The following is a 57,671-nucleotide window of genomic DNA, read 5'->3' as shown; positions in this document are numbered from 1 at the left end:
GTGGCCACGGCCGGGACCGGCGAAGCGGGACCGGCGAGGGATTGAGCCTGTCCATCGTCCGGTCCATCGCCCATGCCCACGAGGGCACAGCCACCGCAGTGGCCAACCCGCAGGGCGGACTCACCGTTACGATCAAACTGACGGCGGCCCAGGACAGCTAATCCTCAAGTGGCTGAGTGCCAGGACGCCTTCAGCCTGCACATGTGACGCCCGGCAGACTACGTCCAGCGGATCTCGTGGTGGTCCCGCATCCCTGGCCGCCTCGCTGCCCTCCCGGTCATCGCCCAAGGGACCAGGCGCGGAGCGGTAGCGATTGGGTCCCGGTAGGAACGGAACAGAAAACCGGCTTAGCTGTCAGAGCTTTTGACGGACCGTGAGCGAACTCTTCGCACCCTGTCTTCACAGCTGCCTGCTGATCGTCGTCCGAAGTAGCTCGGCGTGATGTTCCGGCCTCCCCCCCCTCCCCCCCCGTGTGAGGGCAAACGGGGCAGCGGATGGCGGTAGTAGGGATTCCGCATCGACTATCGGACTCCATCACCTCGGTTCTCTGCCGCAGTAAATGCCGGAATTTACTGCGGTGGAGCCGCTACGGTGATCACCGCGACCTGCGGCGGGCCATTCCGGCTGTGCGGGCGAGGTGTTAAGGCCCTGGCGGCGGAGGCGGCGGCAAAAGAGGCACGCTACAAGGCCCGGGTCCGCACCGTGCTGCGGTCGTCGTACTCGGCGCACTGGCGCCGGATGCTCTCGCCGCCGCTAGGCGCGCTGGAGCTGAAGTGCAACAACACCGCCTACCGGCCCGTGATGGACGCGATTGACCTGCTCCAGCGCTACCTGGACCAGCCGCTGAGAGAGGGCGCGTTCTTCGATCTGGAGGAGAGCGTGCCGCTCGCGGGGGTGATCCCTGAGCACTGGCGGACGGCGGTGATGGACGGCAAGGGCCGCATCGAGCGCGTCCCGTACGAGTTGTGCGTCCTGGCCGCTTTGCGGGACGCGGTGCGGCGCCGCGAAATCCGGGTGGTGGGGGCAATCCGGTGGCGTATCCCGGAGGACGATCTGCCCGCCGACTTTGAGGAAGACCGGGACGTGCACTACGCCGCACTGGGCCAGCCGCAGGACGCCAGGGAGTCCATCGCAGCCCTGCAAGGCAAGCTCCGCACGTCGCTGGACCATTTCGAGCAGGCGCTGGCGGAGGCACGACGGGAGGGGTGGCGATCGTCAAGAAGCACGGCGAGCCGTGGATCAGCTCCCCGCGCGGCAAGCAGGAGGAGCCCGAGAGCCCGGCGGCCATCAAGGGCGAGATCGAGCGGCGCTGGCCGGGGCCCCGGAGTGATGATCTACTGGCAGTGCGACCTGAAAGCCGCACAATGCGAGCAAGCGTAGGAAAGGAGATACCGACGCTTTCGACCTGTGACCAACTGGTCGATTCCCCAGCCAGCGTGCGGAGGAAGTAATTCCTCGGTGCGGAGCCTGGCCACCAGACCGAAGGCCGATTCGACCACTGGATCGGTACGGGTCGGGGAAAGTCCGGACGGATGAACACAAGTGAACCCTTGATGAGGACTCGTAAAGATCACCCGCCTCAGTGGAAGCTGTCGAGGCGGTCTAGGAGCTACCGGGTGAGAACCCCTGCGCGACTCCGGATGTCATCTGCCATCACCGGAGTAGGTCACCGCGGCTCCCGGGTCAGAGAGGGCATCCACCCCGGACGCATCTCGCATGTGACGAATCGGGGGAACCCTGCGGGTCTGCTGATCCGCCAGATGAACTCGTTCGTTCGGGGCTGGACCATGTACTACCGCCCCTGGAGCTCCAAGAGGGCCTTCACGGATATCGATCGGATCTTGTTCGGTCAGTTGTGGAACTGGGCGTGCAGACAGCATCGGCGGAAAGGAAGGCAGTGGGTCGCGGCCCGGTACTGGGGCACGCGGGTTCCCGGGAGTGAGAACCGCTGGATCTTCGGCGAAGATTCGGTGCACATCAAGCCCGCCGCGATGACCAGGATCGTCCGGCACGTGCCGGTCCTTGGGACGCACTCCAAGGACGACCCGGCGCTGGTCGGCTACTGGGCCGAGCGCGCGGCCAGACGGACAAAGCTGGGACTGGAGAACAAGTTCGTCCAGACTCTCGCCGTCCGTCAGAAGGGCCGATGCGCACGGTGCGGCCTCGATCTCGTCGAAGGAGCCGAGTTCGAACCGGACAACATCCACGACTGGGTGTCCTGGTTCGACGCCGTCCGCCGGACGCTGAACGTGCACCACATCGTGCACCGAAAGCACGGCGGCGGAAACGACCTGAAGGACCTCGAACTCCTGCACTCGCAATGCCACCAGCAGCATCACGCGCTCGAAGGCGCAGATGCGGGCAGGCCCACGTGACCTGCTTGAGCCGTGGTGCGGGGAAACCCGCATGCCCGGTTCTGAGGGGGCCGGGGTCCCAGCAATGGGCCCCGGCTACCCGACTGTAGAGCGGAAGTCGGTCTGCATCTACTCCCAGCTCAATTCCTGTTCGGCCTCCGAGGTCGCCTCGATGATCGAGGGCGTGCTGCGGCACTGCACCGACATGGAGGTCGACTGGCAGTACACCGACACGCACGGCGCCTCCATCGTCGGCTTCGCCTTCGCCTTCGCCCACATGCTCGACTTCAAGCTGATGCCGAGGCTGAAGAACATCGGCTCCGCGAAGCTGTACCGGCCGGCCGCCGGTCAGGACGACAACTGGCCAAACTGGGACCGGTGCTCTCCACCAAGACGATCGACTGGGACCTGATCCGCCAGCAGTACGACCAGATCGTGAAGTACACCACCGCCCTGCTGCTGGGCACCGTCGAGGCCGAGCAAGTCCTGCGGCGCTTCACCCGCGGAGGGCCCAAGCATCCGACGTACCGGGCGATCGAGGAGCTGGGCCGGGCGGTACGGACCTCGTTCGTCTGCGACTACCTCGCGGACGTCGAGATGCGCCAGGAGATCCACGAGGGGTTGCAGGTGGTGGAGAACTGGAACTCGGCGAATCGGGACCTCATTCTACGGCAAGGACGGCGACCTGGCCGGTACGGACAAGGAGTCCCAGGAGGTCAGCCTGCTCGCGCTGCACCTGCTCCAGTCCGCGCTGGTGCACGTCAACACGCTGCTGATGCAGGAGGTCCTGGCCGATGCGAGTTGGGCGGACAAGCTCACCGACGCGGACCGCCGCGCGCTGTCGCCGCTGTTCTGGACTCATGTGACCCCGTACGGCCGGTTCGAGCTGAACATGAACAGCCGCCTCGATCTGGACCTGTCCGTCCGGGCTACGGTGCCCGGCCCACGCACCCCGCGGGTTGAGGCGGCCACGGCCTCTTTGTGACCCCGCGCCCGCCCAGCCGGTGCTCACATGGCCTGGTCGCAATGGGCTGTGGAAGCCGCCCGGTCGTGGGTGGTGCGGTGGCGGTGGATCTCGACGGTGTGGGTTTCCGCCCACTCCCGGATCGCGAGGAACGGCTCGATCAGGCTGCCGCCCAGCGGGGTGAGGCTGTACTCGGTGCGGGGCGGGACTTCGGCGTAGACGGTGCGGGTCACCAGGCCGTCCCGTTCCAGGTCGCGGAGGTTGGCGGTCAGGACCTTGGCGGTGATGCCCGTGACCTCGTCGCGCAGGGCGGAGAACCGGTAGGTCCCCGAGGCGAGCGTCAGGATGATCAGGACACTCCATTTGCCGCCGAGGCGGTCCAGTGCGTCCCGGCTCGGGCAGTCGGGGTTCCGCAAGTCCCCCCGTGTCGGAAGCCCAGAAACCGCCCTGATCTCATTAGTTTCCATGAGGTCACTATAGCACCTTGAAGATATTGGTTTCCTTGGGAAATCATTCGGGCACCGCCCCGGTCGAACCGGGCGTGGGGCCGACACCCCAGTCCGCCCCGGGATCTCTCCCCCATACCGCTCACCAAGGAGCCACCGTGAACACGACCCTCGATTCCCGCGCCGTTGCCGCCCGCGTGTACCAGCTCTTCGACTCCGGCGACGTCGCCGGCCTCGACGACGTTCTCGCACCCAGCCTCGTCGACCACAACCCTGTCCCCGGCGCCGCGTCGGGCATCGATGGTATGCGGATGCTGGTCGCCGCTGTCCGGGACGGCTTCACCGGCACCCGCCACGAAGTCATCTACCAGGGCGAGACCGGGGACGGCTGGGTCGTCAGCCACTGGCGCATGACCGCCACCCACACCGGTGACTGGTTCGGCACCCCCGCCACCGGACGCCCCGTCTCCTTCACCGGCACCGACCTCATGCACGTCACCGACGGCCAGATCACCGAGATCCGCCACGTAGAGGAACTCCTCCAGCTCCACCTCCAGCTCACCCCCTGACCCCACACCCCCGGGCGGGGCGCCGAACCCCACGGCGTCCCGCCCGCCCCGAACCGAACCTTCGAAGGAACCCGTGGCAAAACCCGCCGACAACCATGTGACCTACGTATTCGACGCCTACTGCGGCTGGTGCCACGGCTTCACCCCGTGGCTGCGCGAAGCAGTCGCCGACCGCCCGCACCTCACCGTGGAGGTGATCTCCGGAGGCCTGTTCACCGGCACCCGCCGCGTCCCCCTGCGTGAACTCACCCACATCCCCACCGCCCGACACCGCGTCACCCAGGTCACGCGTGTCGAATTCGGCCCCGCCTTCCTCCGCCTCCTGGACCAGGGAGACTTCGTCATGGACTCCCAGGACGCCGCCGCCGGCCTGGCCGGACTGCGCGCACTGGCGCCCGCCAAGGCGCTGGACTTCGCAGCCGAGCTGAGCCACGCCTTCTACATCGAGGGCCTGAGCCTGTCCGACCCTGCCACCTACCGCGTCCTCGCCACCCGGCATGGACTCGACAGCGAAGCCGCCGCAGCCGTGCTCAGCGATCCCGCCCACCACACCGCCGCCCGCGCGGAGTTCACCCAGGCCAAGGATCTGGGAGTCGACGCCTTCCCCACCCTCTTCACCGACAACGGCACCGGTCCCCGGCGTCTGCGAAGCCTGGGCACCTCCGCCCAGGACCTCGGCCGCCGGATTGACTCCGCCCTCGGCCGCGACAGCCCGCGATGATCACACCACCCGCGCTCGAAGGCCCCGCTCCGCTCGGCCGGGTAGCAAGCCCAGGGGGCGCCAGGGTCTGTCCAGTAGACGGTGTAACTGGGTTGGTCTTTGGGGTCAGATTCGGTTGTCGGTGAGGCGTCCGTCGAAGGCGATGTCGAAGGCCTGCAGAGCCCGCTTCCAGCGGCTGGTCCAGCGTTTGCGGCCCGTGCTGGTCGGGTCGAGAGACATCACCTCGAGGTAGATGCACTTCAGCGCGGCGTTCTCCGAGGGGAAGTGTCCGCGGGCCCGGACGGCCCGGCGGATGCGGGCGTTCACGGACTCGATCGCGTTGGTGGTGCAGACGATCCGGCGGACCTCCGCGTCGAACTGCAGGAAGGGGACGAACTCGGCCCACGCGTTCTCCCAGAGCCGGACGATCGCGGGATATTTGGTGTCCCGTTCCTCGCAGAACTCGAGGAACCGGCTGGTCGCCGCGTCTTCGGTCGACGCCGTGTAGACGGGCTTGAGGGCTTTGGCGATCTTGTCCCAGTCCTGGCGGCCTGCATAGCGGAACGACGCCCGCAGCAGATGGACGACGCAGGTCTGGACGACGGTCTTGGGCCAGACCTCGCCGACGGCGTCGGGCAGGCCCTTGAGCCCGTCGCAGACGAGCATGAGGACGTCTTCGACGCCGCGGTTCTTCAGCTCGGTCAGGACGCGGAGCCAGTGCTTGGCGCCCTCGCCCCCTTCGCCGCCGGCCCATAGTCCCAGGATGTCGCGGTGGCCCTCGGCGGTGACCGCTAGGGCCATGTATATGGGCCGGTTGGCGACCTGGCCCTCGCGGATCTTCACGTTGATACAGTCGATGAACACGACCGGATAGACGCGGTCGAGCGGGCGGGCCTGCCATTCGGCCATGCCCTCCATCACCGAATCGGTGACCGTCGAGATGGTCTGTTTGGAGACCTCCGCGCCGTAGACCTCGGCCAGATGTGCGAAGATCTCGTCGTGGGTGAGGCCCTTCGCGGACAACGGCAGAACCATCTCATCGACGCCGGTCAGCCGGCGCTGCCGCTTCTTGACGATCTGCGGCTCGAAGGCTGTCGACGTACTCCTGTGAGTGCTCCACCAAGTACGGAGAATCTGCACCACCGCGAGGGTGGGACAGTCGGTAGGCGCCGCAGAAGACGCCCTGTCCGCAAGGGCCGCCGACGAGTACGTCCGGCAGGCCGTCCGCGAGACGGCCCGGGGCCGGGACGCCGTCGGGGGCCGAGGGCGGTCGTCCTGGACACCACGCACTTCGACACGGTCCGCTTCCCACCGCCCCTGTGGGCCCTGACGCACTTCACCGCCGCGGCCGAGCGCGGAGAGCTGGCCTACACCCCCTACCGCGGTGAGGCGAGCCTGCGACGTCAGGTGGCCCAGGCCCTCGGCGCCCACGTGGGTCCCCCCGCCGGCGGACCTCGCGACCGTGGTGTGCAGCTGCTTCACCGCGATGGCGCGGACCTCGGAGACCTGCCGGGCCAGCACGCTCACCCCCGGCAACAGCACCCGGTGCCCGCGCAGCACGCCCACCGCGTGATCAAACAAAGCCTTCGGCCCCTCGGCGTGCGGCGTCCAGGCCCGGCCGTGCAAGAACGCCCGGAACTTCCGGCCCTGGGCATGGTCCTCGTAGGGATGGTAGCCGTACGCGTCGCGGATCTCCCACGCGTGCTCCTACGCCGTCTTCAGCCGCTCGGTGCACTCGAGGCGATTGTGGTCACCACGCCGCATCGCGATCAGCTTCCGGTCCTCGTCGTCGAGGAAGAAGAACCGTTCCAGCTCGGGCCGCGTCGGCTCCTCGGCGAACTTCCCGTACGCCTCGGCCTGCTCATCAGTCAGAAATTCCACTGGCATGCGGCGGACGGTAGCCACCCTCCGCCAGTGATCGAGGATCTTCCGGAGAACCCGCGCAAAAGGCCGATCGCCTGCGCTAGACGACCATGATCAAGTGCTTGGTGCCAACGGTTGTACCGCTGGTCCCCAAGGCCGTGGTTCAGTTCCATGAGTGGGCGCTCGGCTACTCGGGGGCGGTCGGCGGCTGGAACAGTCGGCCGAGCTTCCTGTACTCCGTCTCCACCCCTCTGAGTACATCGTCGGAGGCCACGGGCCGCCCCAGTGCCGAGGCCCGGAAGACCGCGGTCTCCACGGCCGCCCGGATATTACCGCCCGCCAGCGCGTAGTCCTGCGCAACGTCGCCCACGTCGGATGCCGCGTCGGGGCTCTCGGCGAGATAGCGGCGCCACAGTTCGGCCCGCACGTCCGCCGTCGGACTGGCAAACTCCACGATTTCGTCGAAGCGCCGGGTGAAGGCGCTGTCCACATTGGCTCGCAGGTTCGTGGTCAGGATCGCCAGACCGTTGAACTGCTCCAGGCGCTGGAGCATATAGCCGATCTGCAGGTTGCCGTGGCGGTCGTTGGAGTCCTTGACCGCTCCCCGCTTGGAGAAGAGCGTGTCGGCCTCGTCGAACAGAACGACGCACTCCAGCGTCTCGGCCGCATAGAAGATCCGCTCCAGGTTCTTCTCGGTCTCGCCGATGTACTTTGACACCACGCTCGGCAGGCTGACGATGTACAAGTCCAGGCCGAGCCGGCCCGCGACGGCTTCCGCCGCCATCGTCTTGCCGGTGCCGGACTCCCCGGTGAACAAAGCCGTCGCGCCCCACCCCCTCCCGCCGCCGCGCCGCAGGCCGTGGGTGCCCAGGACCTCCTCGCGCCGCTCGATCCGGAAGACGAGCATGTCCAACTGCTCACGCACCCAGTCGCTCAGGACGAGGTCTTCCAGTGCGACCTGCGGGGTGACGGGCCGGGCGAGCTGTCCCAGGCTGCGGGCGGCCTGCGCGTGGGCGAGGTGCCGCGCGGTCTCGACCGGCAGTGCCTCGCCGCGCACCACGGCGTCCCGCCGCGCGATGTCGATGACCGCGCCCGCCGCCGTGGGCAGCGGCCTGGCCCGGGCTGCTCCCCGTACGTCGAACGTGGCCCGGGGCACGGTCCTCCACACCTTCTCCTGCCACACCTCGCTGCCGTACAGCACGACGGGCAGCGGGCCGCGGGCAAGCCCGGAGACCAGACGGCTGAGCACGGGCAGGGCGGGGTCGCCCTCGTCCAGGTAGGCGGGGATGACGATGCCGCCGTGCGCGAGCTGGCCCTCGAGGCGGATGCTGTTCAGCAGTTCCGTCTCGGTGTGCTCCAGGTCGAACGGATCCAGCAGCAGCGGGGTGCGGCCCACCGCGCGCAATGCGGAGCAGGCCGTGGGCAGTGCCGCCCCGGTGACGCTCTCGCGCAGATAGAGCGCGCCGACGGCGTCTGTACGCAGCTGCGCGGTCAGGGCGGCCAGCGCCGTATCGTCGCGCGTGTCCGGCGCACAGGGAATCGGCGGCACGCCCCGAAGCCGCCGGTCTCCGAGGGGAGTTGGGGCATCGGTGTCTGCGAGCAGATGCCGTACGACCAGGTCCGGTACGCGCAGGCAGCGCTCGGCGAACGGGTCCTGCGGGTTCTCGAAGACGACGAGCCCGCCGGACAGCAACGCTGAACCGTCGTGCAGCAGGCCCCGGGCGACGGCCTCGGTGAGGGAGAGCCCGGCGAGTTCGAGGGCGGTGGCGGCCGAGGGGCGGGGCAGCGGACCGAGCATCCGGTAGGCGCCGGCGCAGTCGGCGTTCACCTCCGGCAGCAGCGCGGCGACGAGCAGATCCGCCTCGACGGCGTCCAGGCCGAAAGCGCGGCACAGCCCGGCCAGTGGATCACCGGGGTCGCAGTCCGCGAGGTCCGGAGCCTCGTGCAGTACGGCAGGGCCGGGTGCCGCGGACGACGGGTCCGAGGACCGCGCCAGGTACAACTGCCGTAGCCGGTCCTCCAGTTCCTCCATGCGGTACGCGAGCAGGGACTTGGGCGGGGCCCCGGACGGGACCTCAGGGAAAGGCTCGGTCATGCGATCTCCTCCACGCGGCGCCGGGGACGGGGGTTCTGACGCTTGCCCGTCGCACCGACGGGGGCCGCGTGCGGGGTTTCCACCGGATCGGTGCGACGGGCCCTCAAGGTCATTCCGTCCACCGGTGGTGCCTTCGCGCTCACATCGGGGCGGCTGATCGGGATGGTCACCAAGAGGTCGAGCGCCGGCCGGACGGAACAACCCAGACCGCTCCAGATGCGCGACAACGGGCTCTCCGCGCCGTCCTGGCTGTCGCGCAGGCGCAGCGAGAGCGGCTCGCGCGCACCTCGGGAGGAGAGCGGGGCCAGCGTGTCGTTACGTACACACCACTCCAGCAGGGTGCCCAGCAGGCGGTGCTCGTCCTCGACGGACTGGGCCCAGACGGTGAGCGCGTAACTCATCCGAAAATAGCGGCGCGGGTGGCTGTAGCCGACGACCTTGCCCTCTTCGTCGATGACGCTCGTCTCGCCCGACTGCCGCCGGTTCTGGTCCTCGTCGATGCCGTACAGATACAGGTTCACGCAGGGGCCCGAACGACGTGCTGACCAGTCGGCGTTGGGGGTGTCGAAGATGACCTGCGCGGTCACTTGGCGCAAGGGGCCTTGTTGCAGGTGTGCCGCGAGGAGTTCGTCGACGTACTGGACCAGGGACACAGGTCATCTCCCGGATGCTGTGGTCGGGGACAGGGCAAGGTTGTTCTGACGGCAGGTCAAGACATGGACTACTGAAGTGGGTCGGGCTCGGCGAACGGCCCCTCCAGCGGGACCAGATCGCCGCTGACAAGCGCGGTGGCCGTGCAGGTCGCGGCTGCCCCGTCCCCGGGGCCCGCGGAGGGTGCTCCCGCGCCGCCATTGGACGGAGCGGGCGGCGGTGGGGCCGCCGTGCAGTCCAGGTCGAGCGTGATGGCGGACCCGGCCTTGACGCTGACCGGTGCCTTAGGAGTGAAGTCCTTGGCATTGTGCGTACCCATGCTGGCCAGCGGCTGTCCCGCGGCATTGAGCAGCAGCGTGCCTGTCTCCGGTCCGGAGGCCGTGATCTGTACGGTCTTCAGCACCAGGCGATAGCCCTTGGGCACCTTGTAGCGGGCGGAGGTCTTACGACTCTTGGAGTCGACGAACAGCGATGTCTGCAGCGGCTGCTTCCGCAGCGCGCCCACCGCCTCGGCCTGCTTCTCCTCCAGCTCCTTCTGCTCCTTCTCCTGAGCGTCGGCCTTCTTCTCGGCCTGCTCCACCGCCTCCGCCTGCGAGGGTCCCTTGGCCGACTCGGTCTTGGCCGCCGGGGTCTTCTTGCCGACCGGCGAGAACCACAGTACGGCCGCGGCCACCACCACCGCGGCCAGCGCCACCAGCGCCTTGAACAGCGGCTTGGGCAGCAGGGCCCGCTGCCGGTGGACGAACGAGGCGCCCCGTTCCTGCTCGCCGCCGCCCCACTCGGCACCGGCCGCAACCTTCCATGGGGCTGCCGCGCCCACCAGCCCGGGCGGATGCACACGTACCCCGACGGCGACCCGGGCCTTCTCTCCGGGCGCCAGTTGCAGCCGGCTACGGCGGGCCCGTACCCGCAGCGGCGCCTCCGGCGACTCGGGGCTCACCCGAAGGCGCAGCGTCACGGGCGCGTTGCCGGTGTTGCGCAGGACGATCAAATTGCTCGACCACAGGGCACCGGCTGTGCGCGAGCGGACCGTCTCGATCTCGGCGTCCTGGAACGCGCCGATGACCAGGGAGGCTTCGGGCACCGCCACCACATCGGGGTTCTCCGCCGACACCACGCGGATGGCGAACGGTAGTTCTCCCGGGGCGAGTTCGGCAGTGCGCGGCACCAGAAGCGGGATGTTGATCTTTTCATGGTTGCCCGGATACACCGGGAGCTGGCCCAGCGAGGCCTCGCCCTCGCGCCACTGTGCCGGGGGCCCGAGCAGCTCGAGATCGTACGCGTCGACGATCCGGCCCTCGTTCCACACATGCAGATGGGCGGTCGCGCTCTCCCCGGGCGGCACCGGCTCGTCGGGAACGATCAGTTCGGCGCGCAGTGTCATGTGGTCCGCCTGGTGAAGAACTGGACTTCTGCGAGGGCGATGGGCGCCTTCGGTTTCAGACCGGACCGCACGGCGTCGATCCGTATCTCCACCGACACGACCCCGTCGATGCCGAGAGCAAATCGCTGCGGCCCCGGTTGGTCGAAGAGGGTGAGGCTCTTGCGGACTGTGCGTCCCTGCGTCGTGGTCGCGGTGACGGTGACCTTCGTGGGTCGGCCGGTCTGCAGATACTCCTTGGGCTTGGGTGAGACGCCGCTGATCAGGGACAGCGTGGTCAGGCGGAACGGATGCTGGAACGTGGCGGTCCAGGCATGCCCCACCGCGTCCGCGGGTTGTCCCGCAGGTGCCCAGGCGCGGTTGTCGACCCCGTCCGCCGCGAGCTTCGCATCGAACCCCTTGGCCTCACTGGACGCCTCGACCGAGTCGGCCGCCACACTGCTCTGACCTGCGAAACGGTCCTTGACCCAGGGCAGAGCCTCCTCGCCGGCATTGACCGCGCGTACGGCGGCCGTCCCGACGGCGAAGCACAGCGGCAGGGCGATGAGCACGGTCAGCCAGCGTCGGTCGAAGTGCCATACGTCGGGCCGCTCCAGATGCTGCTCCCGCAGCCGCTGCCAGCGGGTGGGCTCGGGCGGTTCCGGCACAGGACGCAGGAGGCCCCCGCACGGCTGGCAGTACTGACGCGTCTCGGGATTTCCGCTGCGGCAGGCGGGACACAGCAGCAGCCGGTGCACCTCGGCGAACTCCGACTCGGCGGCCGGCTCGGGATCCGGCCGGGCGAGGACCTCGCCCCGGATGACCAGGGGCTCGACGGGCATGGCCCAGTGCCCCGCGGCCCCGTGCCCCATAGCGGGCTGATCCCACGAGCCCGCCTGACCACCGGAGTTCCCCAAGTCTCCCGGGCAGGCGGCGCGATCGCCGGAGACGGGCGGAGGTGGCTGCTGGTCGGGACCGGGCATGACCGGATCAGGGTGCAGCACGGCCTGACTGCCGGTGATCTCCCATCCCTGGTATCCACCGCAGGCCACGCAGAACATCTCCCCGGGGTAGGCGGGGGTTCCGCACGTGGGGCAGATGCCCCGGTTCCCCAGCCCCCCGGGTCCGGGCCCCGCGTTTCTGTTCGGCCCCATCTACCGCGCACCTCCGGGCGCCACCGCCGTGAGAGGGTCGGCGTCGTCCGCCACGGTGACGGTGGCGCTGACGTGTGCCGGGACCCACTCGCGTACGAGGTCTTCGGCGTCCTCGATGACACCGGCGCGCCGCGCCGTGCCGTGGGGCAGCAGCACATGGATCCGGGCCCACGCCTCGCCGTCCGTGACCGACGGCTGCTCGGGCCAAGTCGAACACTGCGTGCCGCCCGACTCGGAGATCTCCATCCGGCCCCCGAGGACCTCGCGGACCAGCAGCTCCAGGCCCTGCCGGGTGCCCCGCAGCCCGTGCAGGCGGCGGCCCAGCAGCAGTGCGTTGCGCCGGCCGGTCGCACCGATCCAGGCGGGCAGGACGGTGTCGGACCAGCCCAGCGTCCAGGTGAGGAAGTGCTCCGGCGCGGTCCGCGCGCCGAAGTACGCGTCGAGGCAGTCCAGCGTCGTGATCACCGGGGCGAGGGTGTCGTCGAACCCCGCGATGAACCGGTCGGCGAAGTCGCCCTGCCGGTAGCTCTCGGGCAGGATCGCCCGCAGGGAGCGGCTTCCGGGAACGAGGGGCGGAATGGGAGCGGGACTCGGGGCGCTTCGGGCGCTCACGAAGCCTCCTTTGCTGGCGCGGGACGGGCGGGCGTTCACCGGGACTTCTTGACCGCGACCTGATGGCGGAACGACAGGAACAACGTGGCCGGATCGACATCCAGGCGTTCTGTGGAGGCCTTCCGCTCGCCCGTGGACAGGTCCGCCGGATACATCTCCAGCTTGATCACGGACTCCACGTCCCGGCAGCGGGCCGCCACGCTGTACAGATCACTCAGTCGCAGGGCGCGCCCCAGCGGCCAGCCGGGCCGCTCGCCGTCCTGCGACGGCAGGGGGCTGAGGCACTCGTACAGCGCGCGCAGCACTCGTTCGCGTACCTCAGGACGGTCAACGCCCTTCGCCGCCTCCACTTCGGCGACCACCGTGACGCCCTGGTAGGCGGGGCCGCTCACGGCAACGCGCACCCCAAGGGGCCGGGCCGCTTCGACGGCCCGCCCGGCAGCCTCCAACATGGTCTGAGAGGGCACCAGTTCGCGCCAGCCGTCCTCCTCCCGCACGTCCCTGACCTGAGGGATGACCAGGACGCGTACGAGGCTGGACGCGCCCTGGGACGACGCGTCGGCGACGCACTCGATACGGCCCGCATCACGGCACGCGGACGCCACGATGGTCTCGTAGTCCTTGGCCGTGACGGCACGGTCCTGGGTACGCAGCCACTGGCTCGCCCGCCGCCGCACGTTCTCCATCGACTCGGCGTCCACGCCGCCGCTCGCGCTGCCCCGGTTCTCGACACGCGCGACCAGGGCGAGCGGGGTGCGCAGGACCGTGAGCGTGTGCGGTGCCACATTGCCCTGGCGGCCGCCGCCGCGCCGGTAGGGGCCCGCGAGGACCCGCGCGCCCACCGGAGGGACGGCACCGTACTGGCGTACCTCGCCGTCCGGCTGACGCACCGCGGGTCCGAACCGCACGGTCCCGGTCACTTCGTCCACGGTCACGTGCAGGTCCTCCGCAGTGGAGTCCGCGAATGACGGCACCGCCACCCACGCCTGCCGCCCGGTGCGCCCGTCGACGGTCACGGTACGCAGCGAACCGGACGCGACCGGGGTGTGCTGCACCGTGAAGCTCTGTCCTGCGGTGCCGTCGGAGACACCGAGCTCGTCGTGCGGCACCGGCTCACCGTGCACGGCGGTGGTGGTGCCGCCGATCGTGTACGCCTCCACGGACCTGACCTTCGGCGAAGCGGAGTAGGACGGCTGCCCGGGAGCGGCCTCCACCGCCCGGCACCGCAGCCAGCCGGCCCGGCGCCGGGCGATCAGCGAGGGCACATGGCCCTCCGGCACGTGCAGGACGACCTCGCCGGGCCGGTTGAGACCCCCGGTTCCGTCACTGGCCACCTGGCAGGCCACCCAGCGCTCACCGCACCAGGCCTCCCACACCCGGGGCGGGCGGCGCGGATCGACGCCCACCCCGTCGAGCGCGCAGTCGATCCGCAGCGCCACCGTGCACCGGGGTGCCGCGTCGGACAGGCCGATCAGTAGGCTGTCCCCGGGCACGGGCGGCTGGGCGAAGCAGGTCACCGGCTCACCCGCGGTGAACCGTTCGGTGACGAGTTCGGCGGCCGCTCCCGCCGGGGCGGTGCCGATCTGCTCGAACGAGGCGGGCGACACCACCAGTTCGCGGTCGACCGTGAACACGCACGCCTCGCCGTGGCCCGTGCGGGGGGTGGCGACCTCGGCCCCGACCGGCACGCACACCGGCGTCTTTTGCGGGGCCGAGAGCCAGAACGTCAGCTTGGTGCGGGCCGGTTGAGGCGCGATGCGCTGCACACCGAGCAGGTTCAGGAACTCCAGATGCACCTTGTCGGGTACGCGATTGAGACGGTACGACAGCTGGTCGACCATCTGGGCGAACGCCTCGATCAGGGCGACGCCGGGGTCCGAGACGTTGTGGTCGGTCCACTCCGGGCAGCGACGTTGAATGAAGCGTTTGGCGTCGTCGACGAGGTCCTGGAAGCGGCGGTCGTCGAGAAGGGGGCTAGGCAGAGACATCAGTATCACTCCGGGAGTCGTCCGCGGCCGGGGACGACGCCTCCTCGCCCTGGTGGGCGGGAATCACATAGAAGGGGTGGACCAGATTGCGGCGGTTGTTGGTGTGCGCCAGCCGGTAGCCCAGATGGACGTGCAGGACTTCCTGGCGCTCCCCGTCCTGGGAGACGGTGACGTCGTCCACGACGACGCGCGGCTCCCAGCGCTCCAGGGCCCGCCGGACCTCGTGCGCGATCGCCCCGCCCGTGGACGCGTCGAAGGAGCCGAAGACCCGGTCGCGTATGGCGCAGCCGAACTCGGGGCGCATGGGCCGCTCTCCGGGCTCGGTACTCAGGATCAGCCGGATCGACTGCTCGACGTCGTACCGGCCGTCGGCCATCGCGATCCCGCCGGACGCGCTGACGCCCAGCGGGAACGCCCAGCCCCGGCCGATGAAGTGCTCGGACACCTCAGCCGCCGATCTTCACGGTGGCGTAGCCGCCGACGACCGTGGCTCCGCACGGGAGTTTGTCGCCCATGACGGCGGCGGGCTGTCCGCCGATCAGCACCGTCTTGCCGGGAAGGGGCATGGCGACGAGCGGCATCGGGGGCAGTGGGGGCACATGGCCCGGGAAGGCGCACGTCGCCAAGGAGCCGCCCACGGCGGCCGGTTGACCGCCGATGAGGACGGTGGTGGCCAGGGGCGGGCCGGTCACGGCGCCCGTTCCGGCCCGGGCGGGCAGGGGGCTCGGGTTGGGGATGTGGGAGGTGGCGTCACCGATGCGGGCGGCGGCAGGCATGGAAGTGGGCTTTCGGTCGGATGCGGAATCGGCTCGGGGGCGGTGCGGTTCTGGGTGCAAAAATCTTTTGTCACCCATCAGTTGATCCTTACCAGGGCTGCCGTGACGTCGGCATTCATCCCGCCCTTGACTGTGACGGTCTTGCCGCCGGATACCTTGGCGTCGACGTTCGCGGCGATGTCCACGTTCCTCCCGGACAGGGTGATGTCCTGACCCTTGAGCTCCAGCGGCCCGTCACCCGCGTCGAGCGTGATGCCCTTCGACGCGGCGATCTCCACCTTTCCGTCGCTGTGCACGGTGATGAGGGTCTGATGCTGGTCGAGCTGGATCCGCAGCTTGTCGTCGCCACTGACCAGAACCGCGCCCATGCCCTGGGCCCCGGCGTCCAGCAGCTCCAGGCGGTGCCCCTCCTTGGAGGCGAACGAGCGCCGGTTGCCGACGCCCTTCGTCCCGTCGTACAGCTCCAGGCCGCTCTGGGCCGGCCGAGGCTTGTCGACGCCGTTGTAGAGGCCGCCGAGCACGTACGGGCGATCCACACAGCCCTGCTCGAAGCCGACGAGCACTTCATCCTTCACCTCGGGCAGCACAGCCCCGTAGCCCCCGCTGCCGCCGAGCTGGACCGTGCGGGCCCAGTTACTCTCGTACGTCTCCGAGAGCCACGGCAGCTGCACCTTGACCCGGCCCTGCTTGCCCGGGTCCTGGATGTTGACGACCGTGCCGGGCACCAGACCGAAGAAGCGACGTAGACCGGCCCCGCACTCCTCCGCGCCATCGCCCTCACCGACGGTCAGCTCGCTGAGGTAGCCGTCCTCCGGGTGGTAGACATGGCGCACCGAGGTGACGGCGTAGCGGCCCTGGAACTGCTCGCCCAGCCCGGTCAAGGCGACCGTCGAGCGCAAGCGGATCCGGGGCTCCCCGCGCACGACCGCGGTCAGTTCACTCAGAGCATCGGCCACGCGCTGTGCGCCGGCCCGGGCGACCTGTTCGACTTCGTCCTGTGATGCCCGGGGGAGGCCGGGCTCCTCACGTACAGCGGTGCTCTCCGACCGCCATGGCACCTCATGGACCGAGGCGGATCCCGGCTCGCCCGTCGCGGTGAGCGGCTCCTTCTTCTCCGGGTCCCAGCCGCGCACCAGGACCGTGCCGACCTGCCCGCGCGTGGTTGCCGCCGAGGACACCTTGAGGAGGTTGGCACCGAACTCCAGGGCGAACGGGCTCTGCTGAGCCGGGGTGCCCAGGGCGGGAGCGGCCGACAGGGAGGGTGGGTGGAAGTGCAGAGCGCCGGCGCGGACATACACATCGCAGCCGTTCTCACGCGCGAGGTGCCGCAGGAAGTCCCAGTCCGACATGGCCGGTTGGGTGAGGAAGTCGTACACGGCGCCCTTGGACTCCATGCTGCCGGTTCGCAGGCCGTACTGCCCAGCGATCTTTTCGGCGATCTGGTGCGCGGACATCTGGGTGTACGCGACCGTCCTGTTGCCGCGCTTCAGCCGGTGCGCGCGGTCATCCGCCCGTACGACCGTGAACACACCCGTCGTGTCGCCGGCCCGCGCCTCACATCCGGTGATCTCTCCTTCGAACAGGTCATGGGTGCCGTCGGCGGTCTGGGCCCGCAGTTCCAGCAGGCCGCCCAGCGCCATGCCGGTCGCCTTGAGCAGGGCGGCCTGCTGGGGGTCGCGAAAGCCGATTTCGGCATGAGCCGACGCGTGCGTGGACTCCTCGACGGCTGCCCAGGCGAGCAGTTCGGCGTGGGCCGAGGGCAAGGGCCTGCCGTCGACAAGCGCGATGAGCGACGCCGTGTGATGCGTACTCATAGTCGATACCTGTTCTGTGAAGTCGGGCCAGAAAGGAAATGTGGTCAAAGTCCGGTGTCGGCACCGGCGCCGGGGAGCAGGAGTTCTCGTCCCGGCCGCACCTTTGATGGATCGTCGATCCCGTTCATCTCGGCGATGGCGCGCCAGTCGGCGGGCCGCCCGCTGTGCTGAGCGGCGATGGACGGCAGAGAATCTCCCTGTACGAATGTGTAGGAGTGCCGGGAGGAAGGCGAACCGGACGTGGGGTTCTGCCCCTTGACCGTCATACCGATCTCTTCGAGCGTGAGGGCGCACACCGCGCGGAGCGGGTCGCCCTGCGTGGAGAAGCGGGTGTAGGAAGCCGTCACCTTGCTCACGAACGCGTAGTAGGAAACCGACTCGAAACCTCCCCAGCGGAACCTGACCCAGGGCGGGGACGGTTGGTTGGCCTGCAGGCTTCCTTCGCTGGGCACACAGCACTGGAGCAGTTGGGACACCCGCTTGTCCACGGACTGCTCCTGGTCGTCCTGTTTGTTGAGCACCACGTCGGCCGTGAGAATCCGCGGCTGGCTGCCGGTGAACTCGGGCACCGAAGTGGTCGAGGCCAAGCGGGCGTTGTTGCGCACCCAGGCGACTTCCTTGACCAGGGTGAGCGCGGCCGGATTGAACTGGAGCTGGACGGTCTCCTGCAGCGCCCCGGGGCCGGCGCCGCCTCCGCTCGGCGGCGCATAGATCTCCAGCGCGGCCCTGACCATCTTCTCGTGACGTGCTTCTTTCACGCCGCCTCCTTTCTGGGAAGGGGAAGGACAGAGGGTTGAGGGGGCGGTGCTATGTCATGTCCGGTGGGAAGAATCCCTCATGTGCGAGTTCAATCTCTTCCATGGGTACGTGTGTGCTCTCCGCGTCCAGCACGGGTCCTCGCCAGGCGACCGGCATGACGTTCAGCAGGTCCCATTTGGCCACCTCGACGTCGTTGGAACCGAGGCAGCGGATCTGCCCCGTCGTACGTTCGGAGTTGGTGGCGGCCCTCTGTACCCATTGACAGGTGTCCATGGTCAATTGGGTAACAGGGCGTGCCAGCACGATATTTGAGTATCGAATCGACTTGGGCAGATGGATGGGCGATTCGTTGAACCCGCCGTCATCGAATTCGTCCAGGTCCACCGAGAGCCCCAGACCCGTACACCGAGTGAAGAAGTCGAAGCTCTTACCGTCAATGGTCAGAAAGAACTTGTGGGCAGTGGTGCTCTGGCGCGACCCTGTGGAGTCTGTTCCGGTCATGGTCTATCTCACTTTCCTTGAGAGCGGCCCCGAAGGGACCCCCCATCCGCTGTGCTGGGACGTCGGGGCGGGGCTCAGGCTGATGGCCACTCGCGGGGCCACGGACAGCTGACCTCCAGGGACGGCGCCGGGCTCAGTAACGGGGGAAGTGAGGCGGCGGATCGTGGGGACTGCCCCTTGGGGTACTGGTGTGTGCGGAGACGAGGAGGTCGACCGGCTGTCGTCAAGGGCTTCGAGGTGCTGCGTGAGGGTTCGCTGCCCCTCCCCGAGCCCAACCGCAGGGCGCTCGATGTTGGGGATGCGGCATGCTTCTGCGGCAGGCGTGTGAGCGGCGGCCCGAAGGGCGGAGGCGCGGGCTGCGAGAGGGAAGACCAGCGGGGCGATGACCGGGGCCGCGGCCCGGGAGAAGGACAGGGAGGGAGGCCGAGCCGTGAAGCGGACCGTACCAGGGGGACCGATCCGCGAGGTGCGCGGGACCGGGACGGGGACCAGGTGGGCAGGCGAGGGGGCAGTACTCGGTCGGCCGTTGCCCCCGAACAGCCGCGGACCGAATTCTCGGGTCGAGGCGGTGCGGGCCCTGGTGCTGTGGGCACGACCAGCGGGGGTGCGGTTCTCGGGGGCGCGGCTGATCTCAGTGGAACGAAAGACCCCAGCTCCCCGAACTCCATCCGCAGGACGCGCGCGGCGCGAGGGAGCACCGGATGCGCCGAAATCAGGGCCGTGTGGGCGCCGCGCCTCAAGCAGTAGCGGTGTACGCGTACTTGGCGCAGCCGGGACGAAGACGGTCTGTCCACGGGGCGGCGCACTCACGTGAGCCGCAGCCGGTTGGGTGCGGGTATCGGCTTCCGCGGTGCCGGCGATCGCCGAGTCAAGGACGGGCAACAACTGAGTGGTTTCCTGCCGGACGGTGTCGGTCCACAGCCGTGATGCGCTGCTCCACCTCACCCCGGCCGGTGAGGCCGAAGTGCGACCACGACCCTGCACCTTCGAGGTGTGCACGGCCGGAGCCCCGAGAGCATGACCGGGAAAGTGGATGGCGCGACGCTCGTCCACGGCTGGTACCACGAGAACGAGGTCCCGATGGCCAGGGGCACGAGCAGGCGTCGCGTCTTGACGGAACTGGTGATGCCCGTAACACGACAGGTGGGGCGGTACGGGCCCGGGGGCCGGCAGCCGGAGGGCGGGCGATGGGAAGGCTACGGCAGCTGCAACACCTCGGGCTGACGGGGAGGTTGCGCGAGCCGGAGCCGCTGGTGGTTGGTGTGCCTGTTCCGGGTTGGCGAAAACTGGCGCTGCCGCAGTCGGTCGCCCTTCCGCAGTCGGGAGGACATCCCCAGGCACGTCGGTTGTGGTTTGTCGGGTGTGGGGGGCCTCCTGAGCCTCGCGGGAGGGACCTTGGGTGGGGAAAGAGCTTGTTTGGGCCAGCGGATGCGGCGCCGTTGCCCGGGCTTCCGGGGAACGCGACGTGACCGTGCCCGAGCTCAGGGAGTCTGGGGACGACCGTGAGGTGGAGTTGGTCGTCTCGATTCGCCGAACCTCATGGAGTGGTGGTGTGCCCTTGGCAGCTGGAGGGTCCACGACTTCGCGCGCACCGGTTCCTGTGGAATCACCGGCATCCGGGCTCGACGCCCATTCGCTTCGTGTGCCGGAGATGCGCATTCCCTCGGTGGAGACGCACTCCGGTGAGGGCTGGCTCTCGGCATCGCCACTGGTCACGAGGCCCATGACGCGCCCAGGCCCGGACATGCGCACCGCGAGGTCATCCTCAGCCGGCACCGCGTCTCCAATCGCGGACCCTGCGGCAGGGGCAGGGGAGCCGTTCGCGGGCGGAAGCGCCAGGGGGTCCACAGAGGCCGCGAGGGGCACAGGAGCTGCGGATGTCGAGTGATGTGTGTGCGGTGCGGTAGGGGTAGTTGACGGAGGCTCGCCGCCGACGTGCTCTTGCAGACGTGCGGCACCGGGGGAAGACGGTACGGGGGTACCCGAGCCGGGCGGAGCCGTCATCGCGGTGCCCTCTTCCGTCGCCTGCGGCCTGGTCGGCGTCTCGGTGCTGGGCAGAGCCGTGAATGGTGTCTCTGCCGTCGGCAATGGCGTGAGTGGCGCGTGATTCGCAGCCCCTCCCAGCGGCGCCACGGAATGTCGCGGGACGCTGTCGGCGAGGGACGTGAGAGACGTTCGGTCCACGGTCGGTGTGCGGGACACAGGAGTACGTGGAGACTGCCGGCCATGCGCGAGTGCGTGCCAGATGCGCCGGAGCGACAGTGGCCGGGACGCGCTCGCTGACGTCGGGGCGCTCGGTACGTCGGGCCGGGGTAGCGCGGGCTCCGCCCACACCATGTCTGTGTCCAGGGCGCTGCCGCCGCGCACGGCGTCGACGACGTCCGCGTCATCGCTGGACATGGTCCAGTTCACCGGTCGGCATGAGCAGCTGCGTCCGGGGACGTCGGCGACTGGAAGACCCTTGTTCCCCGCGGGCAATTCTGAGGAGAGGCTGCCCCGATCCATGCGCGGGTTCTGCTTGAGCAGAGCGGGACTGTCCGGGAGCTCGAGGTCTTCGCGCCCCGGCGTCTGGCCGTGGGAGGGCTTGTAGCACTCGCGCTCTGCGGGGGCCGGGACCTCGTCCTGCTCCGGCTCCTGGCCGTGAGACGCGGCGCCGCCTCGGCGGGAAACCAGTGGTCCCGAAGGCTGTGCTTCGGCCGTGGTACGCCCCCCGTCATTGTCGCGTACGCGACCACCCTCAGGGGCGGGCTGACTCGCCCCCGGAACGGCCTTGAAGAATCTGTGCAAGAGGCGAGTGCGAGGGGCTGCCGGGCCAACACCCACAGACGTCTCGGTCGGTGGTGACCCTTCACCACCGTTGCGGGGTCCCCAGGCGGGGGCGGAGGCCTTGGGCTCGGTTGCAGGGCCACGCCTGGTCCCGTCCCGCCGGCGGGACCGCTTCTCCCGCGGCGCCTCCCCCTCTAGCCGTGTGGCAGCCTGCGGCAGGGGACGGTGGACAGAGCCTCCGGCAGTGCCACCGTCCGAGAGGGGGGAGAAGTCCCCTGACCCGGGGTGCCAGCCCTGGCCCCAGTTCTCGCCCCAGCCCCACTCACCACCCCCGGCAGCGCTGGCGCTCAGCCACCTCAGCGCCTCCGTTCGTCGATGCCGCGGAGCCCCTGTCATCCCCGCCAACTCATGGAGTACCAGCGGGAGGTCGGGATTGATGAGCGTCGCGATGTTGCGACTCAGCCGGGGATCGCGCCACGAGGCGAGGCGGGGTACCACGCAACGCGGATCGGTGACCGGCTGCACTTCGGCGCACATCAGCAGCAGTGGCTGCGGCAGCGCGATGTGGGGGCGCCGGGTGTCCCCGGGGGACCCCGGCATCGCATGCGTGCGTGACGACGTCGCACCGGTAACCGGATCTGTGGCCGCGGCGGGGACATCGGCCCCAGAATCACCCGCCGCACGCTGTCCTCGCCCGAACACCCCGCGCCACATCGTGCTACCCCCTGCCGTCCACTTGCTGATGGATGTTTCTGATCTGGCGCAGATAGGCGCGCCGGTATACGTGTTCCATGTCGAGAAGTTCACTCAGAGGCCAGTGGAAGTAGTACGCGATGTACGCGATCTCGGCGTGGAGATCCTCAGCCGCGTACGTCGCTATTCCCCCAGGCGGCTCCCCATGTCGACCTCGAAATCGTGATCGCACTGGGGGCACACGGTCGTGGCCAGCGTCGAGCCATCCGTGTTGATCTTCTCGTAGAACCTCTGCAGGAAAGCGAGATCCGCGGCGAACATGTTCTCCACAATGTCGGAATGCACGCTGCGGAGACTGCCGAGCCGCGTAATGAGGCGGCTAATGAGAATCACGGAAAGATACGCCGGATTTTCCTGCACTCGGGGATCGGTGAGCGGAATCAGTTCGTCTCGAGCGGTCGCCAGCCGCATCACCCCTTCGCTATGAGTGACTCCCTCGGAGTCCAGGTAGCCACGCGGCAGGGTGAAGGGGAACTCGGTGGGCAGAGCCGCAGGGCCGGGCCGCGGGCCGCCGGGCTCGGTCGGCCCCTGCCCCGGAGCGGCGGCCGGCGAGGGAGCCGCCACCGGTGCGGTGGCGGCTCCCTCGGTCACACGGCCACGCCTCACTCGATCTCCAGAGTCGTGCACTGGATCGTGACGGTCTCAGTCGCGGCACCGTCGCTGCCCGCGGAGAAGTCGTCGACCTTGTAGCTGCTCACCCATGCGTCAGTGAGGTTGTAGCGCTTGGTCGTCTTTCCCGACGGATCCTTCGCCTCGATCGTGGCGTTCTTGTACATCTTTCCGGTGTCACCGGTTTCGGCGGCCTTGACCCAGTCGATGAGGACCTTCGACTTGTCGTCGGCGGGCCGGACGAGCGTGACGACCGGCGCGGTCCTGGTGCCCGGTGTCTTTCGCTTGAAGGGGAGGCCAGTCTTGGTGTCGATGACGGTCTCCTCGACGATGCCCGTCCCCTTCTCCAAGCCGGAGACGCTGATGGCGTTGGGTATTTCAATCCCGTCGACCTGGAGTCCGAACAGACCCTTGTGGTCGGGCGCACTTTCCTTGGCAGAAGCCATTTCTCTTCCTTACGATCCGGTCTGGCTCGGTCTATGTGCGGTAAATATGCGATGTGTTGAGAAGGAGAAAACGGGGCAGCCTACTCGCCCGATGAACCGCCGATGGATTCCTGAGAAATCCGGAACACCACGAACTCGGCCGGCTTGACCGGGGCCACACCGATCTCGCAGACGACCTGCCCGGAGTCGATCACCTCGGGCGGGTTCGTCTCGGCGTCGCACTTGACGTAGAAGGCCTCACTCGGCGTGGAGCCGTAGAGAGCTCCCTGGCGCCACTCGTTCACCAGGAAGGCGGCGACATTGCGGCGGACCGTCGCCCACAGCCGCTCGTCGTTCGGCTCGAAGACCACCCACTGCGAGCCCTGGTAGATGGACTCCTCCAGGTAGTTGAAGAGCCGCCGTACGTTGAGGTAGCGCCAGGCCGCGTCGCTGGAGAGCGTGCGTGCGCCCCACACCCGGATGCCGCGGCCGGGGAAGCTCCGTACGCAGTTGATGCCCGCCGGGTTGAGCTGCTCCTGCTCGCCCTTGGTCACCTGGATGCCCAGGTCCAGGACGCCGCGCAGGACCTCGTTGGCCGGGGCCTTGTGGACGCCGCGCGCCGCGTCGTTGCGGGCCCACAGGCCCGCAATGTGGCCCGACGGCGGCATGAGGAATCCCTTGCCGTCGGCCGGGTCGGCCACCTTCACCCAGGGGTAGTACAGGGCAGCGAACTTCGAGTCGAAGCCGGCCTCGTTCTGCCGCCAGTCATAGACCTCGGAGGGCGTCATGTCCGGCAGTGGGTCGAGGATGGCCATGCGGTTGGCCATGTTCTCGCAGTGGCTGATCATCGCCAGCTGGACGGCCTTGACCTGCTCCCGGTCCAGCGCGCCGCGCTCGTATGCGGCCATCAGGTCGGGAGCGACGACCATGGTCACGTCGTCGATCGCCTCGAGACCGGACAGCCCCGAGCGGCGGCTGACATCGCCTACGTACCCGCCGACCACATCCTTGGCGGTCATCGCGGCCGCGTCGCGGCCGGTGAGGGACAGCGAGGACTTCTCGGGCAGTGCGAGGGCGGTGCTCGTGGCGGTGGCGGGCTCCTCGAACAGGACGTACTTGGAGCGCTCCTTCACTTGTGTGACCACGTACTGCGGCGACGTCTTGTCGCTACACACCTCGAAGGTCTCCACCGGGGTGCCGTCGACCTTCACGGTGAGGGTGTATGTGTCAGGGCCGGAGTCGGTGGCGTCACTCGGGGCGTCCCCGTCTTTGCCGGCCTTCGGCTTCTCGCCTGCCGGGCGGCGCGTCCTGCTGGTGGCACCGCCGTCGGACGCCTTGCGCTGCACATCGAGCGAGATGTCGCTGCCGGCGGACGCGGGAAGCGCCACGACACGGAACCCGCCGAGCTCCTGAGGACGGGGAGCGGCGAGCGCCCCTGCCTCGGTGCCGCCGGTGGCCGACGGCGGCTGCTCGCCGACCCGGACGACGTAGCAGGTGCCGCCGCCGTTGGCGAAGAAGCCGTAGACCGAGTGTCCGAGGTAGGAGCCTTCGCCGAACTCACCGAAAGTCTTTGTGTACTGACTCCAGTTCGTGATCCGGACGGGCTCGTTCAGCGGTCCCTGCTGCGCGAACCCGACGAAGGCGGCGATGGCGGTACCCACACCGTCCACCGGGCGGGAGCCGCCTGACACCTCCTCCATGAACACACCAGGAGACAAGTAGTTCGGCATCCAGCTTTCCTTTTCTGAAAGTGATTGAGGGGAGATCAGGCAGCGCGCCGATTCATTTCCTTCCAGCGCTCACAGAAGTGGGTATCGCATACGACTGCCGGTAACCGAGTAGTGAGGCAACGTCATGAAGGTGTGCTGCCAGTGCTGATGCGGCGCGCTCTGCGTAGTACCGCGCCATATCTGGTGCACCACAGGGGTGTTGGGTCAGGCGATGAGCCGCTGATCTCGATGGGATCATTGTCGCTGCGATCCGGGGCTGTCAAACGAATCCAGCGAGTCTGCCGAATTTCCAGCCGAGGGTTCTTCTATTCGCAGATCGCGTCAACTTTCAGCGCGTATGTTCAACTTTCTCGGCCTTGCGTCGCTGCGGGGGCGCTTGTGACGGTGAGTTGTTCTCGTCGCATTCGGTGGGGGATCCCGTGCGGTTTACGAGCTCCAGTGCTGTAGTGCCGCCCGGGTGGCCGGGCCGTAGGTTCCTGGGGTGTCCGAGCCGACTTGCCCTGCAGGGGATGGCTATTAGCGCCGATGGCGGCGAGGACGGGAGCCGCCAGCCGAGGGGGCGGCGGCGCCGGGAAGGGGCGCGGGTGTGCCCTGAGCGGTCGCTTTCCCCGTCGTGAGATTACCGGCGCGCTTTATCGCACTCTGGCTGGCCGAATGGTTGAACTGCCCGTCTGGAGAATCGCTATTCCATCAACCTCCGATGCCGTGGCGGTCACCCTACGACGCGCTTTCCGCGGCCTTCACGGTCGCTAACCTGAGGCGGTCGCGGAGATATTCGACCTGTCCAGAACTCGGAAGGAAGCCGGATGAGCAACGCTTCGGTGTCGATGCAGACACGGGCCCATGTGGTGACGGACACCGGTCACAGGTTCCCGGTGGACATGCGCCTGCACTACACCCAGGACGACCCTCATGGCGTGCGTGCCGAGGTGACGTTCTCCAACGAGGCGTACTGTGAGGTGGTCTTCGCACGGGAGCTGCTGACACATGGCATCGCCCACCACGTCGGGCACGGCGATGTGGGCGTACGCCCCGGGAGCCACCGCAATGAGACACGGATCCGCTTGCCGGGCGGCGAACGGCTAGACGGTGAAAGGCGAGGCGGCGAAAGGCAAGACAGGCGCATCGAGCCGTTGACGCCCGTCGTCGACACCCACTCTCTGATCGAGTTCCTGGGGCGCACCTACCGTCTCGTTCCGCCGGGGCTGGAGACGATGGAAATCGGCCTCGACGCCGGCGCGCTTGCCGATATGTGATTCCGGCATGCAGGGGAGGAAGTCCCGAACCGCACGGGACCAAGGTCCCCCGGCGGAACGGCAGCACCTCGACGGTCGGCCGGAACGATCCACCCTCGATCCCCTGGGTCAACTTTCGACGCGGCCCAAGCCATGAGGAATCGGGCACAGTGGAACCCGACACGGAGGCGACTGAAGATCAGTTCCACTGGTGAGGGTCTCCCTTCCCCGCGAAGGGCCTCCCGTGTCAGCAGCGGCCCGGCCTACGATCTCCCCCCGGTCTTCGGCCGGGCCGCGCCTGACCCGGACCCGCATTCCCCAGGGCACCGGAAGAGGGCGATACCGATATGCCATGGCTACCCCCCTCCCCCGCGGGTTCTTTGTCATGTCTCCATTCAGTGGAAACGCTTTCGATAGTGCGAAGTGACTCCGTGGCCAGACCGTCCCGTAAAGTTCCGGCAAAGACATGCCCTATTGTCTTTCCGTGCCCGGACAGAGCCCTCGGGCACCCTTGATCAGTCCGTGTTGGCTGGCCGCAGGTTGGATGCTCAGGGGGAATCAGCCTCCTGTCTCAGTGAGGAAGCGTCAGTGACGATCCGCGTTCTGATTGTTGATGACCAGAGTCTTATCCGCTCCGGTCTGCGTTCGGTCCTCGAGGCCGACAACGACATCGTCGTGGTGGCGGAGGCCGCCGATGGCGCGGAGGCGGTCAGCGCCACCCGGGAGCACTGCCCGCAAGTGGTCATCATGGACCTCCACATGCCGCACATCGGCGGTGTGGAGGCCACCCTCCAGCTGATGCGGCTCGAAGAAGTGCCCCGTGTCCTGGTCCTCACCACCTTCAACACCGACGACCTCGTCATCGAAGCGCTCCAGGCGGGCGCGGCGGGATTCCTCCTCAAGGACCTGCGGACGGACGAACTGGTCGCAGCGGTTCGCACCGTGGCCGCAGGCGGCACCGTCTTGTCACCCGCGATCATGACCAAGCTGGTCAGCCGGGCGCAGGCGCGCATGCCCACAGGGTCCAACGGGCTCCAGGAGAAGATCGACTCCCTGACGGACAGCGAACGCGAGGTCCTGGCCCTGATCGGTGCCGGCTACACCAACCAGAAGATCGCCGAGGCGCTCCACCTGTCCCTGGCCAGCGTCAAGACGTATGCCTCGCGCATGCTTGCCCGGCTGCGTCTTGACAACCGGACGCAGGCCGCGATCCTTGCGTACGAAGCCGGACTGGTCGGCACGGATCGCACGCGTTCCCCGAGGAAGTGACCCCCACCGCACCCGGGAATCAACCTTTGCCCCCCAGCGGTCAACCTTCGGGCGCATTCACAGCCAGAACGTCATTCATACGGGACGAGCCCCCTCCGGATACTGAGCGCGTACCGAGTTCTGAAGGAAGTTGTGCGCTCCCTTGTGTTCCGTATCCGCTTTCGAGACCGCGTTTAGGCGCTGGGCCCTCGCCCGAGAAACCCCCCTGTACGCAGGGAAACTACGGCTTGCCGACCCACGGCTACGCGACGTTGCCACCTGCCTCATAGCTCTCATGCTCACGCTCCTCGCGGTCTCCGAGAACTACCGCACCGGCCTTGTCTCCGGCTACGCGTGGTCGATGGCCGCGGGCGCAGCCTCGGCACTCACCCTCCTGGTCCGCCGACAGCTGCCCCAGCTGGCCGGTGTCGCCGGCGTCCTGGCCACACTCGTCACCGACGAAACCACTCCCCTGATCTTCAGCACGTGGGCCCTGGCCCGGTATGCGCGGCGCGTCCGGCTGCTGACGATTGTTGCGGTGGCGCTGGGCTACTACCTGACGCGGCCCCTGCTGGGTGAATCTCCCTTCTCCCGCATAGTGGTGTACCAGCTGGCGGTTCACGTCGTACTGACCGCCCTGGTCGCACAGTTGCTGTGTCGGCAGGAACAGTTCAACGCCCTCTACCGCCAGCAGGTGCGCCGGATCCAGGGCACCGTGGACCAGGCGACCAAGTACGCGGTCCTTGAGGAACGCACCCGGCTGGCCTTCGACATGCACGACGGCATTGGCCACCAAATAGCCGTCGTCACCCTCCAGGCCGCGGCGGTAAAGGTCAACGCGGACAACCCGGAGAAGGTGAGGGAAGGAGCTGGGGCGATCGAGGACGCCTCCCGCACCGTCATGGTCGAACTGCGAGAGATCGTCGACATCCTCCGCGAGGACCCGGGCGAGATCTCTCCGCCCGCTCGACTCGTGGACGCGGGCTACCAGGTCTTCCTCCAGTCGCTGGTGCGCAACATGCGCGCCATCGGCGTGGACGCGGCCTGCTCGATCGACGGCGCGCCCTTCCCTCTGCCGCAGCAGATCCAGTCCACGCTGTACCGCATCGGGCAGGAAGGACTGACCAACGCGGTCAAGCACGCACCCGGCGCGGACATCGAGATCACGCTCACCTTCCGCCAGGACTGGGTGGGCATGTGCGTACGAAACGGACCGCGCGCCGGCAAGGGCCCTTCGCTGGGCGGCACCGGAACGGGCCTGCAGAGTCTGCGCGTCAGGGTCGAACGACTCAACGGCAGCTTCCACGCCCACCCGACGACAGGCGGCGGCTTCCGGCTGGGAGCCCGCATACCGCTGACCGCGCGCGCCCTGACGGGCTGAGATCCACGGTCGCCTCAGCATGCGCGGGCTTGTCCTACGTGTCCTCGCCGGGCAACCGCGGAACTCCACGGCGGATTCCGTGTGTGCCGCCCGATGCAGACGCTGTCCTTCGTTGTCGACCGGAGCTCAATTCTCCGGAGCCGTAGGCGGCGACAGAATCCGACTTCGGCGAGCGCGCGCGCCGGAAGTTGACTTCCGGCGGGCCAAGTGGCCGGCCACCTCGGGCTATTGATGCCGACCCGCGCGCCCCCTAACTTCGGCGGGACACCTCTGACCCCAGTTGCAACCGGAGAGGCGGACGGATGAACCCCATGACCTTCGCAACGCAGAATCCGATGACGGCGCGAAGCGCCAGCCCTCCCAGCGCAGCACCGCGAAGGCCCACTCAACAGAGCCCCGCTCCGAGGACAGGGCTCGCCGGCTGGGCCGTCGGCCTCCAGGAGGATCGACGCCTCCGCAACCAGCAGCGGCGCGTCGGAAACCTCACGAAGGAACTGGACCGCCCGGCCGATGCCCGCCAGATACTCCAACCAGAAGCGCTGGTCAACAACATCGACTTCTCCGCCAAGATGAAGACGGCCGTCTTCGACACCCTGCCCGAGGGGCTGAAGAACCGTGACACCGAGGACAAACTGGAGTACATGCTCTCCAAGGACGGCATGCGTAAGAGTGTCGAACTCAGAGGCGGTGAGGAGGAGCGGGTCAAGATCGCGGGCAACAGCAGCTACTGGAACTACTCCGGACACATCGCCCTCTCCCTGCACCCCGAGCGCGCACCTCAGCTCGTGAGCATCACCCAGGGCTCCATGGACCGGACATACCAAGGCACCGAGGGGCGCACCCGCCTCCTGCGGAAGACCACCGGAAGGACCTACACGGCCGGTCTGACCGGCGGGAAGCTCGCCGGCATCGAGCCGGGAGCCGTCGGCAGCGCGGGCTTCTCGGCCACCCAGGAGAAGGCCGTGGAAGCCAGCAACGCCCTTGGCCACCTCAACTCGGGAACGATCCACACCGAGGGGGACTTCCACCACTACGAGGTCTCCCTGTCCGTCCGCTTCCGCGTCGCTTACACCAAAGAGCAGCGCTGGTGGGCGAAGTGGGCACGGGGGGAACGCGCGAAGGAGATCACCCTCGGTACCACGGGCTACGCCGTCAACGAGCAGTCACAGGACGCGGGGGAGCGCTACAGGGAGGTGTTCGGCAGCGTGACCGTACGGTGCGCGGTCTCCGCCGCGCTCGACGCGTGGGCGGCGAGGCCGGTGCCGGCCCCACGCCGCCGGCTCCCGTCCGCAGCCCCGCCGTAAGCCGACCCCGGCCGAGGGGATCAGCTCACGGCAACCGGCTGCCGCTTAGCGGGCAGCACGATCCGCACCCGGAAACCGCCCTCCGGCGTGGAGCTGGCCTGGAACCGTCCGCCGACCCCGGCCACGCGGGCACTCATGCTCGCCATGCCGATGCCGCCGGATCGGTCGTGGCGCGGGGACACGGCACCCATGACGCCGTTGCGCACCTCCAGGCACACCTCGTCGGCGGTGAAGTCCAGACCGATCGAAACGGGGACGCCTCCGCCGTGCTTCACGGCGTTCGTGAGGGCTTCGCGTCCGCAGTCGCGCAGCACCTCGTCGACCTGCGCGGGCAGCGGCCGTGGCTGCCCGCTCTGCCGGTATGAGGCGTCGATCCCGGCGGCGGTCAGATTCGCCACCAGTGCCGCGGCGAACTGCGCGAAGGCCGGCCCTCCCCGGGCGCGCCGGTCCGAGCTCCCGTTCAGGACATCGAGAATGTCGCGAAGGTCCTCGAGCACGACCCGCGCGCTCTCCTCGATCGTCGACGACAGCTCCACAGCCTTGTCCGGCAGGCCGGGGCAGGTTCGCAGCGCCCGGGCCTGGAGGGTGAGAACGATTGCCTGATGGCCGATCCCGTCGTGGATGTCGAAGGCCAGCCGGGTCCGCTCGTCGACCACCGCCTGCCGCGCGGCCTGATCGATGGCATGCTCGACGGCCACCAGCCGCTGCCGCAGCAACCGCGTAGCCTCCCGCCGTCTGCGGGTCAGATCCCCGAGCGCGGCCGGGAACCACACCGCAGTGATGGTCAGGTACACCACCGCCGATGCGTCGGGCGGGACGGCCGTCACCCACCAGCGCGTGAGGCCGTACAGCAGGCCCACCACCCCCAGGAGGAGCCAGCGGCCCCGGCTGTCGTAGGCGCCCAGGGCGTATGTGGCGAAGATCAGTGGGGTCGCGTCGTCGGACGCCAGGGTGCTCAGCAGGGCGAACACCACGGTCACCGCAGGCGCCGTCCGGCGCAGCAGGAGGGCAGCGGACACGGCCCCCACCACCAGCGCCGAACCGCCGTACGTCGTGATGACACCACTGTCGTGCTCATTGTCCAGAGCGATGAAGGAGACGACGCAGGACGTGAGGCTCACCATCACGTCCACGAGTCGGGCTTCGCCGCTGCCGCCGAGAGACGGGATGCGAAGGGGAAGGCGCGGCAGAGGGCGGGACAGGAAATTGTGCGCGGGAAATCTCATCGTTCGAATGGCTCGGACACTCATTGATCGGGGACCGCCGGGGAAGCGGCGCGTAGCCAGCATCCTCGCCGAGTGGCGGCCCACATCGGTCCTGAGGCAGGATTTATAGAATGATGAGCAGAAATATTCTAGATTCGGGCACCCTGGACGAACTCGACCTCGAAATCCTTCATGCCCTGCAACTGGCTCCCCGGGCCAGCTGGGCCCGAGTGGGCCAGGTCCTCTCCATCGATGGCGCCACGGCGGCACGCCGGTGGCGGCGTCTGGAGGAGCTGGGAATCGCCTGGGTGACCTGCCATCCGCCGCACGAGCCCGCCACCCGGACGGCGATGATCGAGATCGTCTGTAAGCACGGGCACGTCGAGGACGTGACCCGGGAGCTGTGCGCGGACCCACGCGCGTACACCGTGGACGTGGTGACCGGGGACCGGGATCTCCTGGTCATCGTGGCCGCGCGGTCCTACGAGGCCCTGGCGGAGTACTCGCTCGGGCGGCTCCAGGCGCTGCGCCACGTCTCGCGCGTACGCACGCACATGACCATGCGCAACTTCACCGACGCGAGCCGCTGGCGCCTGCGGTCGCTCGACAGCTCCCAGCTCGGGCTGATCGACCGTGGCACTCCCGGCGGGAAGCCGCCTCCCTGGTCCGAACTCTCCGGTCCTGACTGGGAGTTGGCACTGGAGCTGGGACGCGACGGCCGTGCGCCCATCAGCCGTCTGGCCGAGATCAGCGGCCTCAACGAGTCAACCGCACGTCGGCGTCTGGAGCGGCTGCTGGGCAACGGCCAGCTGACCCTGCGCGCCGAGGTGGCGCGGTCGGCGACCGGCACACCGGTGCACGCCCTGCTCTTCGCCGATGCCCCACTGGGGCACCTGGAGCAGATCGGAACCCTGCTGATGCGCCGCCCCGAGGTCCGTGCCGCGTTCTCCAGCGTCGGCCCGTACACCCTTGGCATCGTCGTCTGGGTGAACTCCCTGGAGCATCTGCAAAAGTTCGAGAAGCAGATCACACAGGGGTCCTATCAGCTGGCCGTACGGGATCGGATGGTTGTCACCCGCTCGATGAAGCGGGTCGGCCGCGTGCTCGACCACCGTGACCGCGCGGTGAGCTGCGTTCCCATGGACCTGCGGGACGAAGGCCACGACGGGGTGCGCCCGGACCGGCCGCACCCCGTCACCCGACCCGTGTAGCGGTTCAGCCCGACTGGCCGCGCCGCTTCATCGCGCGCACCACGGTCAGTGTGCCGGCGGCGACCAGGACCAAGGCGATGCCGGCATACAGCGCCAGCGAGTCGCTCCCCGTGCTGGCAAGGTCGCCCTCGGGGGCCGGGCTGGCGGACGGGGTCGGGCCCTCCCCCCGCACGAGCTGCGGTGTCGGGGTGGGCGACGTCTTGCCCGGGGGCGGCGTGGACGTGCCCGGAGTGGGCTTGCCCGGCTCCGACGGGGCCGGGTTCACCGGCGGGTCCGTGGGCGGGTCCGTGGGGTTGGGCGGCTCCTCGCCCTCGCTCGGCAGGCACCCTCGGAACGGCATGTGATGGGTCTCCGCGCCGGACACGCTCGTCATCGACCGGGCGATCACGGAGCCGTTGACATGACCGGGGCCGACCTCGCCGGTGGCGGACTTGCGGCCGAGCGAGGCAGCGGCCCGCGGGGCGAGGATCGTACCGGGCCAGGAGGCGTAGTTCTTCTGCACCTCGGTGGCCTGCGGGAAGTTCCAGAGGAGCTTGGAGCGCACGTCCTTGAACGCGGGGCTGCCTGCCTGGTAGTCGTCCAGCACATAGCGGCCGGCGGTGTGGTCCCACAGGTGGACGCCGTAGGTGGCGTGCCGGTTCATGTCGTATGTCGTGCCGGTGACGGTGATCAGGGTGGTCGCCCCCGCCGGGACCTTGATCTTGATGGTGCGGGCCTTCTCCAGCGTGGAGGCCGATACCTTGAAGATATTGACCTTCTGGTCGCCTTCGAAGAAGAAGGTGGCGGGCTCTCCGGGAGCCCGCTCCTCCACCGTGCCGTTCGGCGTCAGCGCACCCCACGCGGCCGAGCGCGACCGCAGCGTTGAGAACTCCTTGCCGAAGTCGACCGGCGACGCCCCGGCCATGTGGGGTCCGTTGATGGCGAAGCTCCCGCCCGGGACCTCCTCGAGCGCACGGTAGACCGCCATGCCGCGCTCGATGACCACCTGATGGGCCTTCAACTTTCCGCCCACAACCAGGGAGTAGCCGCCTGGCAGGCTATTGAGGTCGCTCTCGCCGAGCTGGCTGCCGAGCGAGAACCCCTCCTTGCGGGCAGGATCCCCAAGCGTGGCCTCCCCGCCGATCGCGACGGCGCCCTCGGTGTCCGCGACGCGGCGAGAGGAGCCCTCGATGAACTCGGCGAAAGCGGAAGCCACCCCAAGAGGAGAGGGCAGACACCCCTTGGACGGGGTCGCCAGGGCGGTGTGGCTGAACGGGCCGACTATGAGACCGCTGCCGATGCAGAGTAGGGCCAGGGAGGAACGCGCGAGCATGAAATGACTTCCGGACGGAGGAAGGATGGGCAGATCGAAACTATGCGCGTAGGTCGGGCGCGGACGGCACCGATGGCTGACAGTCCTTCTGAGAGTTGACAGTTGGGGTCGACAGTCGCTCGCCCACCAGGCCCGAAAGAGGGACAACGCAGTCAACTTCCGTCGCGATAAGGCTGGTTGTCGCCCAGAGCGCTTCCGCTGACAGCGGCGCCGGCCGTCATCGCCGGACGTACGCGGGCATTCACCCGAGCGCCCAGGCGCAGCAGCCGGCTCTCCAGCTCGCCCTTGTCGCGGATGCCGAGCGCATCCGCGTACGCCTGCGCGGCGACCTGCGCTTGGCGGCCGACGTGGCGGACGGGAACTCGTCCTTGTCACCCCGGATGCGCAGCAGCACGCCGTCGGCACGACTGAAGGTGGCGAGGGTGCGCAGCAGCGTCGCGTCCTCGGCATCCAGGGTCGATCCCGTCGCGCCGAGCGGGCGTTCCGCGACGGCCGTCATCCACTGGAGGTAATTCGCGCTGCGATAGAAGGCCTCGCCGGAGTCCTGATAATGCGCCAGGTCCTTGAGCGCGTCGCCGAACTGCTCGTTGAACGACTGGAGGAAGTGCGCCGCGCCGACGTCCTACACAGGCACCCGCCTGCGTGCCCACGATGTCGAGTACCGCTCCTTTCGAGTGATAGGCCTCCATCGCGTGGCACAGCGAGTAGCCGGTCTGCCGTCTGATGTCGAGCGCGAGGTCGTCCGAGGGCTGGGAGTCGTACCGCTGCTGGAGCTCCCGCAGCTGCCGGGCACAGTCGGCGTACACCATGTTCCGCGCCCGGATCACGAGGTCTGGTCGGTGTGCTCCCGCGCCGCGATGTACTCCTCATCCGGCAGGCGGGGCCACCGGTCACCGCTTTCCGTCCGTACGTGCTGGGCGAGTTCGGCGACGGCACGGACATGGATGCCGTCGGCCATCGCATGACGCACGATCGCCGAACGCCGCAGCCCCTCGGGCCGCCAGCCGGAGCCGGCATACGCCCACGCACGCGTGCGGCGATCTGGCGGAGGGACCTGCGAGGCACGCCAACGGACGTTCTTCGAGACGGCGTTGTGAGCCGTGGGAATGGCGAAGTTGCTCCGCTCCGGCAGGAAGTCCCTGACGTACAGATTGACATCGAAGACGGTGGCGGACTCCTTCTCCCACTCCCGGCGGAACGACGCGTTGAAAGCAGCGACCGCCTCCGCGTCCCCCGGGCCGGATACGGTGATGTCGTAGTCGGACGTGGGGTTGGCGCTGCCGACCGACCTGATGCACAGATCGGGTAGAGCGCGCGGAGCGCGAGCAGCCGCGCGTCGATGTACACCTTCCGGAAATGGAAGAGCCCCCACATGGTCTCCATGGACTGCCCGCCCCTGCCGTACCTCTGCTTGGCCAGCGCTCAGTCGTTTCCCACGGCTTCCAGATTCCGGCGGGCAACCTCGACGGCGGGCGCGGAGACACGGTTGGCCACGGAGTCCGGAGCCATGCGTCCGGCCCCTTGGGATGGATTTCGATGGACGGGGGCGATCTGCGGCATGACGGTCATTCCTCGAGGGGTTGCGGGCCAGGTGCGCCCCGGTCGCCCGGACACTGGGACTGCGGCCCCACGATGCTCACCGGGGCCACCCCTGCGCGAAGCCCAGCCCATGGAAGGGTCCCGGCGGCTGGTGTCGGTGTCTCGGCGATGTCATCGGCCACCGGATGCCCCCGGCGCCGACGAGCCTGACGGGAATGCAGGAGGTCTCTGAGCAGGGCAAGGCTGGCTGCCTCGTTGTCGCCTCCGGAAACGAGCCGGTTGTGGTGCATGTGCATGAGGGATCTGAAGACGCTGTGGGGTGTTGCGCGGTCGGTCCACTGGGAGGAACGCAGAGTTCGTCCCAAGGCTGCGACTGCTGGTGCACGGTCGTGCCAGCTGTGGAGGATGCGTTCGCCCCCCGGGACCTGACCCAGTTGACTCCAATTGCCTGGCTCGTCGACAAACCGGGTGATCAGGGCGCGTTGGGCTCGTAGGGCGGTGCGGTCGGGGTGGGGTGGGACCGTGGAGAACCAGGACGGCAGCACATCTGCGCCGCCGGTGAAGGCGTGTGCGAGATCTATGTAGTTGAGGCAGCTGAGTACGGTGGTGTCGAGCGGGCAGGCTGGGTCTGAGAGGGCCTGGAGCTGTTCGAGTGCTGCTGTGCTGTCGGCGTGGAAGGTGTGTTCGGCGGCTTCGATTACGTCGGGTCCGCCGTATCGGGCGGTTTCGGGGGCGTACTGGTCCAGGATCATGGCGCGTGCGAGGCCTTGCCTGCACAGGTCGGCGGCCCAGGTGCCGAGGGCGGGCAGCACCTGGCGGGTGAGGGCGTCGGGCGGTGCGTGGAAGCGCAGGCGCAGGTGTGGGTCGGGGTCGGCGTAGCGCAGGAAGAACCAGCGGTCCATGGACTGGGGGAGTTCATGGAGTAGCAGGGGAAGCCGGTGTGTGAGGATTTCGTTGTGCCGGGCGGGGGAGGCGTACAGCTTGGCGCTCAGCCACTCGCTGCCATGCGGGTACGGCCTGGCGCTGCCGGCGAGGGGTGGGTAGGAGCGGTGCTGGGTGGGTGGGCTGTGCGTGCTGCTGCGCAGGGGGAAGACCAGTTCGCAGGCGTGAGGGTCGGGACCGAACCAGCCGGACGTGGCGTCAGTGGCTTCGTGAAGCGTGCTCTTTGGATTGCGGCGTAGTTCTTCCCGGAGCAGTCGCAGGTGCATCGTCTTGCGGAGGTCGAGGGTCAGGCACCGGTCGCCGGTACCGACGGAGATGTGGTCGGGGACGGTCCAGGCCTTTCGCCATGTGTCCACCTGGGTGCACCACTCCTCCCAGGTGCCGACCGCCGGGGCGAGGAATGCGCCGCTCCAGCGTGCCCGGCACAGGATGGTCCGCCCGTAACGGACGCGGGGCAGGCGCGGCAGACCGGCGACGGGGCCCCAGTCCCACGAATGGAATGCCGAATGGCCGGCCGTACCGATGGCCTGGAGCAGGCGGACGGTGGGGTGTTCTTGCGCGCCGTTGAGCATGTCCAATTGGGCGGGCAGGACTTCACGGCCGAGCGAGGCGGAGTAGGCGTACAGCCGGTCTTTGTGGGCGCCTATGTGCAGGTCGTCCACACCGAGTTCGCCCGAGGTCTGGTTGTGGAACGAACCGATGTGGAGAGTTGGCATTGTGTCTGCACCGGTGCGGGTCAGGTTCCCGCCCCGGGGCGTGCGGGGAGCGAAGTCCAGGGCGACGCGCACGGCATGAGGAGCACTGGGATCACCGCGGCGAGCCTCGCGGCGGCAGTGCGCAGCCACAGGGTTGCCCAAAAGGTAGGCGAACCTTCCGTTGAGGGCGCCGGCCTGCCGGGAACCTCCCCCGAGCACCAGCCGGAAGTCACCGGCGTCCACGGCTTGGGGCGATGCGGCCTGGAGCGTTGCCGTCACGTCCAGGGTTGGGGGCGGCGATCCCTTGCCGGGCACGGCGAGTTGGCGAAGTCGTTCACGGTCGAGGATCACTTCCGGGAGCCCATCCCGAACGGCGGTCGCAGCCAGCTCAGCCAGCACCGCTTCCCGGAGCGGAGTGGATCCGTCGGACTGGGCCCTGCCGTCGCCGGCTGCGATCGGTCCCAGGCCGCGTTCCGGATCCATGACCTCGGTCAGGGGCACCAGCTGTGTGGTGCCATAGCGCTCCAGGAAGCGTTGCAGGTACGCGTCCAGGCCGGGCCACTCACCCGGCCTGGTGATCCTCCACAGCGCCCCGGCCGCATGTCCCAGCTCCTCCGCGACGGAACGGGGAAGAGTGAGAGACGCATCGACGGCGACATCGACGTGCAAGGGCTGCGCACTGTCGTGCAGTTGCCGCATCTGGTGGACCGCGGCACGCGGCCTTTCGGGATCCCGGCCCACCTCCGAGGCGGCATACTCAGCCAGGGCCTTGCGCACAGACCTCAGGTCGCGCAAGGCAACGGAGTGGGGAGCGGCACATGCCAAGCGGTCCAAGGCGTCATCGAGAGGGGAATCCGACCGAATCGGCGGGTGCAGATCGGTGACCAGGAAACCGTGGCTCACAAGAGAGTGCACCAGGCGCTCCGAGAGCACACGGGGCATTCCGGAGAATTCGTCATGAATCCGTTCGGTCAAATCGGCAGGTGCTATGGGGACTTCGGCGTTAGCCAGGGCCAGAGCGACAGCCGCGGTACAGCGGATCGAGACCTCTCCCCGGTCACCCTGCGGCGGAAGAATCAGCCTCTCACCCCGCACCACACACAAGGGGTTGGAGCGGACCCGCAGCCCCTTCATGGCTATGGGATCTGCTTCCACTGCCGCCAGGACGGTCCGCAGCCACGATGCATCCGGACGCACCTCCTTGCGGTGCTTGCTGCCGACAGACACCGCCGTCGGGCCCTCGGCCACCGGCGCGACACCGGCGAAGAGACCGAAGGGAACCGCACGGCTCGCGATCCGCAAGTGGTACCGGAGCAGTGACAGCAGAATGCGGCGCGCTTCCCGCACGGTCCGGGTCTCCCCTCCCGCAAGGCGCACCGCCGCCTCGAACAGCGAGGGCGACGCCAGCTCGAGAGCCTCCCGGAACACCGGATCCGCCAAGGCGGCTTCCCCCGCCGAGGCCAGCTGCTCAGCTGGCACATCATCCGCACACAGGTCGCCGTCACAGTCCCACAGCTGGGCACGGGGCAGCACGGACACCCGGGCTACGACGGGACCACTGACAGAAGGACGCATGAGCCGCTCTTCCTTGCAGGTTGGTGATGCTGCTGCGGCAGCCCTACGACCGCTGCGCGAAATGGGCGCCAGCGGTGCCTTCCACTCAAGTTAGGCGGCTGTCAGAGCGGTCGACGGCGCTGCCGACTTGAGAGGAGACGTGGAGGCGTCGAGCACGTCTTCGAAGTTGAGCCTGCCAAAGCACCCAACTTCGAAGACGCCGATGAGCATGCCCGCGGTTGAACGAGGACTGGACAGGAGCCCTAGAGCGACGGACCTCTGCGGAGAAGTCGGATGAACGCCTGGCCGCACCGTGCTGTGTTCACCACGTGAACGCGATTAGAACGGGCAGCAGATACAGCCGATTCCGCTCGCCATCTGCTGCTCGCTGCCGGACTCCGACTGCATCTCTGACGTTTCCACGTCGAGCTCGAAGTCATCCAGGTCGACGGCTGTATCCAGCACGGAGGAGTGATTCATTTTCTTGGCCTCTCTGATCATAGTGAGTTCCCGAGACCCTTACACACGTAACTGTGGTAACCCTGAAGGGTTGACAGAGTGAGAGGGCGGGCGACTGCCGGGCCGGTCCAGAAAGGGGAAAGCGCCTGGTTCCTGCCAAGGCGGTGTACGGCCCTCCGCTGGGTGCAGAACCCAGTACAACCCTTGTGCGTACGGTTGTTGGCGCCGGACCTGCTGCATAGTCTATTGATTCCGGACTGGACAGACCGAGGGACTTTAGTCATGAGGACACCGGACTTTGTGCCCTGAGGTGTGACAATCCAGCTGTCTTGGCGCAGTCGGCGCGGTCCTGACGACGCCGGAGAGCACTGTAACGCTGTTGGCGAGAGCAGGAACCGGACGTACCCTGGCACTCAAGGGGAGTTGATCTCCGGCAGACCGCGGCGGTGGCGCGGCACTCATGACAACCCGCTTCCCGCGGTGATCAACCCACAGATCAAGACCTCCCAGTCTGCTGGGGTGCGAAACATCGGAGTCAGGAGTAGCATCCCCCGGCCTGTCGTTCTGTGCGTTGGTGTACCCGCACGTCGATAGCGGCGGAGGGGCAAAGGTCGGCAGCTTCTGCCACGGAGCCGTGTTGATCTGATGAGGGCGTCGGGTCGAGGAGCGCCACAATCCCGTCCTCAATCCGTTGATCGAACACCGAGGGAGCGGACATCACGCAGTGGCCGGCCCCGATGCAGCGATCCTCGCTTACGTCTACTCGCAATCTGTTCGCAAGGCTCATCGGATCACCATGCCACCGGGAGCGTCTCCACGCCGCCGACGAACCCTTGTGTTCTGTAGCGAATGTCGCATTCTGGAATCGCCAGACGCAATGACGGAAAGCGATTGAGCAGGGCCGGAAAGGCGATTCCGAGTACAGCGCGGGCCAGTTGCTGGCCCAGGCACTGGTGGATGCCGTGTCCGAAAGCGAGATGGCGACTCACGGCCCGCTTGACATTGAACACGGAAGCGTCCTTGAGGAAGCCTTCATCATGGTTGGCTGAGGAGAGCGAGGGAACAATCATGTCGCCCTCCTTTATCACCTGCCCGCTGAGTGTCAGATCCCGGGTTGCCCATCGCGGCGTTGCGGTGTGAATCAAGGCCTGGTATCGGAGGATCTCCTCGACACCTGTACGAAGGACGTCGCCCTTATTCTCTCGGATCGCCGCCAGCTGATCCGGATGCTGCAGCAGGAGCAACGTGCCCAGCCCCAGGGCATTGGCTGACGCCTCATGTCCGCCGACCAGCAGGAAACAGCCAGCGCCGATAAGTTCTTGATCGGAGATGGCATTCCCATGCTCACGAACCAAAGTACCGAGAATGCCATCTCCCGGGTTCTCGCGATGCTTGGGTATGAGAGTGCCAATATAGGAGAGCGTTTCGTGATAGTTTTCCATTCGGCGTTCTGCGGGCAGTGACGTATCGAGCATGATTTCGCTGCGCAGCTGAAACTCGGTACGCTCCTCGCGGGGAACGCCCAGTAGTTCCCATATGGCCAACGATGCAATCGGCGATGCGAATTGCTTCATGAGGTCTGTCGGCGGTCCTGCTTGTTCCATTCCGTTGAGCTGTGCGGCGACCATCTCCTCAAGCCGCGGCCGCAGCGCCTGGATGCGCTTGACCGTGAACTCGCGGGTGAGCATGCGTCGGATGCGTGTATGGTCCGGTGGGTCCATGGACACCAAGACGCCGGGCTGTCCTCCCCCCACGCCTTCTCCGCCATGACAGACATTGCTGACGTGAGGGCTGGTCAGGACCGTCCGGACATCGGCGTAGCGAGTGACCAGCCAGGCGTCACACGGCTCTCCCTTCTGAGACCTGCCCTTCATCCTGATCACCGGGTCCTCTCGGCTCGGCCGTGCCGGCTCCGGAGACGGTGCAGTCGCCTTCGCGCTGGACTGCTGTGCGCACTCGGATGCGGTCGTGATCTCAGGCATCACGACCTCCCTTCAACAGAGCAACTGAACACGGATCGCCGAGACTTGGGAACATCAGATCTCCAGGCTGACGTCGTAGCGACGCAGCCAGCTGTCCAGGCTGAGGACGAACTCGCTGCCGATGCGCAGCTCAACGCCGCTCGCCGACTCGATGGCCTGCCGGGAGGCGCTGAGGTCGATCAGCGCTCGCACCGGCGCCTCGGGGTCGGCCAGGACCCTGCTGAGCTCGCCCCGCAGGGCCTCGCTGTACCGCGGGTCCTGGATGCTGGGGTAAGGGCTCTTGACGCGGTTCGCTACCGCCTCCGGCAGCAGATCACGGGTGGCGGCGCGCAGCAGCGACTTCTCGCGGCCGTCGAAGGTCTTCATCTTCCAGGGAGTGTTGAAGACGTACTGGACGAGGCGGTGGTCACAGAAGGGCACGCGGACCTCCAGTCCGGTGGCCATGCTGACCCGGTCCTTGCGCTCCAGCGGGAACTGCACGAAGCGGGTGAGGTGCAGGTGACAGATCTCCCGCATGCGCCGCTCCAGGCCCCTCTCGCCGTCAAGGCGCGGCACCTCGGCGAGTGCCTCGCGGTAGCGGGCCGCGCGGTATCCTGGCAGGTCGAGCTTGGTCAACAGGCCGCCGTCGAGCATGGCTTCGCGGGGGCTGCGACGCTGGCCCACGCCGCCGCTGCGGGTCCCGACGGGGGAAAGCCAGGGGAAGGAGCGGGAGCGGATCTGCTCCGGGGAGTGGAACCAGCGGTAGCCGCCGAAGAGCTCATCCGCGGCCTCGCCCGACAGGGCGACCTTCGAGCACTCGCGGATCGCCTTGAACAGCAGGTACAGGGAGGTATCGCCTTCGCCGAAGCCGTTTGGCAAGTCGCGAGCGGCCAGCACCGCGTCCCGGCCGGCCCGGTCCATCAGCGCCGCGGTGTCGAGCACGATGTCGGTGTGGTCGGCGCCCACGTGTTCGGCCAGGGCGCGCGCATAGGGGCCGTCAGGGGTGCCGCGCAGCCAGTCGGCGGTGAAGTTCTCGGTCTGGCCGGCGAATTCCACCGCGAAGGAGCGGACCGGGCCGGCACCCTCGCGGACCAGGCCCCGATGGGCGAGCGCGGTGATGACCGAGGAGTCCAAGCCGCCGGAGAGCAGGGTGCACAAAGGCACGTCGGCGTCGAGCTGGCGGGCGACGATGTCCTCCAGCAACTCGCGGATCCGGGCGACGGTGGTCTCGGTGTCGTCAGTGTGCTCGCGGGCCTCAAGCGCCCAATAGCGACGGGTGGTCAGGCCCTCGCGGCGCACCCGTATGACGTGACCGGGGACGACCTCCTTCATGCCCTTGTAGATGGCATGCCCCGGGGTCTTGGTGAGTGCGAGGAGCTCGGCGAGGCCCTCGCTGTCCACGGCGGCCCGCACCGACGGGTGAGCGAGGATCGCCTTCGGTTCGGAGCCGAAGAGCACGCCGTTCGGCGTCGGGTAGTAGTAGAGCGGCTTGATGCCCATCCGGTCGCGAATCAGCAGCAGCTCCTGCTCACGCGGGTCCCACAGGGCGAAGGCGTACATGCCGTTCATCCGCTCGGCGAAGCCGCTGCCCCACTCCAGGTAGGCATGGAGAACGACTTCGGTGTCGCTGCTGGTGAGGAAGGAGTGCCCCAGACTCTCCAGCTCGGCGCGGAGCTCGCGGTAGTTGTAGACCTCGCCGCTGTAGGTGGTGGCCAGCACGGTACGGCCGTCGCGCTCGACGGTCATCGGCTGCTTGCCGCCCTCGATGTCGATGACGGCCAGGCGATGGTGTCCGAGTCCGGCGTGGGTGTCGAGCCAGAGGCCGCCGGCGTCCGGGCCGCGGCAGATCATGGTTTCGGTCATCGCGGCGAGTGTTCCGCGCTGAGTGGTGAGGTCCTTGTCGAAGGCGACCCATCCGGTGATGCCGCACATGCGAGCACGTCCTCCTGAGAATCTACTGGCTGTGGTGTGCCAGGGGGCGGGAGCTCGCGACGCCGGGGCGCCCGACGAGTACACCTGCGGTCCGTGGCCACCAGGGCGAAGCGGTCGTATGGGAGTGCTCTGCCGGTCGGCCCGGACCGAGCGAACTGGTCTGAGGTGAAAGAAGTCGGGTACGGCGGCTCTCCCTCCGCCGGTTTACGAAGTCGCGTTCAAGACGCGGCCGAGAGGGCCTCCCGGTGGGCGGCGACCGCCTTCTGGGTCTCCTCGGCGACCAGATCCGCGTTGATCTGGGCTGCGGCGGAGACACCCGCTGCCGCGGCCGCAGCGGCCCGGTCGACCACGCTGGTGACGTTGCCCGCGAGCCATACCCCCGGCACGGCGGTGCGCCCGCCCTCCTGGCAGGGGACGTACTGGCCGATGCCCGCCGGATGTTCCACCGGTCGCAGTCCGAGTTCCGTCAGGAAGCCTGCGCGCGCAACCATCCGTGATGAGGCCATCAGTACCTCGCAGCCGATCGTCGTGCCGTCGTTCAGCCGCACGCCCGCAAGCCGGCCCCCGTCGGTCTCCAGGGCCGCCACCTCGCCGTCCACCACACGGATGCCACGGGCGGCGAGCTCCTCCGCTTCGTCGGCCGATGGCGTGGGGTTGGTATGGGTGAAGTACGTGATGTCGTCGCTCCACTGCCGGAACAGCAGCGCCTGGACTACCGACAACGGACCGTTCGCGAGCACGCCGATGGTCCGGTCCCGGACTTCCCAGCCGTGGCAGTACGGGCAGTGCAGCACGTCCTTGCCCCACCGCTCCCGCAGCCCTGGCACAGCCGGAAGCTCGTCCACCAATCCAGTGGTGACCAGCAGACGGCGCGCACGTACCGTGCGGCCGTCGGCCACCGTCACGGCGAAGGAGCCTTCGTCGTCCCGGGTCGCTGTGGTGACCTCGGCATACATCATGTGGCCGCCGTAGCCGAGGACTTCGGCCCGGCCGCGCTCCAGCAGTTCGCCCGGTGGAATCCCGTCCAGGCCCAGCAGCCCGTGTACGCCCTCGGCCGGGGCGTTGCGCGGCGTACCCGCATCGATCACCACCACCGAACGCCGGGCCCGGGCCAGGGTCTGTGCCCCGCTCAGCCCCGCGACGCCGCCGCCGATCACCAGCACGTCGCAGCTGTTCTTCAGCTGAAAGGTCACCATGACCACCTCCGCGACAACCATGCGACCCAAGAGGCGATATCGCAATATTGCATGGTGTTTTAGATGAAATGTGACATAGCCGACGGCTTCGGTCGGGTGCTTGTCGGCATACGGCCGTGACCCGCCCGGACGCCAACAGGGCCTGGGCATGGGCTGGTTGGCGTGACTCCGCTAGCCCGAACAGCCACTGCGCCGCCGACAGTGCGAGCACGTCCGCTACGGCGGGCGTCTTCATGAGGGGGACGGAGCAAGCCGATATCACATCCAAGTCCCCTGAATGCGGGCGACTCGGAAAGGTCAATCGCTCCCATGCAGTTTCGCTGCTGGAGCGCTGTCAGCGGTCACGGAAGAGGCGGTCCGATTGCCGAGGCGGAAAGCCTCGGTAGGCAGCGGGGAGGCCGCGCTGCCTGGCTCGATAAATACGCCGTGCTGCCCGACGCCCCGATGCCGTACACATCGATACGGCGGGCGCTGCACACAGCGGCGACCGAGCTCTCCAACTGGTCGATATTCAGGTCCAGGACGGTGTCAGCCAGAACTTGCCGTTCCTCCCAGGCCAGTGTGGCGACGACCTGCGTCAGGGAGTCGTCCAGCGTGACGCCGACTCTCGGGTTGCCGAGGCTAAGGTGGTGACCTCAACCATCGCGCGCTGCAGTGCTCGGTAGCCGGAATAGCCGAGCAGATGCGCCGTGCGGACGACGGTGGTCGGACTGGTGCCGGTACGCTCCGCGAATTCGGAGACGGTCAGTCGGGGACACATCTCAACGTGCCTGGTTATGGTGTCGACAACCTGCAGCTGAGCCGGCGAAAGGCTGGGTCTCAGCGTACGGATGCTGGCCAGTAGCACATGCTGAGGCCCCGCACCGTCCGTGTCAGCCTTCTTCACCGGTTCGTTTGTCATGAGGTGAAATTATCCGTCCTCCCCGTGTGAGCCGGGAGCCGAAGGTTGACACTTTCCATGGATGGTGGATAAACCTCAGGTTGGCTCCCACTCCTGCCTTCCTCGAAGCCGGCGCCCATACAGCGCCGCTGAAGATGTAGCTGCCTGGCGCATTGCGGTGATTTCCTCAGGCAGATCCTTGCGGGACGGCCGCAGCACGGTGCCTTGCCGCGAGCAGCAGTTGGTGGCGGGCACTTCACAGACCGGACCAGCGAGAACATCTCTGACCTATCCTCCTTCGTACTATCCCCGCCGTATCAAAGGAGGGCCTTTCGTCGCTGCTAATACGTTCGTTGAGAGAAACGACATGTGCGCTTCCGGTACGCTTGCCGTAGTTCCCGTGGCACTTGCTCCATGAGTCGCATGACGGAGGCCGCCCTGCAGTCGGGGCAACGCACCCGGCCGGTCTTCTTCACGCGCTTCGATATCGGGAATGTCCTGGCAGCCGACATCGCCCTAAGGGCGATCAGTGCGGGCGGCATGCGTTGCCCCCGCACCACGCCATGGCGTCGATGGCCCTTCACCGCCGCCGGATCCACCGGACCTGGGCCCCCGGCGTTGGAATCGCGTGCCGATCTTCCGCAATTCGTGCCGCCGTGTGCTGCTGTTGCCAGTGCACCGGCGGAGACAAGGACACACCATGGGCTCTGCATCGAACAAGCGGCACAGCTACCCGCACCAGGCGCCCTTCGGGCGCCGCTCGTTCCTCGGATCCGCCAGCGGACTGCTCGGCGGAGCACTCGTACTCACGGCCTGCGGCCCATCGGGCGACCCGGAGGAGACACCGCGGGACCGGGCCGACCGGAAAGCTGCTGAGGAGACCTCCCGGGCCCGGATAACGATCACCCCCGCCGACGGCACAGCCGGGGCTGCCACCACGAGCATGGTGAAAGTAGCCGGAGGCCGCCTGACCGCCGTCACGATGACCACCGCTCAGGGCCGCACGGTTAAGGGGACGCTCTCTGCGGACAAGTCCTCCTGGAAGCCCGACGCGCCACTGAAGCGCGCAACCTCCTATGAGATCACCGCGCGCGCAGCCGACGACCGGGACAAACAAGCGACGGCCCGCTCCGCCTTCACCACGGTCACCCCGGCCAACAGCTTCATCGGCACCTTCACCCCAGAGGACCGCTCGACGGTCGGCGTCGGTATGCCGGTGTCCCTCACTTTCGACAAGCCGGTGGAGAACAAGAAGGGCGTCGAAGCCGCCATCACCGTGACCTGCTCCAGCGGTCAGCGGGTCGTCGGCCACTGGTTCAGCGCCAACCGCCTCGACTTTCGGCCCGAGCAGTACTGGGATTCCGGCTCGACCGTGACCCTGGAGCTCGCTCTGGAAGGCGTCGAGGCATCTTCCGGAATCCAGGGAGTGCAGCGCAGGACCGTTACCTTCAGGATCGGCCGCTCTCAGGTCAGCACTGTCGATGCGGCGACGTTCGAGATGCGGGTAGTACGGGACGGCCGGCTCCTGCGCACCATCCCGATATCGGCTGGCAGCGGTAGGACTCCGACGTACAACGGCCAGATGGTGATCTCGGAGAAGCACAAAGAGACCCGGATGGACGGCGCGACCGTGGGATTCGGTGGTGAGTACGACATCCCAGATGTGCCACACGCGATGCGGCTGTCCACTTCCGGCACCTTTATCCACGGCAACTACTGGTCCGATCGTGGCGTGTTCGGCAGTTCCAATACCAGCCACGGCTGCATCGGTCTCAGTGATGTCCAGGGCGCGGGCAGCAGCGGAACGAACGGTGCCTGGTTCTATGACAACACACTGCTCGGTGATGTTGTCATCGTGAAGAACTCCCCGGACAAGACCATCCAGCCCGACAACGGCCTCAACGCATGGAATCTGAGTTGGCCGGACTGGGTGAAGGGCAGCGCCCTGCAGTGACGCCGCCAGAGAAGTGAGGCAGTCCAGTTCCGAATCTGCTCGGGATCCGGTGCCCCTGCCAGTGGCAGAGAGACCTGGGTAGCGGCTCGGCTTGCCGTACTGCCCTTTGGAAACTTGTGCGGTTGGGTCGACCGACTTGTCCCGCCCGGATGGTCCGCGGCTACGCGCCCGGTACTCGTCTCCCGGGGAGGGCTGGGGAGGGCCAGCGCTGCGCCGGCGTTCGGGGCCAATTCGATCGAGATGAGTGCGACGTCGAATCGGTGTCGGTGCATTGGCCGAGGTACGCACAGAGCTTCCCTGCTTGCAGTGCGAAGTCCCCCTGCCCATGGTGCAGCTGCCCCATGGGCAGGGGCGTTTCAAGGTCCTGGTGATCACGTGAGTCCGCAGGGCAGAGCGGTCCGGTCGGGCCCGTCACGTACGCAACGAAGCTCCGGTTGAACGGGGTGCCCTTCCCAAGTCGCCCTGAACCACTGGAGCTTAGATGTGCCGTCAGTCTGCCACCGTCTGTCTCGTGAGGTCGCCTGCTCTGGAGGGTGTGGCAGAGCTGTCGCTGGTGGAGCCGGTTGCGGGTCCTGCCTGATCCGCGGCAGCGGCGCGGGGTGCGTCACCTTTTCGTGGCAGTGATGCAGGTTGCCGCCTCGGCAGTGGTGGCCGGCGCTCGCTCGAACGCGGCGATCGGTCAGTGGTCCGCGAGTGCTCCGCAGCATGCCCTGCCCCGGCTGGGTGCCCGTATGGTGGGCGCGCTGGGGATGCGTGTCGCAACGAGCCGCCACGATCCGGCGGATCATCGGCCTGGTCTGCCCCGGCGGCCTGGCCGACTGAACGGCGCCGATCCCGGCGGCGCCCAGTCGCTGGCCGTGGACGGCAAGACCGCCCGCGGCTCCCGGCACGGCCAGACGCCCGCCGCCCACCTCCTGGCCGCGATGACCGGCGACGGCCGGACCGTCACCAGCTGCGAGTCCCGACAAGACCAACGAGATCACGTGCCTCGCCGCGTTGCCGAAGCACTACGACCTGAACGGGGTCACCATCACGGCAGATGCCCTGCACACGCAGCGTGACCACGTGCGTTTCCTGGTGGAGGAAAAGAAGGCGACTACCTGCCGTGGTCAAGGCCAACCAGCGCGGGCTGCACCGCAGGCTCCGTCACCGCCGTGGAAGGACGTCACCGCACGGTACTACGACCGTGGAGTGAGCCATGGCCGCAAGGAGACCCGCGTGACCAGGGCCCTCACCGTCACCGATCTCGGCCTGGACTTCCCTCACGCCGTCCAGGCCGTGCGCATCCTGCGTCACCGCACCGATGTCAAGTCGGCAGGTGCAGCCGCCAGACCGTCTACACGATCACGGACCTGACCTCGTATCAAGCCTCGCCCCAACGGCTCGGACAGCTCGCGAGGTCACAGTGGGCCATCGAGAACCGGCTCCATTTCGCCCACGACACCACCTTCCGCGAGGACGCCTCAAAGATCCGCACCGGCCATGGACCCGAGGCTATGGCGATACTGCGCAACCTGGCGATCAATACGCTCCGGCGGCACGGGCACCACAACATCGCCGCCGGCCTCCACCACATCTCCTACGACCCCTTCAACAGGCAGCTGGACCTGCTGAGTATCCCCTGACAAGGCCATCTACATGATCACCGGGACTTTGAAACGCCCCTGGCCCCATGGGCTATCCGATTTCCGAGTCCTGGGGTTGGGGCTGGGGCCGTGACCGGGACCTGAGGTGGGTGCGGTAGTCGGTCAGCTCCTTCTTCACCACCGGGGCCATCAGATAGAGGCCGATCACGTTGAAGAGAGCGAGAACGAACAGGAGCGCATCCGCCAGGTCGAGGACCGCGCCCAGGGTGAGTAGCGAGCCGATCACAGCGCAGGCCGAGACGAGCAGCTTGTACACGGTCAGGCTGGTACGTGAGCGGCCGAAGAGGTCGGCCCAGCCCTGCTCGCCGTAATAGGACCAGGTGATGATCGTTGAGAAGGCGAACAGGACGACGGCGACGGTCAGCACATAGGGGAACCAGGGCAGGACGGTGGCGAAGGCATCGGAGGTGAGGGTGACGCCGTCGGGGACCGCTTCGCCCTTCTCCGCCGCCTCGCGCGCCGCGATCCAACTCTGGGGGCTGGCAATGACGATGGTGAGCGCGGTCATGGTGCAGACGATGACGGTATCGATGAACGGGCCGAGCATCGCGACGAAGCCCTCGGTCACGGGGTGCCGGGTCTTCACAGCGGCGTGGGCCATGGGCGCCGACCCGAGCCCGGCTTCGTTGGAGAATGCGGCCCGCTGGAAGCCGATGATCATGACACCGATGGCTCCGCCGGTAACTCCGGTCGGACTGAAGGCGCTCTGCACGATCAAACCGATGGCGGTCGGCACGGCGTCGGCGTTGGCGCTGATGACGACGAGGCAGGCGACGATGTAGATGGCAGCCATCGTCGGGACGAGCCGCGCGGTCACCGCCCCAATGACCTTCATCCCTCCGAGCAGGACGACGGCGATCAGTACCGAGGCGACGATGCCGAAACCCAGACTGGCGCCGGTTCCGGCCATCCAGCCGTCGTCCCCGCCGGTGACGCCCCGCAGTTGGGCCAGTGTCTGGTTGATCTGAAACATGTTGCCGCCGATGACCGCGAAGAACACGATGACCACGGCGAACAGTGGCGCGAGCATGCGTCCGAAACGCCCCAGACCGCGGTCGGCGAGGCCACGGCGCAAGTACTGGAGCGGCCCGCCGCGGACGGTGCCGTCCTCATCAACTTCCCGGTACTTCACCGCCAGTGTGCATTCGACGAACTTGATCGCCATGCCCAGCAGGCCGCAGAGGACCATCCAGAAGGTCGCGCCGGGGCCGCCGACGGTGACCGCGACCGCGACGCCGGCGATATTGCCCAGTCCCACCGTCCCCGAGACCGCGGCTGTCAGCGCCCGGAATGGTGTGACCTCGCCGGGGTCGCCGGCGTCGCCTGTCCGGCGGCTGCTCGCGCGTACCAGCCCGACGGCGTGTCTGAAGCCGCGCAGCTGGATGACGCCGAAGTAGCAGGTGAACACGGTGCCGGCGACGACCAGCCACGCGACGATCCAGGGGAAGGCGACGCCGAGGACGGTGACCTCGGCGAAGATCAAGGCGGACACGGCCTCGGTGAGGGGGTTGACGACGCTGTTGACGGTTTCCTCGATACCGGTGGCGCCGCCAGCGTCCGCGAGGCTGCTGTACGGGGGTATGGCTGTGTGTGGCATAGCGATCTTGACTCTCTAGGTGGTCGGGGGAGAGACGTTGCGCCCCTCGGGGCTGGCGTCCCGCAGCGTCTCGCCGATTCGTCGGCTGACTTGCCCTACGCCAGTTGCTCGTGCGACCAGGCCGCCAACGCCTTGGCGCAGCCCTCCATGGGACTCGTGCAGAGAAACGGGGTGCTCAAATCGTTCTGTGCCACGTTGCCCATCTCGTGCGTGCCCGCTCAGCCGGGCCACAGGGCGCCTGTGGTACCGGGGCTGACTGCGAGGGAGAGGCGGCCACGGGCTGGAGCGGCTGCCAGACTGGTGGCTGCGTTGACTTTGACCATTCCTGTCAGCAGCACCGGTCATTTGCCGCCGAGATAGGCGGCTTACTCCTCAAGAGCAGCGAAAAGCGGGGGACGGTCGGTTGCATACACACAGGTTAGGCCGGTGTGTATGAGGCGCCATTGTCGAAAGTTGACCGAAATGATCGAACGGATATCGCCTGAGCGGTAGCACACAACCCGCGCTAAGGACTGTCCCGCAAATGATCTCTGGAATCCGATGGCGCGACGCAGCCCTGGCGCCAAGAATCGCCAGATGCATGAAGTGAAGATGTCCGATGGGGTCATCACCCTGCCCCCGCTGCGCCTGGACGATGCGGAGGCGCACCTCGCAGGGGAGGATGAGCAGCTGGTCCGCTGGCTCAGCGGCGGTCCCGGCACGCGCGAAGGCGTCGGAGCCTACATCCGGCACTGCCGGGAACAGTGGGACACGGCCGGGCCACTCCGCGCTCGGTATCCGGGCAGGCGCCGACGAGACGCGCGGGGACGATCGACCTGCGGTTCGCAGCAGAGGGCTTGTCGCCCGGCCAAGTGAATGTCGCGGGTCCTCATCCGCGCCACAGGCACTGTCTCCGCTGCTGCCACAGACCAGGCCAATGGGCCGGGCCGCGAACTGAGCAGCGGGGAGCTCGGGGAGGATCTGCTCCTCCTCGACTCGCCCGTCCCCGGCTTGGGAGCTTCCTGGAACTGGTCGGCGCGGGCCTTCACTGCACCAGCCGGGCGGTGGCTGCTGGCCGGCGGACTCACCCTCGACAACGTGCAAGAGGCTGTCCGTTCCATCGCACCATGGGGGGCCATATCAAGCGGGGTGAAGCGGCAACAAAGCGTCAAGGATCCCGGTTTGATCAGCGAGCTTCATCAAAGCAGCCCGTTCCGTATGACCAAGCGGGATCCCTAGCGGCATGCCAGTGCCGCGGGTGCCGGGCGATGCCCAGGCAGCGGAGAATTTGCCGTTCATCCGCGCTCGGGGCATCGCCCGGCCACAGCCATCCGGACCGAGGAGTGTGAGCCCAGATGGCGGTGTATCGCACGGAGGACCGGGTGGCCATCCGCGCGAGGGCCTCGATCGTCCCCTGATCAGACCGGCCCGGGTGGGAACGCTATCCGCACGGCAACCCGTCCGAGTGCTCCACAAAGTCGCCTCGCTGCGACGGAAGTTGATAACTGCAGTCATCCGGCGGGCAGCGCGGTGACGGAGACACCAGTGACCCCCGCCATGGAACTGTGCGGCATTCCGTGAGTTCCCCTGAGCCCCGCTGAATCCCCGGGCCCGTGGCCAGGGGGTTCTTCCTCCTTCGTGTGCTGTGCTGGCTCGTGACGCAACTTCGAGATTCTTGAAGCGTTCTCATCGCGTCCGACCGATTCGCAGTCGGGTCGAAGGTGAGGAGGCTCGGGTCGGCGGCGCCGGCAGTCGTACGGGACCTGCGTGAGCACAAGGGCGCCCGCGTCGGCTGAGGAGCTGGAGCGGTTCGAGACCGATGTGCTGTCCGGGTTCGTCCTGGCACGGGCCTCAGCAGCGCTGGCGGACGGCACCATCCGCGAGGACGTCGGTCACCTGGCTCAGATCAGGACCTGGTTCGGCCGGCCCTTGTGGGACATGGAGCCCGCTGACGCGGACGTGTATTTCGGGAAGGGGCTGCGGCACTCGCCCAGCGGCACCCGGCTGGGCCGGTCGCAGGCGCTGAGCACGTACTTCATGTTCCTGGAGCTGCGGCACAAGGTCGAAATCCACCGGATGACCGGCCGGGTGGTCGAGTGCCCGACCGATGAGATGAACCGGCCGCGCGGGACCAAGGACGCCCAGTTGCGGATCCCGCCGAGTGAACCGGAGATCGGGACGTTGTTCACCGGCTGGGGCGGCGAGCTGGCGACCTGCCGGAAGTTCGCCCCGACCGCCCGGAACTACACCGCCTTGAAGCTGATGTCCCAGGTCGACCTGCGGGTGAGCGAGGCGTGCGGCCTCGACCTGGACGACATCAAGTGGGACCTGGGCCGCTTCGGCAAACTCAACGTCCGCCACGGCAAGGCGGCCCGCTGCTCGGGGCCGCGGGAGCGGATGGTTCCACTGATCAACGGTGCCGACCGGACACTGCGGTGGTTCATCGAGGACGTGTGGGGTCAGTTCGACGACGATCACACCCGGCCCGGCGCCCCTCTGTTCCCGAGCGAGCGGAAGAACACCGACGGTTCCGCCCGCCGGGTCGGCGACGACGCCCTGCGCAACGGGCTGTCCGACGCGGTCGAGGCTCATCTGCCGAGCTGGGCAGACAGGTTGACGCCGCACGTCCTGCGGTACTTCTGCGCGTCCCAACTCTACGGAAACGGACTGGACTTGCTCGCAATCCAGGAGGTTCTCGAACATTCCTGGATCGCTACGACATGCGGTATATCCACATGCAGCAGACCCGGGTCGAGGACGCCTCGGCCGCCGGGATGGAACGGGCCGCGAAGCGGCTGGAAGGACTGGCCCGATGAGGTGGAACCTGCGGCTGACCGCCGCGAACAAGTGTATCCGGAAGGCGTCCGAGCTCCAGCGGAGCCTGGCCGAGCACGGCCTGGTGATCTCGGCCGGCAAGATGTCCGGACTGTGGTCCGGCCAGCCGGTCTCGCTCAAGCTGGAGGACCTAGACGTCATCTGCGTGGTCCTCGGCTGCGAGATCGGCTACCTGCTGATCCCCGAACCTGAGAAGGTCAACCGCCCCGCCAGGCAGAGGAGACCGAACGGGCCGCGGTCGGCGCGGGAACTGCCGCACCGAAGGTGATCCCCAAGCGCCGCGACGGCCGATCGCTGCCGCCGGAGTGAGCCGATGGCACGATTCCCGAAGGGCCACGTCAAGCCCACCGACTCCTGCGACAGCAGCTTGGCCTGGGGAACTTCAGTGGCCGCCTCTGCGCCACCTGCCATATGTTCGGCCGCGGCCACGACGCGGCCGCATGCACCGGCTGCCGCCGCGTCCTGCCGCTGAAGTGGAACTACTGCCGTCTGTGCTGGTGTCAGGCCCGCCTCACCGCGAAGTACGTCGCTGGCCATCCCGCGGACGAGACAGACGTGCGGAACCGGCTCGCCGCCACCCGGCATCACCAGCTGTTCTTCGTCGGGATGCACTTCCGCAGACGACCGACCCTCTCGGCACGGAGGCGCGGAGGACGGCGGGGAGCCCCGCGCAAGCCGCCTCCTGCGCCGGCCTGGCGCCCGGATCCCGGCAGCTACCGCTGTTCGCGCAGATCCCCCGTGACTTCAACGGGCTCGCACTGGCCGACGCCGACCTGACCAGCCCGTGGCTGGCCTGGGCAAAGTACCTCGCCCACCGACTCGGCGAGACCCGCGGCTGGGGACGCAACACGCTTCGCCGTCAACCGCGGCCTGGCCCTCGTCCTCACCGGCTACGGCGAGGGCGACGCTATCCGGCACAAGGAGATCTTCGCCCCGCTGCGGGCCCTGGACCTGCCGGTTGGCCACACCGTCACGGTCCTGAAAGAGATGGGGATCGTCGAGGACGACAGCGAACCCTCCTTCGAACGCTGGATCGCAGATAGGCTGAAGGGTCTCGCACCCGGTATCCGCTCGGAGGCCGAGTGCTGGACCCGCGTCCTGCGCGACGGCGGCCCCCGCAGCCTCCCGCGACGGGAAGGCACGGTCTGGCTTTACCTCAACCGAGTCCGCCCGGCGCTGCTGGAATGGTCGAACCCCTACGACCACCTGCGCGAAGTGACCCGCGACGACGTCCTCACCTACATCAAGACACTGCACGGCCACCAGCGCCACGACCAACTCGTCGCCCTGCGCTAGCTGTTCACCTGGGCCAAGCGGAACGGACTGATCTTCCGCAGATGGGCCAGAGCGAGCAGGGCCTGCTTGAATCAGCCTAACCGTCGCCACCTGGTGCCGAGTTCCTGCCGACGGGCCTGGATGAGCCAGGAGACATGCTCAACGAGCTCATGCGGAACGTCGAGCATGGAAGGACACGGGACCAAGCGAGGCTCCTCGGCCGAAGCGCGGTACGTAGAGAACACCAGCGCAACGGCCAGGAGCCTCGAGTCGTCACACCACCCCTCTGACCAGCCTGTATAACCTCCCTGAGACAGGTTGAAAGAGGTTCAATTTGCTCCACCTCCGAGTGCGGCCTTTTTGGCTGTGTTGTACCAGTTGGGGGTGCTGAGGAGGGTGCTGTCGGGCATGTACTCGAGGGGGTCGAAGCCGGTCATGGAGCCAAACGTGTGCTTCGCTTCGCTTTGAGTCGGGAAGTCCTGGTACTTGATGAGTTTGCGTGTGGTGCTGTCGGCGTATTTCTGGGCCCAGTTCGCCTCCAGGTCGATGATGGGACCGTCGAGACCTCTCATGCCCTTGTTGCCGAACTGTCCGGCGGACAGGTCGAACGCCCAGCGCTGGCCGTTGCGTTCGCCGACGACGATGTAGTGGTTGGCGTAGGTGCGCTGGTCGACGTTGTCCCAGATGCCCATGCCCCGGAACTTGATGTTGGTGTAGCCGTTGGCGCGCATGTACGAGGCGACGGGGTTCATCAGTGCCTCGCACTTGCCAGCCGGGTTCTCGATCAGATTGCCGATGGTCTTGCCGGGGATACCCGAGTCGTAATTCAGGACTTCCGTACGGGCGTTGTTCCGCAGGGCAGTCTCCTCGGCGTTCAGGGCGGCGAAGGTCATGCCCGAACGTCGTGTCTCGATCCGGAATTCTGGGACGTCAGAGGCGACGACGACTCTGACGGGGCGACCGTTGGCCTCGAAATGACCATCGACGATGGTAAGTTTGTTCGCCATGTCGTGTCTGGACCATGCAGAGGGCATGCTCGGCAGGAGGCCGGAGTTATTCTTCCCTTCCAAGGCACCGTTACCCGAGGTCCGCATGGCGTGGATAATTTCGCCGTCTTCGTTCAGGAATGCGATCCGGTATCCGGCGGGGGCGTTCCGGAGGTTTTCCACATTCGTGATTTCGCGGCCGGTACCCTTGAGATACCACGCAACATCGTCCGGGCTCTTGCCGCGGAATGTGGGCACGCGGGCGAGGTCGTCGGTTTCGTTCAGCTGGCCGGCGGCCTTCTCCAGATTGAAAATGCCATCCCAGCTGTTTCCGCTGCCTGAGTCGATTATCTTGAGGACCTTCGTATTTCCGTTGGCGGCGGCGTCGGACAGCCTCGATGCAGCCACTCGTTTGTCCGATATTTTTTTGATTTTGTCGGGGTCAAACCATTGGCTGAGGATTTGGGAAGCTTCCCGGTGTGGCAGTCGGGCTGCTGCCCCGCCCTGGCGGGCGGCCCGTGCAGCACGGGCTCTTGTGAGGGCGGCGATGCCGAAGGCCTCGGACCCGACGCCCAGAAGATCCAGCAGGATGTTGTCGTAGAAGGAATCCCACGCGCGGCGTGCAGTGTCGCCCTGGTCGGTGGTCTTGGCAATCGCCAGGTCGGTCATTGTCCCACCCAGCTGGGTTACGGCAGCCACGCCGCCCAGGGTTGCGGAGACGGGGAAACTGACCGGGGCGGCCAGGGCGGAGGCAACAGCGACGGTGACAGCTGCGGTTCTCAGCGCGCTGCCCGTCATTTCCCAATTTCGTTGGGTGTCTTCTTCTTGTGGAGTGAAGAGAAGCCGGTCGATATTTTTGGACCATTGCATGCTGAAAGCTTGGCCGAGGCTGTCGAAATTTGAGGGAACTGCGACGAGAATCCCGGACGCGCTCTCCCGGGCTTTCTTGACGTCTGGTGTTTGCCGTAGCGTGTTGCAGGCACCTTCTCCATTCGGCTCGTCACCGCTGGCCTCAGCAACACCCCACCCCGAGCGAGTGAAGTCTCCGGTCACGAGCCCTTCCGTATCCGGTACAGACAGGTGCTCCCTGACAACCTCCTGCGTTGTCGGAGTAATGCTGTAATTCACCTCGAAGGTATACTTTTTCGAAAACTTATTGCCCGAGCGATGACCTCTATGAAATGTTTCCACAAGACTATCGGGGCGGTATGCGTAGAGACCTGCCGATTCCAGCAGGGACACCACCAGCCATCGATTACCGACAGGTATCGCGGCAATTCCTGGAACTATCTTCCTTTCGACTGACTCCGCAGTGGCGACGACGAGGTCTACTTGGTTTCGGATGTTCAGCTGCAGTGCGTGTATTTTGCGCTGCTCTTTCGGTTTGGCCAGCCAGTCTTCGGCAGCGCTTCGTATATCTTCGGAAATGTTGGGCGTTGTGAACGCAAGGTGGAGTAGGCGATCACTCAGTACGGACTCGTAGTATGTGGCGACATTTTTGATTATCTGGGGTGCCAGCTGAGCTGCTTCGGAAAGCATCGGGGTGATGGCTTTGCGTACTGTGCGCAAGTTTTTGCGCCCGGTGTCGGTAGTGGGATCGAAGGTCTGCACGAGGGTGCTGCTGATCGTTGGATCGAATGTGGCCCTGTCGATCCATGTGGGACTCCACAGTCCATTCGATTCCTTCCGCTCTGCCGCTCCGAGTATCAGCTCCAGGCCGGTCAGGCTTGTCGCCTGCTGCCCGCCCTGCCGCTTGCCGCTGCCACGCAGACCAGCTTCGTATGTGACGTTGACACGGGAATTGAGAAAGGCTGTGATAGCTTCCCGTGATGCACTGGGCACGAGGCTATTCATCTCAGCGCCGACAGAGGTGCGAAGCCTCGTGGAAATGTCAGCCTGGTCGGTGCGGATGCGCTGGGAGAGGGCGTGGCGGAGGGCAGCTACATTTGTGCCGCTCTTTATGAGACTGACATCGATGTCAAGATGTTCGCCGGGAGGGATGGCCAGCTGCTGTGGAATTCCGACTGGATTCCAGTTGTCGAATTCCGTCGGGTCGTTATTCTCTGGCGTGATTTCGAAGCCCGACGCTCGTGGAGATTTCCAGGAGATGAGGTAGCTCCTACGATATCCGGTGAGGTGAGGGCTGTTGTCGGTGTCAACAAAGAGCTTCGGCTTCCCTGCATGTGTCTCAAATCTGAACTCGATCCATTGAGGGTGCGTTATCCTGATGCGTCCACCCCAGAAAATGGATGTTTTTTCTTCCGCTTCGATAATGAGTCCTTCTTTGGTGAACGCCAGCGTTCCGTCGGGCATCGTGCGTACGGCAGAGAACCTTGGCTGCTCCAGGGGGAGGCTTCGAGGCTGGGGGGTGGCTGTGGGTGGTGTGGGGGGTGTGGTGTGTCGTTTTCCTCTTCGTTTGGTGGGTTGGGGTGGTGTGGTGTTGGTGGGGGGGTTGG

Annotated in this window: 45 protein-coding genes and 6 pseudogenes (1 of these 51 running past the window's edge); 21 read left to right on the top strand and 30 right to left on the bottom strand. The window is 67.4% G+C overall.

Annotated elements, in window-relative coordinates:
- The 6 genes and pseudogenes from ACFWRO_RS19100 to ACFWRO_RS19075 form a co-directional block, all read left to right on the top strand.
- Positions 1-161 carry the end of a sensor histidine kinase gene (locus tag ACFWRO_RS19100; protein WP_384511643.1) on the top strand. It extends 322 nt beyond the left edge of the window, so only the last 161 of its 483 coding nucleotides appear in the window; its start codon lies off the left edge, out of view; it ends in the stop codon at positions 159-161.
- Between the two features lie 430 nt (positions 162-591).
- Positions 592-1,380, top strand: a complete 789-nt coding sequence (locus ACFWRO_RS19095) for a hypothetical protein (RefSeq protein ID WP_384511641.1) — start codon at positions 592-594, stop codon at positions 1,378-1,380.
- A 152-nt stretch (positions 1,381-1,532) separates the two neighbouring features.
- Positions 1,533-2,375 (top strand): group II intron maturase-specific domain-containing protein, encoded by an 843-nt coding sequence (locus ACFWRO_RS19090; RefSeq protein ID WP_384511639.1) that lies wholly within the window; start codon positions 1,533-1,535, stop codon positions 2,373-2,375.
- 31 nt (positions 2,376-2,406) lie between these two features.
- Positions 2,407-2,766 carry a Tn3 family transposase gene (locus ACFWRO_RS19085; RefSeq protein WP_384511637.1) on the top strand — a complete coding sequence of 120 codons (360 nt, stop codon included), beginning with the start codon at positions 2,407-2,409 and terminating at the stop codon, positions 2,764-2,766.
- Positions 2,733-2,966, top strand: a pseudogene (locus ACFWRO_RS19080) (Tn3 family transposase); the annotation flags it as partial. The gene ACFWRO_RS19085 and the pseudogene ACFWRO_RS19080, both read left to right, overlap by 34 nt.
- Before the next feature lie 109 nt (positions 2,967-3,075).
- Positions 3,076-3,339, top strand: coding sequence for a Tn3 family transposase (locus tag ACFWRO_RS19075; protein ID WP_384511825.1), 264 nt, complete (start codon positions 3,076-3,078; stop codon positions 3,337-3,339).
- A gap of 23 nt (positions 3,340-3,362) precedes the next feature.
- Here the strand turns inward: ACFWRO_RS19075 and ACFWRO_RS19070 are convergent, their stop codons facing one another.
- A complete protein-coding gene (locus ACFWRO_RS19070; protein WP_384511635.1) occupies positions 3,363-3,734 on the bottom strand; it encodes a winged helix-turn-helix transcriptional regulator in 372 nt (123 codons plus the stop codon).
- A 188-nt stretch (positions 3,735-3,922) separates the two neighbouring features.
- On the opposite strand from ACFWRO_RS19070, the gene ACFWRO_RS19065 reads away from it, so the two are divergent.
- Positions 3,923-4,333, top strand: a complete 411-nt coding sequence (locus ACFWRO_RS19065) for an ester cyclase (RefSeq protein ID WP_384511633.1) — start codon at positions 3,923-3,925, stop codon at positions 4,331-4,333.
- Positions 4,334-4,406: 73 nt separating this feature from the next.
- On the top strand, positions 4,407-5,054 hold the full coding sequence (locus ACFWRO_RS19060) for a DsbA family protein (protein ID WP_384511631.1): 648 nt from the start codon (positions 4,407-4,409) through the stop codon (positions 5,052-5,054).
- 105 nt (positions 5,055-5,159) lie between these two features.
- On the opposite strand, the pseudogene ACFWRO_RS19055 reads toward ACFWRO_RS19060, so the two are convergent.
- The 17 genes and pseudogenes from ACFWRO_RS19055 to ACFWRO_RS18975 form a co-directional block, all read right to left on the bottom strand.
- Positions 5,160-6,125 (bottom strand): annotated as a pseudogene (locus ACFWRO_RS19055) (IS256 family transposase); the annotation flags it as partial.
- A gap of 354 nt (positions 6,126-6,479) precedes the next feature.
- Positions 6,480-6,920: pseudogene (locus ACFWRO_RS19050) on the bottom strand (DUF4158 domain-containing protein); the annotation flags it as partial.
- A gap of 163 nt (positions 6,921-7,083) precedes the next feature.
- Positions 7,084-8,991, bottom strand: a complete 1,908-nt coding sequence (locus ACFWRO_RS19045; RefSeq protein ID WP_384511629.1) for an ATP-binding protein — start codon at positions 8,989-8,991, stop codon at positions 7,084-7,086.
- Positions 8,988-9,644, bottom strand: coding sequence for a DUF4255 domain-containing protein (locus ACFWRO_RS19040; protein ID WP_384511627.1), 657 nt, complete (start codon positions 9,642-9,644; stop codon positions 8,988-8,990). Before ACFWRO_RS19040 ends, ACFWRO_RS19045 begins: the two co-directional genes overlap by 4 nt.
- Before the next feature lie 68 nt (positions 9,645-9,712).
- Positions 9,713-11,026: a hypothetical protein gene (locus ACFWRO_RS19035; RefSeq protein ID WP_384511625.1), complete on the bottom strand. Its 1,314-nt coding sequence runs from the start codon at positions 11,024-11,026 to the stop codon at positions 9,713-9,715.
- Positions 11,023-11,844 (bottom strand): NADase-type glycan-binding domain-containing protein, encoded by an 822-nt coding sequence (locus ACFWRO_RS19030; RefSeq protein ID WP_384511623.1) that lies wholly within the window; start codon positions 11,842-11,844, stop codon positions 11,023-11,025. Before ACFWRO_RS19030 ends, ACFWRO_RS19035 begins: the two co-directional genes overlap by 4 nt.
- Before the next feature lie 312 nt (positions 11,845-12,156).
- Entirely contained in the window at positions 12,157-12,768 is a 612-nt protein-coding gene (locus ACFWRO_RS19025; protein ID WP_384511621.1) for a hypothetical protein, read from the bottom strand.
- A gap of 35 nt (positions 12,769-12,803) precedes the next feature.
- Positions 12,804-14,756 carry a putative baseplate assembly protein gene (locus ACFWRO_RS19020; protein ID WP_384511619.1) on the bottom strand — a complete coding sequence of 651 codons (1,953 nt, stop codon included), beginning with the start codon at positions 14,754-14,756 and terminating at the stop codon, positions 12,804-12,806.
- Positions 14,743-15,201, bottom strand: a complete 459-nt coding sequence (locus ACFWRO_RS19015; RefSeq protein WP_384511617.1) for a GPW/gp25 family protein — start codon at positions 15,199-15,201, stop codon at positions 14,743-14,745. Before ACFWRO_RS19015 ends, ACFWRO_RS19020 begins: the two co-directional genes overlap by 14 nt.
- Position 15,202: 1 nt before the next feature.
- Positions 15,203-15,532 carry a PAAR domain-containing protein gene (locus ACFWRO_RS19010; protein WP_384511615.1) on the bottom strand — a complete coding sequence of 110 codons (330 nt, stop codon included), beginning with the start codon at positions 15,530-15,532 and terminating at the stop codon, positions 15,203-15,205.
- A 77-nt stretch (positions 15,533-15,609) separates the two neighbouring features.
- Positions 15,610-17,346, bottom strand: a complete 1,737-nt coding sequence (locus ACFWRO_RS19005; RefSeq protein WP_384511613.1) for a VgrG-related protein — start codon at positions 17,344-17,346, stop codon at positions 15,610-15,612.
- A 44-nt stretch (positions 17,347-17,390) separates the two neighbouring features.
- On the bottom strand, positions 17,391-18,104 hold the full coding sequence (locus ACFWRO_RS19000) for a LysM peptidoglycan-binding domain-containing protein (protein ID WP_384511611.1): 714 nt from the start codon (positions 18,102-18,104) through the stop codon (positions 17,391-17,393).
- 49 nt (positions 18,105-18,153) lie between these two features.
- Positions 18,154-18,606: a phage tail protein gene (locus tag ACFWRO_RS18995; RefSeq protein WP_384511609.1), complete on the bottom strand. Its 453-nt coding sequence runs from the start codon at positions 18,604-18,606 to the stop codon at positions 18,154-18,156.
- A 3,484-nt stretch (positions 18,607-22,090) separates the two neighbouring features.
- Positions 22,091-22,297, bottom strand: a complete 207-nt coding sequence (locus ACFWRO_RS18990; RefSeq protein ID WP_384511607.1) for a DUF6760 family protein — start codon at positions 22,295-22,297, stop codon at positions 22,091-22,093.
- A complete protein-coding gene (locus ACFWRO_RS18985) occupies positions 22,249-22,716 on the bottom strand; it encodes a hypothetical protein (RefSeq protein ID WP_384511605.1) in 468 nt (155 codons plus the stop codon). Before ACFWRO_RS18985 ends, ACFWRO_RS18990 begins: the two co-directional genes overlap by 49 nt.
- Positions 22,717-22,727: 11 nt before the next feature.
- Complete coding sequence (locus tag ACFWRO_RS18980) at positions 22,728-23,180, bottom strand: phage tail protein (RefSeq protein ID WP_384511603.1); 453 nt, start codon at positions 23,178-23,180, stop codon at positions 22,728-22,730.
- 80 nt (positions 23,181-23,260) lie between these two features.
- Positions 23,261-24,889 carry a phage tail sheath family protein gene (locus tag ACFWRO_RS18975; RefSeq protein WP_384511601.1) on the bottom strand — a complete coding sequence of 543 codons (1,629 nt, stop codon included), beginning with the start codon at positions 24,887-24,889 and terminating at the stop codon, positions 23,261-23,263.
- Positions 24,890-25,695: 806 nt separating this feature from the next.
- Between ACFWRO_RS18975 and ACFWRO_RS18970 the strand changes: the two genes are divergently transcribed.
- The 4 genes from ACFWRO_RS18970 (at position 25,696) to ACFWRO_RS18955 (ending at position 30,057) form a co-directional block, all read left to right on the top strand.
- On the top strand, positions 25,696-26,145 hold the full coding sequence (locus ACFWRO_RS18970; RefSeq protein ID WP_384511599.1) for an SsgA family sporulation/cell division regulator: 450 nt from the start codon (positions 25,696-25,698) through the stop codon (positions 26,143-26,145).
- A gap of 567 nt (positions 26,146-26,712) precedes the next feature.
- On the top strand, positions 26,713-27,393 hold the full coding sequence (locus tag ACFWRO_RS18965; RefSeq protein ID WP_384511597.1) for a response regulator: 681 nt from the start codon (positions 26,713-26,715) through the stop codon (positions 27,391-27,393).
- A 274-nt stretch (positions 27,394-27,667) separates the two neighbouring features.
- Complete coding sequence (locus ACFWRO_RS18960) at positions 27,668-28,753, top strand: sensor histidine kinase (protein WP_384511595.1); 1,086 nt, start codon at positions 27,668-27,670, stop codon at positions 28,751-28,753.
- Between the two features lie 311 nt (positions 28,754-29,064).
- A complete protein-coding gene (locus ACFWRO_RS18955) occupies positions 29,065-30,057 on the top strand; it encodes a hypothetical protein (RefSeq protein ID WP_384511593.1) in 993 nt (330 codons plus the stop codon).
- 20 nt (positions 30,058-30,077) lie between these two features.
- On the opposite strand, the gene ACFWRO_RS18950 is transcribed toward ACFWRO_RS18955, so the two are convergent.
- Positions 30,078-31,181, bottom strand: a complete 1,104-nt coding sequence (locus ACFWRO_RS18950) for a sensor histidine kinase (protein ID WP_384511823.1) — start codon at positions 31,179-31,181, stop codon at positions 30,078-30,080.
- Positions 31,182-31,393: 212 nt separating this feature from the next.
- On the opposite strand from ACFWRO_RS18950, the gene ACFWRO_RS18945 reads away from it, so the two are divergent.
- A complete protein-coding gene (locus ACFWRO_RS18945; RefSeq protein WP_384511591.1) occupies positions 31,394-32,473 on the top strand; it encodes an Lrp/AsnC family transcriptional regulator in 1,080 nt (359 codons plus the stop codon).
- Between the two features lie 4 nt (positions 32,474-32,477).
- On the opposite strand, the gene ACFWRO_RS18940 is transcribed toward ACFWRO_RS18945, so the two are convergent.
- The 9 genes from ACFWRO_RS18940 to ACFWRO_RS18900 form a co-directional block, all read right to left on the bottom strand.
- The gene (locus tag ACFWRO_RS18940; RefSeq protein ID WP_384511589.1) at positions 32,478-33,668 is read right to left on the bottom strand and encodes a choice-of-anchor A family protein; all 1,191 of its coding nucleotides are present in this window, start codon (positions 33,666-33,668) and stop codon (positions 32,478-32,480) included.
- 358 nt (positions 33,669-34,026) lie between these two features.
- Entirely contained in the window at positions 34,027-34,284 is a 258-nt protein-coding gene (locus ACFWRO_RS18935) for a hypothetical protein (RefSeq protein ID WP_384511587.1), read from the bottom strand.
- 324 nt (positions 34,285-34,608) lie between these two features.
- Entirely contained in the window at positions 34,609-34,743 is a 135-nt protein-coding gene (locus ACFWRO_RS18930) for a hypothetical protein (RefSeq protein ID WP_384511585.1), read from the bottom strand.
- Positions 34,744-35,350: 607 nt separating this feature from the next.
- Positions 35,351-38,536, bottom strand: coding sequence for a lantibiotic dehydratase (locus ACFWRO_RS18925; RefSeq protein ID WP_384511583.1), 3,186 nt, complete (start codon positions 38,534-38,536; stop codon positions 35,351-35,353).
- 973 nt (positions 38,537-39,509) lie between these two features.
- Positions 39,510-39,761 carry a ferredoxin gene (locus ACFWRO_RS18920; protein WP_384511581.1) on the bottom strand — a complete coding sequence of 84 codons (252 nt, stop codon included), beginning with the start codon at positions 39,759-39,761 and terminating at the stop codon, positions 39,510-39,512.
- Positions 39,762-39,765: 4 nt separating this feature from the next.
- Entirely contained in the window at positions 39,766-40,662 is an 897-nt protein-coding gene (locus ACFWRO_RS18915) for a cytochrome P450 (RefSeq protein WP_384511579.1), read from the bottom strand.
- 348 nt (positions 40,663-41,010) lie between these two features.
- Positions 41,011-42,867: an asparagine synthase (glutamine-hydrolyzing) gene (asnB, locus tag ACFWRO_RS18910; protein ID WP_384511577.1), complete on the bottom strand. Its 1,857-nt coding sequence runs from the start codon at positions 42,865-42,867 to the stop codon at positions 41,011-41,013.
- A gap of 218 nt (positions 42,868-43,085) precedes the next feature.
- Positions 43,086-44,084, bottom strand: a complete 999-nt coding sequence (locus tag ACFWRO_RS18905; RefSeq protein ID WP_384511575.1) for an NAD(P)/FAD-dependent oxidoreductase — start codon at positions 44,082-44,084, stop codon at positions 43,086-43,088.
- A 556-nt stretch (positions 44,085-44,640) separates the two neighbouring features.
- Positions 44,641-44,964 (bottom strand): MurR/RpiR family transcriptional regulator, encoded by a 324-nt coding sequence (locus ACFWRO_RS18900; RefSeq protein ID WP_384511573.1) that lies wholly within the window; start codon positions 44,962-44,964, stop codon positions 44,641-44,643.
- Between the two features lie 679 nt (positions 44,965-45,643).
- Between ACFWRO_RS18900 and ACFWRO_RS18895 the strand changes: the two genes are divergently transcribed.
- The 4 genes and pseudogenes from ACFWRO_RS18895 to ACFWRO_RS18880 all read left to right on the top strand — a co-directional run bounded on the left by ACFWRO_RS18895 (position 45,644) and on the right by ACFWRO_RS18880 (position 48,522).
- Entirely contained in the window at positions 45,644-46,897 is a 1,254-nt protein-coding gene (locus tag ACFWRO_RS18895; RefSeq protein WP_384511571.1) for an Ig-like domain-containing protein, read from the top strand.
- A gap of 533 nt (positions 46,898-47,430) precedes the next feature.
- Complete coding sequence (locus ACFWRO_RS18890) at positions 47,431-47,958, top strand: transposase family protein (protein ID WP_384511569.1); 528 nt, start codon at positions 47,431-47,433, stop codon at positions 47,956-47,958.
- 93 nt (positions 47,959-48,051) lie between these two features.
- Positions 48,052-48,363 (top strand): annotated as a pseudogene (locus ACFWRO_RS18885) (ISAs1 family transposase); the annotation flags it as partial.
- Positions 48,364-48,393: 30 nt separating this feature from the next.
- On the top strand, positions 48,394-48,522 hold the full coding sequence (locus ACFWRO_RS18880) for a hypothetical protein (RefSeq protein ID WP_384511841.1): 129 nt from the start codon (positions 48,394-48,396) through the stop codon (positions 48,520-48,522).
- 52 nt (positions 48,523-48,574) lie between these two features.
- Here the strand turns inward: ACFWRO_RS18880 and ACFWRO_RS18875 are convergent, their stop codons facing one another.
- Positions 48,575-50,140: an alanine/glycine:cation symporter family protein gene (locus ACFWRO_RS18875; RefSeq protein WP_384511567.1), complete on the bottom strand. Its 1,566-nt coding sequence runs from the start codon at positions 50,138-50,140 to the stop codon at positions 48,575-48,577.
- Positions 50,141-50,995: 855 nt separating this feature from the next.
- Here ACFWRO_RS18875 and ACFWRO_RS18870 point away from each other — a divergent pair.
- From ACFWRO_RS18870 to ACFWRO_RS18855, 4 genes and pseudogenes are all read left to right on the top strand, one after another.
- Positions 50,996-51,358, top strand: a complete 363-nt coding sequence (locus ACFWRO_RS18870; protein WP_384511565.1) for a hypothetical protein — start codon at positions 50,996-50,998, stop codon at positions 51,356-51,358.
- Between the two features lie 699 nt (positions 51,359-52,057).
- A pseudogene (locus tag ACFWRO_RS18865) lies at positions 52,058-52,780 on the top strand (tyrosine-type recombinase/integrase); the annotation flags it as partial.
- 151 nt (positions 52,781-52,931) lie between these two features.
- A pseudogene (locus tag ACFWRO_RS18860) lies at positions 52,932-53,263 on the top strand (helix-turn-helix domain-containing protein).
- 678 nt (positions 53,264-53,941) lie between these two features.
- On the top strand, positions 53,942-54,250 hold the full coding sequence (locus tag ACFWRO_RS18855; RefSeq protein ID WP_384511563.1) for a hypothetical protein: 309 nt from the start codon (positions 53,942-53,944) through the stop codon (positions 54,248-54,250).
- Positions 54,251-54,558: 308 nt separating this feature from the next.
- Here ACFWRO_RS18855 and ACFWRO_RS18850 read toward each other — a convergent pair whose 3' ends face one another.
- Positions 54,559-57,528 (bottom strand): hypothetical protein, encoded by a 2,970-nt coding sequence (locus tag ACFWRO_RS18850; RefSeq protein WP_384511561.1) that lies wholly within the window; start codon positions 57,526-57,528, stop codon positions 54,559-54,561.
- Positions 57,529-57,671: the final 143 nt, after the last annotated feature.

Origin of the sequence: Streptomyces sp. NPDC058579 (genome assembly GCF_042718575.1) — a bacterium.
GTDB lineage: Bacteria > Actinomycetota > Actinomycetes > Streptomycetales > Streptomycetaceae > Streptomyces.
The sequence above is the reverse complement of the archived record's forward strand: the minus strand, read 5'-3'. Positions and strand labels throughout refer to the sequence as shown.

Excerpts from the sequence above, each read along its gene's own strand:
- ACFWRO_RS19090 (WP_384511639.1), top strand. The coding sequence starts at position 1,533 with ATGAACACAAGTGAACCCTTGATGAGGACTCGTAAAGATCACCCGCCT.
- ACFWRO_RS19085 (WP_384511637.1), top strand. The coding sequence starts at position 2,407 with ATGCCCGGTTCTGAGGGGGCCGGGGTCCCAGCAATGGGCCCCGGCTAC.
- ACFWRO_RS19045 (WP_384511629.1), bottom strand. The coding sequence starts at position 8,991 with ATGACCGAGCCTTTCCCTGAGGTCCCGTCCGGGGCCCCGCCCAAGTCC.
- ACFWRO_RS19035 (WP_384511625.1), bottom strand. The coding sequence starts at position 11,026 with ATGACACTGCGCGCCGAACTGATCGTTCCCGACGAGCCGGTGCCGCCC.
- ACFWRO_RS19030 (WP_384511623.1), bottom strand. The coding sequence starts at position 11,844 with ATGCCCGTCGAGCCCCTGGTCATCCGGGGCGAGGTCCTCGCCCGGCCG.
- ACFWRO_RS19020 (WP_384511619.1), bottom strand. The coding sequence starts at position 14,756 with ATGTCTCTGCCTAGCCCCCTTCTCGACGACCGCCGCTTCCAGGACCTC.
- ACFWRO_RS19010 (WP_384511615.1), bottom strand. The coding sequence starts at position 15,532 with ATGCCTGCCGCCGCCCGCATCGGTGACGCCACCTCCCACATCCCCAAC.
- ACFWRO_RS19005 (WP_384511613.1), bottom strand. The coding sequence starts at position 17,346 with ATGAGTACGCATCACACGGCGTCGCTCATCGCGCTTGTCGACGGCAGG.
- ACFWRO_RS18995 (WP_384511609.1), bottom strand. The coding sequence starts at position 18,606 with ATGACCGGAACAGACTCCACAGGGTCGCGCCAGAGCACCACTGCCCAC.
- ACFWRO_RS18980 (WP_384511603.1), bottom strand. The coding sequence starts at position 23,180 with ATGGCTTCTGCCAAGGAAAGTGCGCCCGACCACAAGGGTCTGTTCGGA.
- ACFWRO_RS18975 (WP_384511601.1), bottom strand. The coding sequence starts at position 24,889 with ATGCCGAACTACTTGTCTCCTGGTGTGTTCATGGAGGAGGTGTCAGGC.
- ACFWRO_RS18970 (WP_384511599.1), top strand. The coding sequence starts at position 25,696 with ATGAGCAACGCTTCGGTGTCGATGCAGACACGGGCCCATGTGGTGACG.
- ACFWRO_RS18960 (WP_384511595.1), top strand. The coding sequence starts at position 27,668 with ATGCTCACGCTCCTCGCGGTCTCCGAGAACTACCGCACCGGCCTTGTC.
- ACFWRO_RS18955 (WP_384511593.1), top strand. The coding sequence starts at position 29,065 with ATGACCTTCGCAACGCAGAATCCGATGACGGCGCGAAGCGCCAGCCCT.
- ACFWRO_RS18950 (WP_384511823.1), bottom strand. The coding sequence starts at position 31,181 with ATGGTGAGCCTCACGTCCTGCGTCGTCTCCTTCATCGCTCTGGACAAT.
- ACFWRO_RS18945 (WP_384511591.1), top strand. The coding sequence starts at position 31,394 with ATGATGAGCAGAAATATTCTAGATTCGGGCACCCTGGACGAACTCGAC.
- ACFWRO_RS18935 (WP_384511587.1), bottom strand. The coding sequence starts at position 34,284 with ATGACGGCCGTCGCGGAACGCCCGCTCGGCGCGACGGGATCGACCCTG.
- ACFWRO_RS18930 (WP_384511585.1), bottom strand. The coding sequence starts at position 34,743 with ATGGCCGACGGCATCCATGTCCGTGCCGTCGCCGAACTCGCCCAGCAC.
- ACFWRO_RS18925 (WP_384511583.1), bottom strand. The coding sequence starts at position 38,536 with ATGCGTCCTTCTGTCAGTGGTCCCGTCGTAGCCCGGGTGTCCGTGCTG.
- ACFWRO_RS18920 (WP_384511581.1), bottom strand. The coding sequence starts at position 39,761 with ATGAGCCTTGCGAACAGATTGCGAGTAGACGTAAGCGAGGATCGCTGC.
- ACFWRO_RS18915 (WP_384511579.1), bottom strand. The coding sequence starts at position 40,662 with ATGCTCACCCGCGAGTTCACGGTCAAGCGCATCCAGGCGCTGCGGCCG.
- asnB (WP_384511577.1), bottom strand. The coding sequence starts at position 42,867 with ATGTGCGGCATCACCGGATGGGTCGCCTTCGACAAGGACCTCACCACT.
- ACFWRO_RS18905 (WP_384511575.1), bottom strand. The coding sequence starts at position 44,084 with ATGGTTGTCGCGGAGGTGGTCATGGTGACCTTTCAGCTGAAGAACAGC.
- ACFWRO_RS18900 (WP_384511573.1), bottom strand. The coding sequence starts at position 44,964 with ATGACAAACGAACCGGTGAAGAAGGCTGACACGGACGGTGCGGGGCCT.
- ACFWRO_RS18895 (WP_384511571.1), top strand. The coding sequence starts at position 45,644 with ATGGGCTCTGCATCGAACAAGCGGCACAGCTACCCGCACCAGGCGCCC.
- ACFWRO_RS18880 (WP_384511841.1), top strand. The coding sequence starts at position 48,394 with ATGGCGATACTGCGCAACCTGGCGATCAATACGCTCCGGCGGCACGGG.
- ACFWRO_RS18875 (WP_384511567.1), bottom strand. The coding sequence starts at position 50,140 with ATGCCACACACAGCCATACCCCCGTACAGCAGCCTCGCGGACGCTGGC.
- ACFWRO_RS18870 (WP_384511565.1), top strand. The coding sequence starts at position 50,996 with ATGTCGCGGGTCCTCATCCGCGCCACAGGCACTGTCTCCGCTGCTGCC.
- ACFWRO_RS18855 (WP_384511563.1), top strand. The coding sequence starts at position 53,942 with ATGGGGATCGTCGAGGACGACAGCGAACCCTCCTTCGAACGCTGGATC.
- ACFWRO_RS18850 (WP_384511561.1), bottom strand. The coding sequence starts at position 57,528 with ATGCCCGACGGAACGCTGGCGTTCACCAAAGAAGGACTCATTATCGAA.